General features: G+C 45.6%; 51 protein-coding genes, 2 tRNA genes and 1 pseudogene (1 of these 54 only partly in view). 29 read left to right on the forward strand and 25 right to left on the reverse strand.

The annotated features are described in order from the left end of the window. The 9 genes from glmM to LEP1GSC061_RS17595 all read left to right on the forward strand — a co-directional run. Positions 1–981: the 3' portion of a phosphoglucosamine mutase gene (glmM, locus tag LEP1GSC061_RS17555; protein WP_016546878.1), read on the forward strand. The gene continues 411 nt to the left of window position 1, outside the view; only the last 981 of its 1,392 coding nucleotides appear in the window; the start codon falls outside the window, past its left edge; its stop codon occupies positions 979–981. 3 nt (positions 982–984) lie between these two features. Continuing rightward, positions 985–2,817, forward strand: a complete 1,833-nt coding sequence (gene glmS, locus LEP1GSC061_RS17560) for a glutamine--fructose-6-phosphate transaminase (isomerizing) (protein WP_016546028.1) — start codon at positions 985–987, stop codon at positions 2,815–2,817. Between the two features lie 5 nt (positions 2,818–2,822). Then, on the forward strand, positions 2,823–3,866 hold the full coding sequence (locus LEP1GSC061_RS17565) for a GlmU family protein (protein ID WP_016545996.1): 1,044 nt from the start codon (positions 2,823–2,825) through the stop codon (positions 3,864–3,866). 17 nt (positions 3,867–3,883) lie between these two features. Further along, on the forward strand, positions 3,884–5,488 hold the full coding sequence (locus LEP1GSC061_RS17570) for a carboxyl transferase domain-containing protein (RefSeq protein ID WP_016546556.1): 1,605 nt from the start codon (positions 3,884–3,886) through the stop codon (positions 5,486–5,488). A gap of 315 nt (positions 5,489–5,803) precedes the next feature. Next, positions 5,804–7,099, forward strand: coding sequence for an ammonium transporter (locus tag LEP1GSC061_RS17575; RefSeq protein WP_040509101.1), 1,296 nt, complete (start codon positions 5,804–5,806; stop codon positions 7,097–7,099). A 38-nt stretch (positions 7,100–7,137) separates the two neighbouring features. Further along, positions 7,138–7,482, forward strand: coding sequence for a P-II family nitrogen regulator (locus LEP1GSC061_RS17580; RefSeq protein ID WP_016546707.1), 345 nt, complete (start codon positions 7,138–7,140; stop codon positions 7,480–7,482). 108 nt (positions 7,483–7,590) lie between these two features. Beyond that, positions 7,591–8,220 (forward strand): hypothetical protein, encoded by a 630-nt coding sequence (locus tag LEP1GSC061_RS17585; RefSeq protein WP_016546274.1) that lies wholly within the window; start codon positions 7,591–7,593, stop codon positions 8,218–8,220. Positions 8,221–8,292: 72 nt separating this feature from the next. Further along, positions 8,293–8,754 (forward strand): hypothetical protein, encoded by a 462-nt coding sequence (locus LEP1GSC061_RS17590; RefSeq protein ID WP_016545964.1) that lies wholly within the window; start codon positions 8,293–8,295, stop codon positions 8,752–8,754. Further along, entirely contained in the window at positions 8,732–8,986 is a 255-nt protein-coding gene (locus LEP1GSC061_RS17595; RefSeq protein WP_040509107.1) for a DUF433 domain-containing protein, read from the forward strand. The genes LEP1GSC061_RS17590 and LEP1GSC061_RS17595 overlap by 23 nt, the downstream gene beginning before the upstream one ends. A 49-nt stretch (positions 8,987–9,035) precedes the next feature. Here the strand turns inward: LEP1GSC061_RS17595 and prmC are convergent, their stop codons facing one another. The 7 genes from prmC to fusA all read right to left on the reverse strand — a co-directional run bounded on the left by prmC (position 9,036) and on the right by fusA (position 15,875). Next, complete coding sequence (prmC, locus tag LEP1GSC061_RS17600; protein WP_016545977.1) at positions 9,036–9,899, reverse strand: peptide chain release factor N(5)-glutamine methyltransferase; 864 nt, start codon at positions 9,897–9,899, stop codon at positions 9,036–9,038. Between the two features lie 14 nt (positions 9,900–9,913). Next, a tRNA-Arg gene (locus LEP1GSC061_RS17605) sits at positions 9,914–9,990 on the reverse strand. 29 nt (positions 9,991–10,019) lie between these two features. Beyond that, positions 10,020–10,661 carry a Crp/Fnr family transcriptional regulator gene (locus LEP1GSC061_RS17610; protein WP_016546113.1) on the reverse strand — a complete coding sequence of 214 codons (642 nt, stop codon included), beginning with the start codon at positions 10,659–10,661 and terminating at the stop codon, positions 10,020–10,022. After that, entirely contained in the window at positions 10,662–11,717 is a 1,056-nt protein-coding gene (locus tag LEP1GSC061_RS17615; protein ID WP_016546746.1) for a tetratricopeptide repeat protein, read from the reverse strand. A gap of 24 nt (positions 11,718–11,741) precedes the next feature. Further along, entirely contained in the window at positions 11,742–12,971 is a 1,230-nt protein-coding gene (locus LEP1GSC061_RS17620; protein WP_016546796.1) for an amidohydrolase family protein, read from the reverse strand. 44 nt (positions 12,972–13,015) lie between these two features. Then, complete coding sequence (locus LEP1GSC061_RS17625; protein WP_016546266.1) at positions 13,016–13,663, reverse strand: LIC_10271 family cell wall hydrolase; 648 nt, start codon at positions 13,661–13,663, stop codon at positions 13,016–13,018. 91 nt (positions 13,664–13,754) lie between these two features. Continuing rightward, positions 13,755–15,875, reverse strand: coding sequence for an elongation factor G (gene fusA / locus LEP1GSC061_RS17630; RefSeq protein ID WP_040509110.1), 2,121 nt, complete (start codon positions 15,873–15,875; stop codon positions 13,755–13,757). A gap of 340 nt (positions 15,876–16,215) precedes the next feature. On the opposite strand from fusA, the gene LEP1GSC061_RS17635 reads away from it, so the two are divergent. Beyond that, a complete protein-coding gene (locus LEP1GSC061_RS17635; RefSeq protein ID WP_040509888.1) occupies positions 16,216–17,784 on the forward strand; it encodes a potassium transporter TrkG in 1,569 nt (522 codons plus the stop codon). Between the two features lie 34 nt (positions 17,785–17,818). On the opposite strand, the gene LEP1GSC061_RS21540 is transcribed toward LEP1GSC061_RS17635, so the two are convergent. After that, positions 17,819–17,980, reverse strand: coding sequence for a hypothetical protein (locus tag LEP1GSC061_RS21540; protein WP_016546881.1), 162 nt, complete (start codon positions 17,978–17,980; stop codon positions 17,819–17,821). Between the two features lie 328 nt (positions 17,981–18,308). Here LEP1GSC061_RS21540 and LEP1GSC061_RS17645 point away from each other — a divergent pair, with 328 nt between their 5' ends. The 4 genes from LEP1GSC061_RS17645 to LEP1GSC061_RS17660 all read left to right on the forward strand — a co-directional run bounded on the left by LEP1GSC061_RS17645 (position 18,309) and on the right by LEP1GSC061_RS17660 (position 21,366). Then, entirely contained in the window at positions 18,309–19,208 is a 900-nt protein-coding gene (locus LEP1GSC061_RS17645; protein WP_016546708.1) for a decaprenyl-phosphate phosphoribosyltransferase, read from the forward strand. An 18-nt stretch (positions 19,209–19,226) separates the two neighbouring features. Continuing rightward, positions 19,227–19,742 carry a TlpA family protein disulfide reductase gene (locus LEP1GSC061_RS17650; RefSeq protein ID WP_016546097.1) on the forward strand — a complete coding sequence of 172 codons (516 nt, stop codon included), beginning with the start codon at positions 19,227–19,229 and terminating at the stop codon, positions 19,740–19,742. Positions 19,743–19,806: 64 nt separating this feature from the next. Continuing rightward, positions 19,807–20,577, forward strand: a complete 771-nt coding sequence (locus LEP1GSC061_RS17655) for a hypothetical protein (protein WP_016546565.1) — start codon at positions 19,807–19,809, stop codon at positions 20,575–20,577. 141 nt (positions 20,578–20,718) lie between these two features. Beyond that, a complete protein-coding gene (locus LEP1GSC061_RS17660; protein WP_016546233.1) occupies positions 20,719–21,366 on the forward strand; it encodes a DsbA family oxidoreductase in 648 nt (215 codons plus the stop codon). Positions 21,367–21,375: 9 nt separating this feature from the next. Here LEP1GSC061_RS17660 and LEP1GSC061_RS17665 read toward each other — a convergent pair whose 3' ends face one another. Next, a complete protein-coding gene (locus LEP1GSC061_RS17665; protein WP_016546724.1) occupies positions 21,376–22,272 on the reverse strand; it encodes a hypothetical protein in 897 nt (298 codons plus the stop codon). Between the two features lie 181 nt (positions 22,273–22,453). Here LEP1GSC061_RS17665 and LEP1GSC061_RS17675 point away from each other — a divergent pair, with 181 nt between their 5' ends. The 3 genes from LEP1GSC061_RS17675 (at position 22,454) to LEP1GSC061_RS17685 (ending at position 24,274) form a co-directional block, all read left to right on the forward strand. Continuing rightward, a complete protein-coding gene (locus LEP1GSC061_RS17675; protein ID WP_016546844.1) occupies positions 22,454–23,017 on the forward strand; it encodes a polyhydroxyalkanoate synthesis regulator DNA-binding domain-containing protein in 564 nt (187 codons plus the stop codon). A gap of 67 nt (positions 23,018–23,084) precedes the next feature. Further along, positions 23,085–23,960 carry a HEAT repeat domain-containing protein gene (locus LEP1GSC061_RS17680; RefSeq protein WP_016546480.1) on the forward strand — a complete coding sequence of 292 codons (876 nt, stop codon included), beginning with the start codon at positions 23,085–23,087 and terminating at the stop codon, positions 23,958–23,960. A 110-nt stretch (positions 23,961–24,070) separates the two neighbouring features. Continuing rightward, positions 24,071–24,274 carry a DUF6984 family protein gene (locus LEP1GSC061_RS17685; RefSeq protein WP_016546397.1) on the forward strand — a complete coding sequence of 68 codons (204 nt, stop codon included), beginning with the start codon at positions 24,071–24,073 and terminating at the stop codon, positions 24,272–24,274. A gap of 184 nt (positions 24,275–24,458) precedes the next feature. Here the strand turns inward: LEP1GSC061_RS17685 and LEP1GSC061_RS17690 are convergent. Continuing rightward, positions 24,459–24,532: transfer RNA gene (locus LEP1GSC061_RS17690), tRNA-Val, on the reverse strand. Positions 24,533–24,882: 350 nt separating this feature from the next. On the opposite strand from LEP1GSC061_RS17690, the gene LEP1GSC061_RS17695 reads away from it, so the two are divergent. Then, the gene (locus LEP1GSC061_RS17695) at positions 24,883–25,737 is read left to right on the forward strand and encodes a metal-dependent hydrolase (protein WP_016546160.1); all 855 of its coding nucleotides are present in this window, start codon (positions 24,883–24,885) and stop codon (positions 25,735–25,737) included. 50 nt (positions 25,738–25,787) lie between these two features. Further along, complete coding sequence (locus LEP1GSC061_RS17700) at positions 25,788–26,633, forward strand: metal-dependent hydrolase (RefSeq protein ID WP_016546045.1); 846 nt, start codon at positions 25,788–25,790, stop codon at positions 26,631–26,633. 65 nt (positions 26,634–26,698) lie between these two features. On the opposite strand, the gene LEP1GSC061_RS17705 is transcribed toward LEP1GSC061_RS17700, so the two are convergent. Next, complete coding sequence (locus tag LEP1GSC061_RS17705) at positions 26,699–27,358, reverse strand: hypothetical protein (protein WP_156844576.1); 660 nt, start codon at positions 27,356–27,358, stop codon at positions 26,699–26,701. A gap of 218 nt (positions 27,359–27,576) precedes the next feature. On the opposite strand from LEP1GSC061_RS17705, the gene LEP1GSC061_RS17710 reads away from it, so the two are divergent. Then, positions 27,577–28,002 carry a hypothetical protein gene (locus LEP1GSC061_RS17710; protein WP_156844577.1) on the forward strand — a complete coding sequence of 142 codons (426 nt, stop codon included), beginning with the start codon at positions 27,577–27,579 and terminating at the stop codon, positions 28,000–28,002. Between the two features lie 10 nt (positions 28,003–28,012). On the opposite strand, the gene LEP1GSC061_RS17715 is transcribed toward LEP1GSC061_RS17710, so the two are convergent. The 5 genes from LEP1GSC061_RS17715 to LEP1GSC061_RS17735 form a co-directional block, all read right to left on the reverse strand. Continuing rightward, positions 28,013–28,309, reverse strand: coding sequence for a YciI family protein (locus LEP1GSC061_RS17715; RefSeq protein WP_016546200.1), 297 nt, complete (start codon positions 28,307–28,309; stop codon positions 28,013–28,015). A gap of 54 nt (positions 28,310–28,363) precedes the next feature. Next, entirely contained in the window at positions 28,364–29,449 is a 1,086-nt protein-coding gene (locus LEP1GSC061_RS17720) for a fatty acid desaturase (protein ID WP_040509890.1), read from the reverse strand. A 157-nt stretch (positions 29,450–29,606) separates the two neighbouring features. Then, entirely contained in the window at positions 29,607–30,002 is a 396-nt protein-coding gene (locus LEP1GSC061_RS17725) for a hypothetical protein (RefSeq protein ID WP_016546469.1), read from the reverse strand. A 75-nt stretch (positions 30,003–30,077) separates the two neighbouring features. Then, complete coding sequence (locus LEP1GSC061_RS17730) at positions 30,078–31,364, reverse strand: UvrD-helicase domain-containing protein (RefSeq protein WP_016546365.1); 1,287 nt, start codon at positions 31,362–31,364, stop codon at positions 30,078–30,080. Positions 31,365–31,426: 62 nt separating this feature from the next. Further along, positions 31,427–32,281: a prohibitin family protein gene (locus tag LEP1GSC061_RS17735; protein ID WP_016546749.1), complete on the reverse strand. Its 855-nt coding sequence runs from the start codon at positions 32,279–32,281 to the stop codon at positions 31,427–31,429. Positions 32,282–32,421: 140 nt separating this feature from the next. Between LEP1GSC061_RS17735 and LEP1GSC061_RS17740 the strand changes: the two genes are divergently transcribed. Both LEP1GSC061_RS17740 and LEP1GSC061_RS17745 read left to right on the forward strand, forming a co-directional pair. Further along, a complete protein-coding gene (locus LEP1GSC061_RS17740; RefSeq protein ID WP_040509124.1) occupies positions 32,422–32,775 on the forward strand; it encodes a hypothetical protein in 354 nt (117 codons plus the stop codon). 41 nt (positions 32,776–32,816) lie between these two features. Further along, positions 32,817–33,473, forward strand: a complete 657-nt coding sequence (locus tag LEP1GSC061_RS17745) for a DedA family protein (protein ID WP_016546040.1) — start codon at positions 32,817–32,819, stop codon at positions 33,471–33,473. Positions 33,474–33,502: 29 nt separating this feature from the next. Here the strand turns inward: LEP1GSC061_RS17745 and LEP1GSC061_RS17750 are convergent, their stop codons facing one another. After that, positions 33,503–34,396: a hypothetical protein gene (locus tag LEP1GSC061_RS17750; RefSeq protein WP_016546190.1), complete on the reverse strand. Its 894-nt coding sequence runs from the start codon at positions 34,394–34,396 to the stop codon at positions 33,503–33,505. A gap of 145 nt (positions 34,397–34,541) precedes the next feature. Beyond that, the gene (locus LEP1GSC061_RS17755; RefSeq protein WP_016546049.1) at positions 34,542–35,360 is read right to left on the reverse strand and encodes a hypothetical protein; all 819 of its coding nucleotides are present in this window, start codon (positions 35,358–35,360) and stop codon (positions 34,542–34,544) included. Between the two features lie 406 nt (positions 35,361–35,766). Between LEP1GSC061_RS17755 and LEP1GSC061_RS17760 the strand changes: the two genes are divergently transcribed. From LEP1GSC061_RS17760 to LEP1GSC061_RS17775, 4 genes are all read left to right on the forward strand, one after another. Further along, positions 35,767–36,972 (forward strand): hypothetical protein, encoded by a 1,206-nt coding sequence (locus LEP1GSC061_RS17760; protein ID WP_016546429.1) that lies wholly within the window; start codon positions 35,767–35,769, stop codon positions 36,970–36,972. Between the two features lie 73 nt (positions 36,973–37,045). Beyond that, entirely contained in the window at positions 37,046–38,383 is a 1,338-nt protein-coding gene (locus LEP1GSC061_RS17765) for an adenylate/guanylate cyclase domain-containing protein (RefSeq protein WP_016546298.1), read from the forward strand. A 72-nt stretch (positions 38,384–38,455) separates the two neighbouring features. Then, the gene (locus LEP1GSC061_RS17770; protein ID WP_040509127.1) at positions 38,456–38,794 is read left to right on the forward strand and encodes an ArsR/SmtB family transcription factor; all 339 of its coding nucleotides are present in this window, start codon (positions 38,456–38,458) and stop codon (positions 38,792–38,794) included. Position 38,795: 1 nt separating this feature from the next. Beyond that, on the forward strand, positions 38,796–39,308 hold the full coding sequence (locus LEP1GSC061_RS17775; protein ID WP_016546237.1) for an SRPBCC domain-containing protein: 513 nt from the start codon (positions 38,796–38,798) through the stop codon (positions 39,306–39,308). Positions 39,309–39,455: 147 nt separating this feature from the next. Here LEP1GSC061_RS17775 and LEP1GSC061_RS17780 read toward each other — a convergent pair whose 3' ends face one another. Both LEP1GSC061_RS17780 and LEP1GSC061_RS17785 read right to left on the reverse strand, forming a co-directional pair. Further along, positions 39,456–40,322, reverse strand: a complete 867-nt coding sequence (locus tag LEP1GSC061_RS17780; RefSeq protein WP_016546381.1) for an alpha/beta hydrolase — start codon at positions 40,320–40,322, stop codon at positions 39,456–39,458. Positions 40,323–40,435: 113 nt separating this feature from the next. Continuing rightward, the gene (locus LEP1GSC061_RS17785; protein WP_016545967.1) at positions 40,436–41,515 is read right to left on the reverse strand and encodes a PA0069 family radical SAM protein; all 1,080 of its coding nucleotides are present in this window, start codon (positions 41,513–41,515) and stop codon (positions 40,436–40,438) included. 146 nt (positions 41,516–41,661) lie between these two features. On the opposite strand from LEP1GSC061_RS17785, the gene LEP1GSC061_RS17790 reads away from it, so the two are divergent. Beyond that, entirely contained in the window at positions 41,662–42,924 is a 1,263-nt protein-coding gene (locus LEP1GSC061_RS17790) for an MBOAT family O-acyltransferase (RefSeq protein ID WP_040509130.1), read from the forward strand. Positions 42,925–42,930: 6 nt separating this feature from the next. On the opposite strand, the gene LEP1GSC061_RS17795 is transcribed toward LEP1GSC061_RS17790, so the two are convergent. Continuing rightward, the gene (locus LEP1GSC061_RS17795; RefSeq protein ID WP_156844578.1) at positions 42,931–43,677 is read right to left on the reverse strand and encodes a hypothetical protein; all 747 of its coding nucleotides are present in this window, start codon (positions 43,675–43,677) and stop codon (positions 42,931–42,933) included. A gap of 113 nt (positions 43,678–43,790) precedes the next feature. Here LEP1GSC061_RS17795 and LEP1GSC061_RS17800 point away from each other — a divergent pair, with 113 nt between their 5' ends. Next, on the forward strand, positions 43,791–44,138 hold the full coding sequence (locus LEP1GSC061_RS17800; protein ID WP_016546836.1) for a DUF3147 family protein: 348 nt from the start codon (positions 43,791–43,793) through the stop codon (positions 44,136–44,138). Positions 44,139–44,424: 286 nt separating this feature from the next. Here the strand turns inward: LEP1GSC061_RS17800 and LEP1GSC061_RS17805 are convergent, their stop codons facing one another. Next, positions 44,425–44,631, reverse strand: coding sequence for a hypothetical protein (locus LEP1GSC061_RS17805; protein ID WP_040509133.1), 207 nt, complete (start codon positions 44,629–44,631; stop codon positions 44,425–44,427). Positions 44,632–44,643: 12 nt separating this feature from the next. After that, positions 44,644–45,543, reverse strand: a complete 900-nt coding sequence (locus tag LEP1GSC061_RS21965) for an RHS repeat-associated core domain-containing protein (RefSeq protein ID WP_332248708.1) — start codon at positions 45,541–45,543, stop codon at positions 44,644–44,646. 348 nt (positions 45,544–45,891) lie between these two features. Here LEP1GSC061_RS21965 and LEP1GSC061_RS17815 point away from each other — a divergent pair. Then, a pseudogene (locus tag LEP1GSC061_RS17815) lies at positions 45,892–46,942 on the forward strand (IS481 family transposase). Between the two features lie 663 nt (positions 46,943–47,605). Here the strand turns inward: LEP1GSC061_RS17815 and LEP1GSC061_RS17820 are convergent. Both LEP1GSC061_RS17820 and LEP1GSC061_RS21750 read right to left on the reverse strand, forming a co-directional pair. Then, on the reverse strand, positions 47,606–47,995 hold the full coding sequence (locus tag LEP1GSC061_RS17820; protein WP_156844579.1) for a hypothetical protein: 390 nt from the start codon (positions 47,993–47,995) through the stop codon (positions 47,606–47,608). Positions 47,996–48,012: 17 nt separating this feature from the next. After that, positions 48,013–48,673 (reverse strand): hypothetical protein (locus LEP1GSC061_RS21750; protein WP_198014274.1); only part of this gene is annotated, 661 nt, incomplete at its 5' end.

Consider the following 48,673-nt stretch of genomic DNA (forward strand, 5'->3'; position numbering starts at 1 on the left):
TTGGTAAGAAAGGAAGATTATAAACCTTTTCAGTTCAAACCGAACTCTAGTGTCGAAGACGGAAGGGATCGGATCCAAGCGCATATCGATTCCGTACTCGCAAGAGTCAATGTCGCCGCCATTAAAAAGAAAAAATACACCGTATTCTTAGATGCCGTGAACGGGGGCGGAAGCTTCGTTTTACCGGAATTGTTAAAACGCCTGGGTTGTAAGGTTATTCCACACAATTGCAAGCCGGATGGAACCTTTCCTCGGCCGCCCGAGCCGACTCCGGAAGCGTTAAAACAGTCCTCTAGGATCATAAAACAATCCAAGGCCGACATAGGATTTGCCTTGGATCCGGATGCGGACCGTTTGGTAGTACTTTCTCCCAAGAAGGGAGCGATTTCGGAAGAATTGACTCTTCCTCTCAGTTTTCTTTCCTATTTAGGTTCCGGTCGAATTCCCAAAAAAGCTTCGATCACCGTGAATCTCTCCACTAGCTTCGTAAACGATTGGGTCGCCGACTCAGTAGGAATTCCCACTTACCGGTCTAAGGTGGGAGAAGCCAACGTTGTTGCGGAAATGATACACCGAAAATCCGTTTTCGGCGGAGAAGGGAATGGCGGAGTCATAGATCCTGCGATTCCTTCTTTCGGTCGGGATTCCCTTTCGGGGGTGGCTCATATCTTGAATCTGCTTGCCCTGAGGGGAGAAGACGCTGAAACTGTGTTCGGCGGTCTTCCGGCGGTCCATATGCGCAAAATTGCGTATAAAATCGCGGGGCAAAAGACGGACCAAATCTATTCTCGCTTTCGTAGCGCCTTTTCCGATTATAAGGAAGATACGAGGGACGGTTTACGTTTGGCGGCGGAAAATTCCTGGATACATATCAGGCCTTCGAATACGGAGCCGATCCTCCGGGTGATAGGGGAGGCTAGGTCCAAAAAGGATCTGGAATCTCTTCTGGAAAAAGCCGGACGGATTATGGAGAATTCTTAAAGTATGTGTGGAATCGTAGGATACGCTGGCGAAAAAAACGTGGAGTCGGTGCTCGTAGTGGGCCTGATCAGTCTGGAATACAGAGGCTACGATTCGGCAGGGATCGCCGTTTTGGACAAGGGAGAAATCCAAGTCCGTAAACAAAGAGGTAAGATCAAAGATCTCGAGAGCTATCTGAAGGAACATCCCGTCAGAGGGAATGTAGGAATCGGGCATACCCGTTGGGCGACCCACGGAGAACCCAATCAGATAAACGCTCACCCTCACACGGATTCCAAGTCCACCGTCGCAGTAGTTCATAACGGAATCATCGAAAACTACGGGGAGCTTCGCCAGGAATTGAAGCAAAAAGGTTTCGTCTTCCATAGCATGACCGACACCGAAGTGATTCCCAATCTTCTTGCTGAGAGTAAGAAAAGAGGCAAAACCAATCGGGAAGCCTTTCTGGAATTATTCGACAGGGTTCACGGAAAATGGGCCATCGCAGTCGTTTTCGATAACGAGCCGGACAGAGTGTATTTCGCACAGGACGGAGCGCCTCTTCTTCTAGGTAAAGGAAAAGAAGAATATTATCTGGCTTCCGATATCTCTCCTCTCACCCGCAATTGTCGGGAAGTGTATTATATCAACTCCAAAGAATGGGGTTATTTTACGAAAACCGAATGTACGGTTTTCGGTTTCGATGGAGAAGAGAAAAAGATCGAGTTCAAGAGCCAAGAAATCAAGTTCGAGGATGTGGATAAAGGCGGATATCCGCATTTTATGATCAAGGAAATCCACGAGCAACCCGGTATCTTCAGAAGGATCATCCAATCCCGCATCGGAGACAACGGAGAGATCGAATTTCCGGAGAGCAATATTTCCCGAGACGTAATGTCCCGTGTAAATCGCATTATCATCCAAGCGGCAGGAACCAGCTATTATGCGGGTATGCTCGGTAAGCATTATCTGGAAAATTTCGCGAAAATCCAAACGGATACCGAGACCTCTTCCGAGTTTCGCTATAGAAATCCCGTGGTGGAAGGAGATACACTGATCGTGGGGATTTCCCAGTCGGGTGAGACTGCGGATACTTTGGCTTCGATCTTGGAAGCCAAAGCCAAGTTCATCAAGGTTCTCTCTTTGGTGAACAACGTGAATTCTACCATCGCTAGGGAATCGGATTCTTTTATCCGCACGGATGCAGGTCCTGAAATCGGCGTCGCAAGTACTAAAGCGTTTACCGCTCAGGTAATCAACCTTCTTCTATTTTCCTTATATGTGGCCAGATTGAAATGGATCGTTTCCGACGATGAGTTAAAGACTCTTCTGGAGGAAATCCGCCTTCTTCCCGGAAAGATGGAAAGGATTTTGGCTCAAGCTCATCTCCTGGAAACCTGGGCGGCCGACTTTACCAAGACCAAGGACTTCGTATTTTTAGGAAGGACTTATAATCATCCCGTGGCTCTGGAAGGCGCTTTGAAACTCAAGGAAGTCTCTTATATCCACGCTTCCGGATACGCCGGAGGAGAATTCAAACACGGTCCGATCGCGCTTATCACAAACGAAGTTCCCGTGGTTTGCATCGCTACTAAATCCGAGATCTATAGCAAAATGCTCTCTAATATCCAGGAGATCAAGGCGCGTAACGGTATCATCATTTCCATAGTGACGGAAGGGGATACCGAAGCAAGAGAGCTATCCGATTATTGCTTCGAGGTTCCGGATTGTCCCGAGATTCTAAGCCCTATTTTGAACGTACTTCCTTTGCAATTGCTCGCATACTATTCGGCCGTAGCTCGGGGTTGTCCTCCCGATCAACCTCGTAACCTGGCAAAATCCGTAACCGTGGAGTAATTCTCATGGGCAGGATTCAGAGAATATTGATCGATGAGCAGGAGACTCCCTCCGGATTGGGAGCCCTGACCCGAATTCGGTCCTTCGTAGAAATCCGGGACGGTATTCTGAATCCGCTACAGAGATTGAAAGAGCAGTATTCGGACGCAAAGATCTATTATAGACACTCCAATCCGGCCTTCGAAAAAACGTTCTTCGAAAGAAACCCCAAGATCGCGGAATATGACGGAAAAGAGGTGGATCTCATCGTGTCTCCGGAAGACTTCCTACCTTGGAAATCGATCGAGAGTTTGGGGCGAAGCATCGAACAGGATCTGGATTTAAACAAGGATCTGCGGAAATGGGCCCGCAAGCTAAAGGTGAAATCCGGAGATTTCCAGATCGTGGGTAAGTCCAAACACGTTCATGTGCATCCTTCCGCAAAGATCTATCCCGGAGTGGTTATAGACGTCACTTCCGGGCCGGTCATCATCGACAAGGACGTTAAGATCACGTCCTTTTCTTTCCTGGAAGGACCGCTATATATCGGGCACGGATCCCATATAGATAATGCCAGGATCACGGGCAGCACTTCCATCGGAAACGTATGCAGAATAGGCGGAGAAGTCGGCGATAGCATTATATTAGATTTTACGAATAAACATCACGAAGGATTTTTGGGGCATTCTCTGGTGGGAAGTTGGGTGAACATTGGCGCTCTTTCCACCACTTCGGATCTAAAGAATAATTATGGAGTGGTTAAGATCCGGGAAGAAGGCCACGAAACCACCACAGGGTCCATCAAATTCGGATCCATTATCGGTGATTTCTCCAAAATCGGTATCGGAGTGATGCTGAATACGGGCACAGTAATTGATTTCGGGTGCAATGTGATCTCGAATAAAGTGGGTGGTTATCTTCCGCCTTTTGCCTGGGCCGACGGACAACCCTATATCCTGGATTTGTTCCTTAGAGATTCCCGCAAGATCATGGCTCGTAGAAACAGGGAATTATCCGCATCCGAAGCCGAACTGATAAGAATTCTATACGAAAGCAAGGTGAGAAAATAATATTCCGAGGAGATCGCATGGAAGTATTGGAATCCCAGATTAGGACCTCGTCTCCCGAATATAAGGAAAACTTTAAAGACCTCTCCGAGAAAGTGGAGGAGGTCCGTATGCTTTTGGACAAAGTCTCCCAAGGAGGAGGCGAAAAATCCATACAAAGGCATAAGAGCCGCGGAAAATTGACCGCGAGAGAAAGAATTCGCGGACTCGTCGATTCCGACACTCCCTTCTTGGAATTCTCCGCCTTGGCCGGAGAAAAAGTCTACTCCGACGATGTTCCTTCCGCAGGCATAGTCACCGGAATCGGAAGAATATCGGGAAGTCCCTGCGTGATCGTAGCCAATGATGCTACCGTAAAAGGCGGAACTTATTATCCGCTCACAGTCAAAAAGCATATCCGCGCTCAGGAAATCGCCAGAGAGAATCGGCTTCCTTGCGTTTACTTGGTGGATTCCGGCGGAGCTTTTCTTCCCATGCAGGACGAAGTGTTTCCGGACAAGGAACATTTCGGCAGAATCTTTTACAACCAGGCCAATCTTTCCAGAGAGGGAATTCCCCAAATATCCATCGTGATGGGAAGCTGTACCGCAGGAGGGGCTTATATCCCTGCGATGTCCGACGAATCGGTGATCGTTAAAGGAAACGGGACTATTTTCTTAGGAGGCCCCCCTCTTGTAAAAGCCGCCACGGGAGAAGTAGTTACTCCGGAAGAATTAGGCGGGGCGGACGTGCATTGTAGGATTTCCGGAGTCACGGACCATTATGCCGAAAACGATCGTCACGCTTTGGAGATCGCCAGACATATCGTTTCCAGTTTAGGAAATGCGAAAGGAAAAAGTCCGGAATCCATAACTTTCGAGGATCCTTTATACGATCCGGAGGAAATTTACGGGATCATCCAAAAGGATATTCGTAAGCCTTATGATGTAAGAGAAGTGATCGCAAGAGTAGTGGACGGTTCCCGTTTTCAAGAATTCAAAAAATATTATGGGACTACGATCGTTACTGGCTTTGCGAATATCTACGGAAAGCTAGTAGGTATTGTCGCAAACAACGGGGTACTATTCTCCGAAAGTTCCCTGAAAGCTGCACATTTTATCCAGTTATGCAATCAACGGGAGATCCCTCTCGTCTTTCTCCAAAACATTACCGGCTTTATGGTAGGTAAGAAATACGAGAATGCAGGAATCGCTAAAGACGGAGCCAAGATGGTGAACGCGGTCTCGACTTCCGTGGTTCCTAAATATACCGTAGTGATCGGCGGTTCCTATGGAGCCGGAAATTACGGAATGTGCGGTAGAGCTTTCGGTCCTCGTTTTCTTTGGATGTGGCCGAACGCGAAAATTTCCGTTATGGGCGGGGAACAGGCTTCGAATGTTCTTTTAACCGTTAAAATGGAGCAATTGGAGAAGGAAGGCAAAGCCCTCTCCGAAGCAGAGCAAAACGAATTCCGCAGACCGATTTTAGAAGACTACGATCGTCGCTCCTCCTGTATTTATTCTACGGCTCGACTTTGGGATGACGGTATTCTGGATCCGGCCCGGACTAGAGAATCTCTGGGACTGGCTCTTTATTCCGACTTCTCCGCGAAAAAAGATCCATCCTACGCCATTTTCCGGATGTAATTGGTATAGTTAGACGCTGGCCCAGGGGATTTGGGCCCGTGATTCTATTGGATTTATCCATTTTTCCAACAGGTTGGAAAAATATGCCTAAAAAGTACGCAAAACTGTTAGGCTCTACTGGAGAGACTCATCCCTTATTCTAGAGAAATCTTACTCTTGGGTTGCGAAAGAGGCCCATATGCCTTAAGAGAACTGGTTTTTCGGACAGGGAGTCCTATTTAAGATTTTTTTACTCTTTTTTCCGCCTTTTTTACTCTCAGGTACTCTTCTTGCAAAATACGGATTAAAACAAATTCCGAGATGAGATTTGAGAAAATGAAATCGGCCAAAAAACTAATCCCGTTCCTGTTCCTATTGATCCCTGCGGTTCTATGGGGCCAGGACGCAACTACAACCCCTCCTCCGGCACCGGCTCCTACATTGGATAAAGGTGATACCGCGTGGATGATCGTCGCTTCCACACTCGTGTTCTTTATGATTCCCGGTCTTGCGCTGTTCTACGGCGGGATCGTGCGCTCTAAGAACGTTCTATCGACCATGATGCACAGCTTCATCGCGATCTTAGTCCTTACTCTTCAGTGGACTATCTTCGGATACAGCTTTGCTTTCGACGGAAGCAATCCGTATTACGGTGATTTCGGTCTTCTTTTCCTGAACGGAGTCGATACCGAGACTCTGGAAGGAACAATTCCTAAATACATCCACTTCTTGTTCCAAGGAATGTTCGCTTTGATCACTCCTGCGCTTATATCCGGAGCGATTGCAGAAAGGGTAAAACTTTCAGGTTATATCGTATTCATTCTGGCTTGGGCAACCTTGGTATACGATCCCGTCGCTCACTGGGTCTGGGACTCCGACGGATGGTTATTCCAAAAAAGCGCTCTGGACTTTGCGGGAGGAACCGTAGTCCACTTGATTTCCGGTATCGCCGGTCTTGCAGCGGCCATCGTTCTCGGAAAACGTAAAGGAGAAGGTCCTGCTCTTATTGCTCCGAACAACCTCACCTATACTCTGATAGGCGCCGGGTTCCTGTGGTTCGGATGGTTCGGATTTAACGCCGGATCCGGTTTGGCAACGAACGGATTGGCAGCCAGAGCATTCGCAGTGACTTTGATCGCACCTGCGGCAGCCGGCGTAGCTTGGCTCTTGATCGAATATCTTCATACTAAGAAAGCGACCGCACTCGGTGCAGCTTCCGGAATCGTAGCCGGTCTCGTGGTTATCACTCCCGCTGCCGGATTCGTGGATCTGCAAGGAGCTATTATCCTCGGATTGATCGTATCTCCGATCTGCTACGGAGCGATCCTTCTGAAAGGAAAACTCGGATACGACGATTCTTTGGATGCGTTCGGTATACACGGAGTTGGTGGAGCTGTAGGAGCTATTCTTACCGGGGTATTCACCGTTTCTCTCGGAGCAGGAGTCGCAACTCGCACCGATCAGGTAATCGTTCAGTTGATCAGCGTAGTCGCTACCGGCGCTTACTCTTTCGTCGTTTCCTTAATCCTCGTTTTCATCATAGAGAAAACGATCGGATTCAGAATTTCCGAAGAGAAAGAAATCGCGGGTCTCGATGCGGAGATTCACGGAGAGAAAGGTTATATCATTTAACCTTCGCATGAATTTATACACTAAGTAAAGGAGAGCATATGAAATTAGTCGTAGCAATTATCCAGCCACATAAACTGGAAGAGGTAAAAGCGGAGCTTACTAAGAATGAAATTTACAGGCTTACCGTAAGCGACGTGCAAGGCTACGGGCAGCAAAAAGGAAAAACCGAGGTTTTTCGCGGACACGAATACCAAGTAAACCTTTTGAGAAAGGTTAGATTGGAAATCGCAGTCAACGACGAGTTCGTTAAGCCGACCGTCGACGCCATTCTCAAGGCTGCCAAAACCGGCGAAGGAAAGATCGGAGACGGAAAGATTCTGATCCTTCCTCTCGAGGATGTGATCCGTATCCGTACCGGAGAAAGAGGAAGCTCAGCGATTTAATTCTTCCCCATACGAGTCGAAACTAGCTTCGGGGTCGGTGCCTTACCGACCCCATTTTTGTACTTGCACTTCCGCCGAATCCGCCGAGAATCCCAACCGGTTAAATTCATGCCTAAGAAAATTATTTGCCTTCTTTTATTTATCCCTTCTTTTCTTCTATTTTCCTGCGTTTCTTCCGAAGTAAAATTGAAATCCGAGGAGAACCTACGAAACTCCCTGAATAGAGCAAAGATGAGAATCGTAAATCCTCTTCCGGATGGTTTCGAACTCAAATATTCGGCGGACAGCTCGCCTTTTCCTTACGATTACTTTTTGAAATCCAAATCCGACGATTTCGAACTACGTTATGCGATCCGTCCCTTGGACGAATATATCAAACAATACAAGGAATTGAGCAAAACCCCCGGGGTAGTGATGGCTCCGATGAAAGAAGACGAGCATATCCAGGATTTTATCGTGATGATCATGAACATAGGAGGGGGAGGATTGCCCGATACGAAACCCGCATTCTTCCCTCCGGCTGCGGTAAAGTCCGAATTCGGAGCGGACTGGGGAGCGACGATCTCTTTGCATGTAAGCCCTAATTTCGATTCCAAATACAAATACGGAATCTTGATGATGCTTTATAAGAAGAATATCGCGCAGGCCTACGTATTTTATTTAGCCAACGATCCTAATGTGCTTTCCAAGTATCTGAGAGATACTCCTTTGTTTTACAATTTGCAGTTTGTCAAATAAGGGAACGCGGGAAAGACCTCCTCGAATATGCAAACGGGATTCTCAGTTAAATTCTCAAGGAGAAGTTCCTGGATGAAGCAACCGATTCTCGCGTTCATTTTACTTTTCTCTATGAGTGCATTCTCTTCCGGGATAGATTCCGATGTTAGAGAATCCCTCCTGAAGAAGATAAACGTAATCGAAGCGGATCCTTTGAGCCCGGGGGCAAAAGAGGCATGTAGGTATATCTTAGCTTTTACCTACGAAAGTAAGGATGTGCAAGTGATCGTATCACAAAAGCTTTTGCCTTGGTTTACACGTGATCTGGAATACAAGGAATTTCTGTTCGGTTCGTTTGTTGCCGGAAATATAAAGCCGCAATTATTAAGCGGAAGAAAGAAGGATGATTCGTATTCGGGTGCTTTAGCTATGATACGGACATACGAGAGAATTCGTGGTGTAAACGATTCTTTCGTTTTGGAGGAAGTGGATCGTTTGATCCTAATGGAAAAGGAAGGTAGATTACGGGGTTATGTTTCCTCGGTTGCTAGATAGAATTACGTTTAACCCTCAAATATTCGGAGGTAAGCCGATTATTCGAGGCCGTCGCCTTGCTGTTGAGCATATCCTTGGGATGCTTGCTGCAGGAGATAATACTACAACAATCTTAGAAGGCTATTCATGGTTGGAGCCTGAAGATATCCAAGCCTGTCTTGTTTACGCTTATCGCATGATTGGACATGAGAGAATTGAAAATATACCGAACGAGACTACTCAGGTCGCGTGAAGGTCTTTTTAGGCTCCGTTTACCGGACGAATAGAATAGGAACTCTATTCTAAATTTTCAGTCTAACGAAACTATCTCTCCCTGAGAGGTCCTTTTTCGAAATCGCTTCGGAGTAACCTTGCCGCAAAGCTTCTTCTTTTAACCAATTTGAGTATTTCGGATGGGTCTCGAGGTATAGGAAGCCGTTAGGTTTTAGGTAATTTTTGGCCTCGTTCAGTATGCGGCTGTGAAATGCTTCGAAATCCGATACGAATAGGGCCAAATGAGGTTCGTAATCCGCTACGTCCTTCATTAGAGAAGATTTTTCCGACTCGGGAATATACGGAGGGTTGGATACGATCAGATCGAATCTGTTTTCGTTCGGTATGGAAGAGAATAGATCCCCTTGGTAGAGTGGTAACGTTCTATCCGTATTTAATATTTCTTGAATATTCTTTCCGTTGATTTCCAGGGCTTCTCGGGAAAGGTCGGAAAAGGAAAGGCTCCATTTGGATCTTGCTTTTGCTAGACTGATCCCTATGCAGCCGCTTCCGGAGCATAAGTCTAGAGCCTGCAATTCGGACTCCTTGTCTTGGAATTCTTCCAGAACCCAGGCCACCAACTCCTCCGTTTCCGGTCTCGGAATCAACACAGACTCGTTCACTAAGAATTCTGAATCGAAGAACGCTTTCTTTCCGATAATGTATGCTGTGGGACGGGATTTGGATCTCTCTACGATTCTTTCCCGATATGCGTCCTTTTCGGAAGAGGAGAGTGGTCTTTCGAAATCCACATAGAGCTTCACTCTTGGAATCCGCAATAGATCCGCGAGTAGTAGTTCCGCATCCAAACGCGCGGAGGGGATATTTTTCTTTTTTAGGAATTCCTCCGATTTTCGGAGAAGTTGGATTACGGTATCTGCGGAATCGGTCATCTAAATTGGAATAATGGTGGCCCCGAGAGGATTCGAACCTCCGACCAAAAGTTTAGGAAACTTCTGCTCTGTCCACCTGAGCTACGGGACCGATTCGTTTTCTAAGACTCGAATTCCGGTTTAAGCCGGTTTGCGCTTCTGGGAGACTATTCTCTGGAAGTCGTTAATATTGTGAATAACGATTTTATCGGAGTATATCTCGATTTTACCGCTTTTTGCGAATTGGTTCACCACTTTCTGGACTTCTCCCACAGGTTGGGCGCACCAGTCGGCCACATCCTCTACGGTCACATTCAGAACCACTTCTTTGAATTCCGTATGAGTGTGCATTTTCTCGTAAAGCATGAGAAATACGTCGGCTACTTTTCCTATGATATCGTCCAGAAGAAGGATCAGCAATCTTCTCTTGGCATCGTAAATACGCACGGAGAATATGGTGAGGATCTTTAGCGCAAGAGTGGGATTCTTGGTCATCAATAGTTCGAAATTCGCCCGGTTGAAATTCAATACCTTCACTTCGGAAATCGCGATGGCTGTCGCGCTTCTAGGCTGCTCTTCTAAGATCGCCATCTCTCCGAAGATATCTCCCTGTTCCAGTATATCCAATGTCTTGATGGAATTTCCCACGGTCTTGGTGATTTTCACCTTGCCCGCTTGGATCAGATAGAAATCGTTTCCGGGTTCGTTCTCGCAAAATATGATCTGGTTCGGTTCGTAAGTCTTACCGAACTTGGAGAACATGGACTCTAACATTAAATCCATTTAAGCGCTTAGCTCCTTGGCTTTCTGGCGGGCCTTCTGAGAAAGGCTGTCTCTTTCCGGAGGGAGAAGGGCTACTTTTCCGAAGAGCATGCCCGCTCTTTGGCGATCTCCTTGTTGCTCGGCGATTTCTGCCAGATGGAATAAGGACTCTTTGACCGATTCTCCGGAAGGATGCTTCTTGATATAAGCGGAGAATGTATTGCTCGCAGTCTCCAGATTTTCCAGTTTCAGGAAGCAAACTCCCATTTGGAAAAGAGCGTTATCCACCAGCTTTTTCTCGCTATCGTACTTGAAGTCGTTTCGGACCATCAGGTCCTTAAAGATACCGGCAGCTTCCTCGAACTTGCCCACATTTAGGAAAGTGTGGGCGCGATTGTAAAGCGAAGTGATGGAGTTGTCCGTTCCCGCTCCTAGGTTCGTCTTCTCCGCAGCCGGTTTCATGATATTCTGCAAATTTTCCTGGGTCATACGAGTGGAAGCGGCGTCGTAAACCAAAGGAGGCATATTGATCGGGTAAGGAGTCCCTTTTCTTGCCAGGTCCTGGAGTTCCGTCGCTCTCCCCGCGTAGGGTCCGCTTGGATAATGTTCCAAGTATTTGCCGAAAGCATAGGCGGCGTGTTCGAAGTTATTATTCTTATAGAAAACTTCCGCCACGTTCATGAGCTCGAAGGCGGGGTTTCTGGCTTCCGCCTGACCGAGAATCTCTCTCAATTTCTTGTGAACCTGCCTGAGCTGGCTAGAAAACACCTTCATCATTTTGAGAATGAGATGGGTCTTTTCCGAAACGAATGTCTCGAAATCGGAAAGTTTGAACGCGAGCACGGTTGCGCCGCCTACTACCTGTGCGGTTTCTTCTCTAGGATACTTTCCCAGAGCGGATTTGACTCCGAAGAATTCGCCTAAGCGCACATCTTCTTTTACTTCGTAACCTGTATCGATAGCGGTGTACGTTAATACGACGCGACCCTGCCGGAGAACATAGATATCCTCCGATCGATCTTTCTCGAAGTATATAATGGAGCCGCCTTTATAATTTCGGATTATGGGCCCAGCCAAGACCGTTACCTTCCACTCTTAAATCTACCCGACGGGAAAAAATGCCAAATCCTTTTTGTAACCAAGGGCCCGGGTTACCGATTCTATCAACCCTAGGGGATCCCCGGCAAGGTATTTATCGGTTCCGGCGATCTTAATTTCTCGTCCTTCCACACCTGTTTCGTCAAAAAATTCCTTCAAAGAAAGGTCGCCGTATGCGGGCTTGCCGTCTCTGACTACCAGTCTCACCGAACGCAAATCCGCGGAGGATAGCACATCGTAAGCGTTGTCTTTCTCCCCGGAAAGAACGACTAGGTCGGCGATTTTACCCGCCTCCAAACTTCCTAATTCATCCGAAATTCGGAATGCTTTGGCCGGATTTTCGGTGACCATTCTGAAAAGAATTTTAGGATCCAATTCTTCTCCGTATTCCTTTCTATAAAATTCCCGAGCGGACTTGATTTCTCCCAGAAGATTCAAGGATCCGGACATGGGGGAATCCGTGCCTAGGCTTACGTTGACTCCGGCTTCCAATAATTCCCGTATGGGGGCCGTCTTTCCGAATAGGAATAGATTGGATTCCGGGCTCCAGACTAGATTCGCTTTGGCCTTGGCCACAGCTTTCACGTCTTCGGAATCGAAAGCGATCCCGTGAACGAGTACGGAATTCTCTCCTAAACAACCGATGGATTGCAGTTTTTGGACCGCATTTTCGGACTCCTCGTCGAAGCCTTCCGAAATATGCGTGACGAAAGGAAGATTTCCTTCCTTGGCTCGGGCGTATTCGATTTCCGGGCCGTCTCCCCAACCGAGGGAGTAGGAGCAAATGCTATGAGCCAGGGTAAATCGGCTTAGGATCCGAACCGGAAAATTCTCTAAGAAGGGGGACTGGACGAAATGAGGAATATGATCCAGAACGGAAGTGACTCCGCTGATTAGATTCTTGTATCCGCCTAAGAAATACAATTGTTCCGGCTCTAGTTGCTGCCTCTCCGCGTATACGACGGAGGATTTAAGATCGTTATCCCAGGGTAGCCAATTCGGATAAGGACGGTTGGTTCCGACTTTAGGAAGATAGGTGCCTAGAAGATGATCGTGAGCGTTGATGAATCCGGGATAAACGAAGAGCCCACCCAGATTCAATCGGATGGGAAGAGAATCCTTGGGAATTCCTGCGCTGATCGAAGCGATCTTTCCGTCGCGGATCCGGATAGTCGCGTTCTCTATGATTCCTTTCGGAGTCACCGCTTTAGAATTAACGATTTCCCATTCCATTCCGTGTAAATCCCGCCGTATGAGTCCTTAAATAGACGAAACGATTAGCGTTTAAGAAACGATATCGGATCGATCGCTTTGGTACCTTGGTTGACCTGAAGATAGAGTCCCTTACCCTCTTCCAACTCTCCGATCGGCTCTCCCGGTTTAACGATCTCCCCTTCCTTTACGGATACGGAACCTAAATTGGCGTAAACGCTGGAGAATCCGCCTCGATGCTCTAAAATAATATATTTCCTATAACCGTCCATTTGGTCCAGTACAACTACCTTTCCCCCGGAAACGGAATGCACATCCTTATGTCGACTGGCTTTGAACAGTACGCCTTTATTCGGAAAATACGATAGGCTAGAATAAGGAAGAGCCACGGGAGGAAGTTTCTTGAGAGGAGAATGGAATCTCCCAGAAAAATTCTGCCCTGTCGCCTGCTCGGAAGACTCCGGTAATTCTCTGATTCGGGAAGGGTCGGGAGGTAACTTGAGCTTTTCTCCCACTTTGAGTCCTTCGGATTCCTTTTTGCCGTTCCATTCTAATAGGATTCTCCAATCCAATTTATACTTTTGGGATATGGAGAAGGCGGTCTCCTTGGGTTGCACCGTATGCGTTTTAGGCGGCGTCCCCGGGAAAATTAAGGAAACGGGGAGGAGGAGAATCGGCAAATAGATTAGATGGATTCGGACTCTTCTCCGCATAAGAATAATATCGGCAATCGGAGTCCTTATAAAAAGAAAAGGGAGCCCGTTCGGACTCCCTTTTTCGGAAAGATTTTCCTCTTTTCGGAGATTAATCTTCGTCTTTGGTGTTCGGTTTGTATTTTTTCATCAATTCTTCCGCAACGTTTCTAGGAACAGGAGCGTAGCGAGAGAATTCCATGGAGAACTCGGCTTTTCCTTGGGTGGAGGAACGGATAACGGTGGAGTATCCGAACATGTCCGCCAGAGGAACTTCCGCCTCTACCTTACAATAACCGTCTTGCTCGGTGGTATTCAGGATCATACCCCTTCTTTGGTTCAAGGAAGCGAGGATCGCACCTTGGAACTCAGCCGGGCCGTCCACTTCCACTCTCATGATAGGCTCCAGAATCTGAGGAGAAGCCTTGCTGAAACCTTGGCGGAATGCATAGCGTCCTGCGATTTGGAATGCCATATCGGAAGAGTCCACATCGTGGTAGGAACCGTCGTTGATGGTCAGTTTTACCCCGATGATAGGGAATCCGATCATGCTACCTCTTTCCAGACAGCTCTTGAAGCCTTTGTCCACGGAGGAGATGTATTCGCGAGGGATGGCACCACCCACGACACTGTTTACGAATTCGTAATCCTTTCCTTCTTCCAAAGGAATCGGCTCGATGAATCCGGCCACACGACCGAATTGACCCTGACCACCCGTCTGTTTCTTGTGGGTGTAGTCGAAATCCGCGCGGTTGGTGATGGTTTCACGATACGCAACCTGAGGAGCTCCGGTGATGAGTTCCACACCGTACTCGCGTCTCATCCTCTCGATATAAACTTCGAGGTGAAGCTCTCCCATCCCTTTGATGATGGTTTGTCCGGATTCCTGATCCACGTGAGTCTGGAAGGTCGGGTCTTCTTTGGTGAAGCGGTTAAGAGCTTTCGCCAGGTTGTTCAAATGCTTGGATTCTTTTGCTTCGATGGTCAAGGAGATCACCGGCGCGGGAACGAACATGGACTCCATGGAAACGTTCATTTTTCCGTCGGTAAAGGTATCCCCGGAAGCGCAATCGATACCGAAGAGAGCGATAATGTCTCCCGCTTCGGCGGAATCGATATCCTCCATTTCGTCGGAGTGCATACGACATAGGCGACCAACGTTATGTTTCTTGTTGGTCGACATATTATAGATCGTCATACCTTTCTGGATTCTTCCCTGATAGATACGAACGTAGGTCAACTGACCGTAACGACCGTCTTCCAATTTGAATGCCAAGCAAACGAGAGGTTTGTCCTTGTCGGAGGGAAGGACGATCTTTTCGGATTCGTTTTTGATGTCTAGAGCGGAGTTGACTACGTCCACCGGAGAAGCGAGATAATCCAAGACTCCATCCAGAAGTTTTTGTACTCCCTTATTTTTGAAAGCGGAACCCATGAAAACAGGGGTAAGCTTCAGAGCGATCGCACCGTTACGAATCGCGGTTTTGATCTGTTCTACGGTAGGCTCGCCTTCCAGCATAGCTTCGGTAAGCTCGTCGGAGAACATGGAAGCCGCGTCTAACAACTCTTCGCGTTTTTTCTGAGCGAGCTCTTGAAGTTCGGCGGGAATCTCCTTCTCGGTGATTTCCATTCCGTCTTTTCCTTCGAAATAAACGGCTTTCATGGTCACCAGATCCACGATTCCTTGCAGATCGTTTTCCAGACCGATAGGAATTTGGACCGGAACAGCGTTGTGTTTCAGTTTTTCACGAAGCTGATCGATGACTCGGAACGGATTCGCACCGGTACGGTCCAGTTTATTGATGAATGCAACGCGAGGAACGTTGTAACGACGCATCTGTCTGTCCACTGTGATGGACTGGGACTGCACACCTGCAACCCCGCAAAGCACGAGGATTGCGGAGTCGAGAACCCGCAGAGAGCGCTCCACTTCCACGGTAAAATCCACGTGGCCCGGAGTATCGATAATATTGATGGTATGCCCTTTCCACTGGCAGTAGGTAGCGGCGGATTGGATCGTAATCCCTCTTTCCCGCTCTAATTCCATACTGTCCATTTTCGCACCCACTCCGTCTTTTCCACGAACTTCGTGGATGGCATGGATACGGTTCGTATAGAATAGAATCCTTTCGGTAAGAGTGGTTTTTCCCGAGTCGATATGGGCGGAAATACCTATATTCCTGGTTTTCAGGAGTTTCTCGCTGGGTTTGAAATCCGCAACTGCAGTGCTCATTAGAGTCCTCTTTAAAAGTCCCAAGAAAAAAAGAATCCCTCTGGAGAGAACCAGGAGGAGCCGTTTTTTTAGTGGATACTAATCTGACTGGGGTCCCTAGGTAAAGGAACCCTAATTCTTACCAGATTTCGGAAAGGCCCTCGTTTGTAAAGATATTCTTAGCTTGGAGTCGGGAGGGGAACGGATGAGAAGAAGGTGCCGTCATTTTTCCAGGAAAACGAGCTTTAAGAGACCTCAATAATTAACGATTCGGGGATTTTGACCTCTGATTCTCTTCGGATTTTCATTGCCCGAGATAGGCCCGCCTAAAATATTTCCTCTGAAGGGCGATCCCTTCCCCATGGCTCCACTCAAATTTATTAAACGTAATGTAAATCGGATCGCGAGAGCCTTTCTATTGCTATCGGTGGCAAGGATCCTTTGCCTCGCCTTCGCAGGAGCGATCCTCTTAGGGTCATTCCTAATCTACGCTTCCGAAGCCGGAAGGATCAGTTACGCGGATTCCTTTTATATTGCGGCCTCGGCCATATGCGTTACGGGACTTTCGACGGTTCCCATCAGCGAATTACTATTTTCCACACAAGTGATTATTATGGCCCTTTTCCAAATCGGAGGCCTAGGGATCATCACCTTTACCGTTCTTGTGGGGATTCTGGTGGTAAGGGGCTTATCCAGGAGTACCCGTATAGCGGCCTTCGTGTTCGAGGCGATCGATTCCCACGAGTCCGACGACGGAAAGACCAAGAAGGCGCATTACGTACGTAGGATTCTATTATCGATTCTGAATATATCGATCTCCATAGAATTGTTGGGAGCCGTTTTACTTTATTTCACTATGCCAGAGGATCTGAGAGGCCTTCCTGGAGAACCGAATCGGATTTTTTTGAGCTTATTTACCGCAGTTTCCGCTTTTAATAACGCCGGCTTTTCCTTGGTGGACGATGTGAGTTTTCTATCTTCCGAACCTTTGGCCATGCTCGTAATAGAGAGTCTGGTGGTAATGGGAGGTATCGGATTTCCGGTCATTCTATTCTTCGAAAAGACTCTCTTGGAGGCCTTCCGAAACGTGATGAACCGGATAGAAGTCGCCATGGAAACATATCTCATGTCCCGGGCCTTGGAGGAAGGAAAGGAACCTTCCTGGTTATATTTGCTATTGATCCGGCTTTCGTTCTGGGCGGAAGAAAGATTGGCTCTTTATCGTCAGGCTCTACACGGAGAATCTAATCGGATTCAGATGAAGCTATTGCTTTACGGAACTATAATATTGGTTCACGTGGGCGGCCTCGGGGTCCTCTTGTCGGAATGGGATAATCCAGATACGATCGGAAAACTTCCTTTCATAGACAAACTTTTCAATTCTTTCTTCTTGTCCGTATCTTCCAGAACGGCGGGGTTCAGTACTTTCGATCTTTCTGAAATTCGGAGTCCGACTTACGTATTGATTTGCTCCCTGATGTTCGTAGGGGGAGGTCCCCAGGGAGCAGCCGGGGGGATCAAGATAACCACTTTCGTCATTCTCCTGACCTATCTGAGAAACGTGATTAATCCTCAGGCTCGCGTTAGCATTATGGGGGAAGAGATCTCCAAGAATTCGATCGCCATCTCCACACGTATTTACTTCCTGGCCACGATCTCGATCGTATTCTTCATGCTATGTATCACGATTGCGAACGGACATAGGCACGGGATCGAGGATATCTTTTTCGAAGTCATGTCCGCTTTCGGAACGGTCGGACTTTCCAAGGGTTTGACTCCTTATATTACGGGAGTAGAGAAGTTTCTCTACCCTTGCATCATGTACGTAGGTAGAGTCGGAGTCTTTACGCTGCTCATCGCATTTACCGGGCATTCCGGTCTGGGCAGCCTGGGAGGTAAGGACGACGGAGTGAAGATACAAGTCGGATAGACCGGTTCCTTGCCCGCTTTCGATTTAAGAATCTCTAATGGGTATCCACTAATTTGAAATGGTAGATATAATGGTCCTGCTTTAAGTAATGGATCACCGAGACCAATTCGTAACCCAGGGCTCCCAGAGGATCGAAGGCCTCTTGGGTCAGAGGTTCCTTGCTTTCCACGATCTTGTATGTGATTTTCTTATGCATAGTGTCAAAGTTGATAAGCTAACATTGGCTAAACGTAAAGTCGAAAATGTAAAACGGGCTTAGACCTTTTTGATTAGTTTTTCGTTTTTGTCTCTTAGATCCGGTTCTTATTATTGCAGATCTGCATGTATCAAACGAGAGGAGAATTACTTTCGTAAATCCGGACCTTTGAGCGGGGGATTGTTCGGGTGGCCTTCAGGGCTCGAGAAGAGCTTGGAACATGAATGGAAACGAGGATTGCGGTCCAATTATACCCTGAAAATTCCCTTGCAAGCCTTCGATTTCCGAGCAACCTGACGTCACAGGCAATATCCTTCCAGGAGCAAGAATGCTGTTCGCTTATGTAAAACTTTTGAGACCCCACCAATGGATCAAAAATATCATCCTTTTTGCGGGCATCATTTTCGGGAAGAAGCTGGGCGATTTAGAATCGGTCGAAAAGGCGATTTACGCTTTTTTCCTTTTTTCCCTAACTGCAAGTTGCCAGTACGTGGTGAACGATTATCTGGATCGGAAAGAGGACGCTCTCCATCCCGAAAAAAAACACAGACCTCTCGCATCCGGAGCGATATCTCCCACGATCGCTTTACTTCTAACGGCCGTTCTGCTTTCCGCGACTTTAATACTTTCCTTTCGCTTGCAACCCGCATTCTTCGCGCTTACGACCGGATACCTTCTTTTTAATTTCGTATATAGTTCTTTTCTGAAGCATATGGTGATTTTGGATGTGATGAGCATCTCCATCGGATTCGTCGTCCGGGCAATCGCGGGTTCCATCGTCGTCGGTGTGAGTTTCTCTTCTTGGTTGCTTCTTTGTACTTTTATGCTGGCTCTGTACTGGGGCTTCGGAAAGAGAAGGGGAGAATTGATCATCCTAGAAGACGGCGGCAAAGGCCATCGCAAGATTTTGGAAGAATACTCGGTCAACTTCCTGGACCTGATGATGGGAATCGTCGCCACCATGACTCTGGTGACTTACGTCATGTATGTAACTAGTCCTACTACCATAGAAAATCTGGGAACCGACAAGATGGTGTATACGATTCCGATAGTGGTGTATGCGATCTTCCGTTCTTTGTATATTATCTATATCAAGAACATGGGCCATAATCCTACGAAAGCGATTCTCACCGACGTAGGTGTCCTTGTGGCGGGATTTTTGTGGCTTTTACTGGTGGTCTGGATCATGTATTCGGGTCCGGGACAAAGTCTTCCCATCCATTTCTAGTTCCAGTCTAATAAAGACATGAATAAGAATCTGAGAACAACGCTGCAATATTCGGGAGCCTTGGCTCTGCTTCTTGCTGCGACGTTTTTTCTGGCTTGGTTTCGTGCGCTGGATACCCAGCCGGTTCTGAGTTTGGACGGTAAGGATTTCCGTAGTCCCATAGGAGCGAAGGCGGATATCAAAGGCAAAACAACCGTCGTATATTTTTGGGCGACTTGGTGCGAGGTCTGCAATACCAATCTTCCTTTGGTAAATTGGTACGCTAGTTTCCTCAAAGATAAGAAAGGATTCGCGTTCATCAGTGTGGAAGAGGGGGATAACGCAGTCGCCTTAAAGGATTATCTGGACAAACAAACGGTAGAGTTTCCGATCCTTCTAGGAAATCCGATGCTTCTACGGGACTGGAGCGTGAGAGGATATCCTACATTCTATATCCTGGACGGAAACGGAAAGGTCCGTTTCGCAGAGGCCGGGATCATGAGCCCTTTCGGTATCTTCCTGCGTCTGTTTTGGGCGAGAATTTTCTGGCCTTAAGTATATCCGAAAGAACTCATTTCCGAATTGAATTCGGGCCTCTCCGATTCCGATATTAAATCAGATGGACTCCTATAAGCCGAAACCCCTCTTAAACAAGTCCGAGCTCCGCCAGATTAAGAGGTCCCGCACGAGGATCGGCGGCCAAAAGGTCATCACGGACGACGTAAAGAAGCTTAAGTCCTTAAGCGTCACTCTGGATCTGCCTCCGGAGGAACTCATAAATTATTATAAGGAACCGATCTGGATAGAATATTATATCCCCAGGGAGTCCCGATTCGCATACGAGGTAAAATATCTTTACGTTAGGCTTATCGATTCGGAGCCTAGACCCGCTCCTCTCGACGGTATACTGAGGGAAGCCGTGCAAAAGGATACGTTCGTGGATCTAATCGAAGTGATGCAAAGGCATCCGGAAAAAGAGAAGTTGATCCGTTCTTCCTACGTGAATCTTTTTCCCTTCTTCGAGTCCATTTCCTCCGGCTATAAGCAGTATATGCAGACCAAGGATCCTTATTATTTGCGGATCCCTCTTTATCATACGGAAACCTTAATGAAAAGAGAACCTTCCCTCGCGACTTTGGAATTTACCGGAAACTTCTCCATACATAATCTGAATTGGCTCGTCCGAAGATTGAACCAGGGAGGAAAGGAATTTTCTCTGGAAGACGAGACGATCTCCATTTTGATCAAGAGAAGAAACCAATACTGGGAAAAAAATAATCTTCCCGAAGACGAGGATTTCGATTTATTCGCTGCTCTTTTCTATGAGCAGGCCTTTCCGAACCGAGGATTGGAGGAAATCGCGGCGGCGGAACTTCTGGAAGAGGAATAAGTTATTCTTCCTACTTTACTCTTCTAACGGAAATTCCGGAGAGAAGAATCGAGTTGCCTCTTAAGAGGCCGGTCGATTATTTTCGACGGTCCTCAATTTTTAGCGGTACTTATAAGTCTAAGACTTACAAGGGGAAAATCTTTGGAAACGAGTGTTACTATTTATTCGGACGTAGTCTGTCCTTGGTGTTATATCGGAAAAAGGAGATTGGAGAAGGCCATCCAATCCTGGGAGTCTCGGCACCCGGAAGACAAGATTCTGGTTAGTTGGAAACCTTTTCAACTGAATCCGGATCTTCCGGAAAAGGGAGAAGATCGCGAATCCCATATGACTAGAAAATTCGGATCCTTGGAAAGGGTCAAAATGATGACCCAAAGGGTCTCCGATATCGCCAAAGAGGACGGATTAGAATTTTCGAATATAGTCCAGGGCCATCAGCCAAATACCCTGATACTTCATGCTCTCATTCGTAAGGCCAGAAATTACGGGAAAGAGGCGCAACTCGCCGAAATATTCTTCCGGAATTTTTTCTCGGATGGAAAGAATCTTTCCGACGATTCCTCGGTTCGAGAAGCCTTAAAGGAAGCGGGAATTCCCGAGACGGAATTGGATTCGGTGAGACAGGACTCGGAACTTCTTTCTAGAATAGAAACGGAAGAGAACGAGGGAAAGATCATGGGCGTGACAGGAGTTCCTTTTTACGTATTTAACGAGAAATACGCGGTTTCCGGGGCCCAAAGTCCGGATCTATTTCTGGAAGTCTTCGAGAAATTAAGAACCGAGGCTTAAAGCCCGCTTTTAACCTTCCGAAGCCGAGGCCTCGGTCCCTCGGCTACTCCCTTCTCCCATCCATAGGAACAATCTACGGATTCGGAATAAGTAAGCCGATTCCGCTCTTTGCAAATTTCCGTCCGGAACGACCGGAAAATCGTAATCCCGAATGTTTCTGGGACTTCCGTTCCAATCGATCGCCTGATAGGGAGAGCTTTTCGGGAGAGAAGTGAGCGCCAGTCTGTCCCTTAGAAAAAGAAGCAGATCCTTGGATTCGAAAAAAGCCTTGGCGATGTCCTTAAGCCCGGTCGCCAAATTCTGATAAACGTTTTCCCGATCGAAATCGATCAGGCAAAAGCTGAGCGGAAAATTCGGATGACCTAACAGTCCTCTTATTTTTGAGCTCAGTTCCCTGGGAGAGAAGGACTCCGAATCGATGAGTAGTACCCCCGGTTTGGTCTCCTTAAGTATATTGGGAAGTCCTAATATATCTTTGCACCAATGAGCGTTGCTGCCGCAGGCCCGCAATAAGGAACGGAATTTCGAGAATAGGCCCGCATCGGACGTTAAAAGAAGCATCTCCGGATGTAAGGGCTTGGAAAATCGGAAGAAGGGAAACTCTTCCAAGGGGAAAAGATTCAGATCGTAAATTCTTGTAGCTCCCGCTCTAATAAACGAATTCCTTTCCTCCGCATCGAAGCGACCCAGGAGACAGACTTCTCTGGACCAATCCTGAGCGGAGAGAATGTCTTGGGGACTCGCATCGATTTTCCAAAGCAAAGTCTCTTTTGAAACGGACGGGAAACCGGAGGAGGTGATCCATTCCGACTGATCGATACCTTTCCACTTGAGTAAGGCGATCAGAAACTCTCGTTCTTCCGAAGTGAGCCTGTGTAAAAGTAAAACGTCGGATAGTAAGTTCATCTCGGATGCCGAGGACGGGTTTTTTCCTTGACCTTGGGGATTTTCGTCCGATCCTAGAATTGGTGCGTTGCGAAAAACCCGCAACTAGAAAGGGGAGTCGGCAAGAAAAACGAGATTCCAAAGCTCTTAAGAGCGAAAGGAAAACTTCTCCCCGTCGGTCCGAAAAAGAGCAAAACCCAGAATGAAGGTCCTTAAAAGATACGCTAACCGAAGACTGTACGACCCTGAAACCAGTAAGACGATTACTTTGGAAGACGTGGCGGAGATGATCATTGCGGGCGACGAAATTCGGGTGATCGATAATATGAGTGGCCAGGACATCACCCCAAAGATCCTGGGCCAGACCTTTCTGAAGGTAAGTCTGGGACAAAGAAACGAAGAATTTTCCAATTATATGCTCTCCGCTCTGATCCGAGAGACCGGCAAGAATATCAGCGCGCTCTTCGGAAGGCTGGTTCTTGGCGGGATCGGTCTCGCTTATCTCACCAAAGAAAAAATGGACAAAATCCTCCAAAGCATGGTGGCTTTGGGAGAGCTTCGCCTCGAAGAAGTGAAGAGTTACAGAGAGGATTTGCTGACCCATTTGGCGACCAGGGCCAGCGAGAACAGCGAACAGATCCAGGAAGACCTGAAAAAACTGGGTCGGGAACTGGAAGAGGGCGGCGAAAAGGAATTGGCGGTGGAAGATCTTTCCGAGAAAATTCGCAGGATCGCCGAAAGAGTCAAGGAAACGGAGCCACTTTAAGCCGAATCCGGTCCCGATCTGTCAAGACGGGGGTTCCAAAATCCGATACTTTAAGCAGGGGGAACCCATGTCAATTTTACGAATCCTTGTCCTTGGAATCATTCTATCTTTCGCAGCTAACCTTTCCGCAAAGGAAATGATTCATGAAAAGCTGGATCAGATGTTTTTCGACCAGATCAAAAAGCTGGAAAGCGGCAATTTGGAAGAAAGAATCCAAGCTGCCGATTATTTGAAATTCGTAACGAGTAAGCTGGCCGTTCGCCCTTTACTCAAGGCCTTAAAGGGAAATCCGAACGTTCCCAAATCGGATGAGAATTCTCCTTCTTTGAAATTCGTAGTAGCTCAGGCGCTCGGCGCCATGGAATCAGATATTTCCGGCTCCGTGATGGTAGAAGAATTCAAGAGAATCTCTCCTGCCGTTCAGGAAAACGATGTTCCTACATTCAGCGCTCCCGAGGGATACAATCTGGTCATCGCCACCGGAGAAATTTTAAGGAATATCGGACTTTTACCTTATGCAAAAGAAAATCAGGACGCGATCATCGCGGCACTGGGACATCCTAATTTTTACGTAAGGGCTTCCGCTGCGGATGGATTAAAGAATTTGAATCGAAAGGATTCCCTTTCCCAACTGAACGCGGCCATCGATAAGGAAAAGAATCCTTTCGCAAAGGTAGCAATTCTGAATGCCATCGTTTATCTGAATCGGATCGCAAACCAGAAATTCTACGATCTTTGCGCCTTTCTGAAGGACGAGTCTCCTCTGGTCCGTTATCGCGCTTCCATCGCGGTCGGAGAAGTGGATCTGAAGGCGGGAGAATTTTCTCTTCGTGAAGCTCTACTCGTGGAGCACGATCCCATGGTCAGAGAGCAGATTAAAAAGGATCTGGCGAATGTGACCGGATTTAAGATGCCGCAAAATAGTCTCCTATTTAGAGACTGATCGAATTACAGTTTCGAAGCGCTTCTATTCGGAGGCGCCGCGAAACATCCTCCATTCTCGTTCCTAGAAATAATCTTCCTTTTTATCTTCCTAAGTTCCTTTAAACTTTCATGATGGATTCTTTCCGACAATTAACCGAAAAGAAAGACAGAAAATTCGCTGAAAGAATTGCCGAAGAGAATTTTCCGGATTCGGACGGACTGCTCGTATCCGCAGTGCTGGATATAGATCAGTACGGAAATCTATACGAACTCGATATTTGGAAAACGGATTTTACTGAACTCAAAGAAATTCCCGACTTCCTTTCGGATTGATTATAGGCAGGCCTACCCCGCGAAGGATCGAGCCGGGGTCCAAAAAATCGCGAAGGCGATTTTTTGACCGGAGGCGAGAGCCTGGCCTGAGCCGATCTATGTGCGATTTATGAATTATCAGGCGTAGGCGAACGGCGCGGCCAAGAGTTATTCTGGAAAATTTGAAAATGAAGTTAAGGAGGCCTGGGAGATACTGGGATCGAACCAGTGACCTCTACCATGTCAAGGTAGCGCTCTAACCAGCTGAGCTAATCCCCCGGTCCTGCCAGTATTTCGTCGATCCGAAGGGCGTAAAGTCTTTTCGATTCGAGCGGTTCTCAATGGGTTTCGTATTCTTCGCCTATGTTTTATTTGGGAAACGGGCCGTAAATCCTAGTTGTTGGAACTCCTACAGATCGAACGCGGAGCGGTTTTTAGGCTGAAATCTTCCTGCATGGCTTTGATTTTTTGCATAACGATTTCAATAAATAGATGATTTTTCTCAAATCCCGCCTGTTTTCCTAGTCGATTTCAAAATCGGCGAGGGTTTTCCGGGATCGGCGGGCAGCTTCTTGGGGAAAGGTTTATAGTAGGCGCTACAAAACCCGAAACAAACAGGGGAGAGAAACATGTCTGCGACTGCTCAGAAGAAAGAAAGGAATTTGAAACCCATTAACGGCGATTCTCCTACGGTCCGTAAAATGGATTTCGAAGGGTTGGATCAACTTTCGGATTTTTATATGGCTGGGAACAATAGCTTCCTGACTCACATCGTGAACGCTTACCACGTTATTTTTCCGGAAGGAGAAAGATTCTTTATTAAAAGCGTGAAGGCCTTTTCGGATCAAGTTCAGGATCCGGCGTTGCAGAATAGCATTAAGGGTTTTATCGGGCAGGAGGTCCAACACGGCAAGGAGCACGAGAAAGCTCTGGCTATGTTGGAGAAACAGGGTCGTCCGGTTTCTCGTATTTTGAAATTCTATGTGAAGACAGCTTACGGATTCATTTTTCCTTTATTCGAATTCCTTTTCGGTAAGAAATTGAAACTTTCGGTGACCGCAGGTTTGGAGCATTATACCGCCTCCATGGGCGAAGTGACTCTTCGTTTTCGTCTCTACGATCAGGCGGAAGGAGAGATGAGGAATCTTCTTCTCTGGCATGCTTGCGAAGAGATAGAGCATAAATCCGTGGCTTACGACGTATTGCAAACAGTCTCCAAGAGTTATTTTCTAAGGATTCTGGGTTTTATCATCGCCTCTTTCACGTTCTGGGGTTATGCGTTCATTCTACAACACATGTTCATCTTTGCCGATCCTAAGATCGGTCTTAAAAAATATTTCCGCGATTTCATTGCGGCGCTTCCTTATCTAGGCTTGCTCTTAGTGGAAGAAGGAAAACTGATACTTCTCTATTTCAAACCGAGTTTCCATCCGAATCAAACAGGCGGTTACGAAATGGCGAACGAAGCCCTGGCTACGATTTAAGGGATTCGTTTCGGTATATTCGGAAGATATAAAGTAAGGGGAATTTTTACATGAGCTCTCAAACGAGAAAAAGAAATCTAAAATCCATAGACGCGAATTCTCCTACGGTTCGCAAAATGGATTTCCAGGGGATGGAGAATCTTCCGGACCATTATATCTCAAATAACGCGTATCTCACGCATACTGTGAACGCGTATCATATTCTTTTTCCGGAAGGGGAAAGGTTCTTCATCAAAAGCGTAAAAGCGTTTGCGGATCGGGTCCAAGATCCCGGTCTTTCTTCCCGGGTGAAATCCTTTATCGGACAGGAAGTCCAACACGGCAAAGAACATGAAAAGATTCTGGAAGTCTTAAAAGGTCAGGGGCGTCCGATCTCCTTCATGGTGAAGGTTTACGAGAAGACCGCTTTCGGTTTCTTTCTTCCTTTATTCGAATTCCTTTTCGGCAAGAAATTAAAGCTCTCCGTTACCGCGGGATTAGAGCATTATACCGCAAGTATGGCGGAGATTTCCATCCGTCATAATCTTCACGAAGACGCTTACGGAGAGATGAGAAATCTTCTTCTTTGGCATGCTTGCGAGGAGATAGAGCATAAGTCCGTGGCTTACGACGTTTTGCAAACGGTCTCCAAAAGCTATTTCCTAAGGATTCTGGGTTTTATCATCGCCTCTTTCATGTTCTGGGGTTATTCCCTGAGTTTCCAACATTGGTTCTTGCTTACGGACAAGAAAGTGGGGATTCGCAAGTATTTCCAAGACTTAAGAGCGTCTAGGGATTACGGAAAGATTCTTTATCCGCAGATTTTCAGAGCGGCACTTTTGTATTTTAAAAAGGATTTTCATCCGGACCAAACCGGAGGATACGAGCTCGCCAACGAGGCGCTCGTAACTATCTAAGCACCCATCCAATCACTTTGCTCCCCGCTACCCGGATCGTTCGAGAAGGGTAGCGGTTTTTTTCTTCAAGGAATGCAGCGATTCTTGTCAACGGTTACGAACCTGAAGTCTTTTCCGTCCGGATGCTGGTGAAATTCGTATCCGTGATTTAAAAGGTTGGCCACGTCGTGAACGAATTCGGCGAATCGGATTTCGTTCTCGAATTTTCGGCAATCTTCTCCTAAATAAAATTCGTCTTTTCCGACTATGAGCTGGATCGAAGAGGGAGGAGTGTGACAAAGGTTTCCGTTTTTAGGATAATGAGTCGGAACATATTTCTCTAGAATTTTCTTATCATATAGGTCTTGGTTGCTGTAATCATCGTATCGCATCGGATCAAATTCTCGGATAAGTTGGCTGGATATCTTTCGGTATTTCTCGCTTTCTTTCGAAGTTGAGTCGAAGCTTAGAGAGTAATTCAAGTATTTCCCTTTTCTTCTTTTTTTAGAGCCGTCCTTCGTTAGGATCTCCCGGAGCCTGAATACGCTTCGGAAAGGAAAGGCGATTTCCGTTATTTTCTCATCCGGATATTTTTTTTGCAGATAGAGTCGGAGATTCTCGTCGATCGGTATATACTTTATATCCGGGATATCGATTTCTAATATATAGTCCAGACAATCCGGATATCCAAGGTTAGGAATCGTTTCGCTTACATAACGATCGTATTTGCGATTTGCGTTGGGCAATGTCAATAATTCCGTTTCGGAGCGGCAGAAAAGGACAAAGGTTAAGGATACGAAAAAAATGCGTTTCATACTAACGGACTATATATCTACGAAATCCATCTCCATTGCCACGCTTTATGAAAAAAATATCCTTTAAATCCTCGGTTATTCTTCTAATATTCTGTCTTTTTACTTCGGGGGAATTATTACCCTGCGCCTCACCCGCGCACGGATACGGGATGAGAAAGGAAGCACTCGTCCTCAGATCTAAGACGATACTGCTTGTTCGAGCTACAAAAATAGGATTCTTGGTCAAAGAAGTTCTTTCCGGCGATCCGGATCTAGTCGACATTTACCTTCCTTCCGGACAGACTATCAAAGGTACCTTGCCCGATATGGTTTTTTCAAGCGATTACTCCAATCATTTCCAGGATCATACGGATCCTGTTTTTTGGAAGGATGCCTTTGGGCAGGAGGATTTAGGACGCTCTCCTTTTCCTTGCTGCGTTTGCGGTCCTTTGCATGAATTTATAGAGGGTCATGATTATCTGCTTTTTCCCGAATATATTGGCGCCATGAAATCTGCGGAAAGAATCCGCTCCAAGGAAGACAAATGGTATCAGTATGTTCTTGAAGCGGTTCGTTCTAAAAAAAACGGCAAATGATATCCTATGATTATTCTTCCACCCACTGCTTGATATAGGGTTGGAGCTTTACCGGATGGAATTCGGTGTACTTGTAATTCGCGTATTTTTGCTGGGAAAAAGGATCGTTTATTAGGATTCCTTGTAGTTCTTCCAAAGAATTCGCTCTAGCGAGAATCAATCCTCCTACTCGAGGTTCTTTCGGACCCGAGAGTAGAAATACTCCTTTGTCGTATTGGATTTGTAGGAATTCCCTATGGGCGGGGACGGTCTTGTCTAGGATTTCGAGTGGGACTGTGTATTCTAATTCTACTAAGAAGAATTTCATAATGCAGTTTGCCGGAAGCCTTCGGGAAATGCAACCGGCAAATGCGTGACTGGGTTAGGTCGTTACAGTATCCAATTCCGGCTCGGATTCGTCCTCGTCGTTGAGAGCTTCCTCGTAGGTCATCCAACGTCCCGTCGCCATGTCCATAAGTTTGCATTTGGATGTGGCTTCGAGGTAGTCTTTCAATAGGGACTTTCTTTCCACTACGTAAGGCCCGTAATGCTCCTTGATTTCTTTCAGGGCGAGAGGGAGTCGATAGAAAGGAATCTTCATATGAACATGGTGAGGAGAATGGATATAGATATTATGTAGGAAGAAATTCATCCAGACCGGGATATGATAATTTACCGTTCCTCTCATTTGTCCGTAAAACGGAGTCCATTCTTCGGATCCTTTCCAAGGAACTTCCGGACGTATGTGATGCACGTAGACGGTGATTCCCATGAAATAATTCCAAGCCAGGAAAGGAATGAGCCAAACTTTCACGAAGAACCAGGCTCCCAGTTGGGAATCGAAACCGGTTCCCGTTTTTCCACCGAAATAAAATACCGCGCCGGCGGATCCGAAAGCGAAAGCGAGCATGAGTAGTTTGTCTCTTAGCGCTTCTTTCATAGGGGCGGTGAATATTACCATCCCTTTTAACCAAACTTCCACCAGATAGTAGATTCCTCCACCTAGGGAAGACCAGGCGAGTCTGTGGAACGCTTTTCTGAATATTCCGAATTTCTTATATTCTTCCGGAGAAACGGGATGCCATACGAAGTCCCCTTTCAGCTTGATCGTATGCCCGTGATGGATGCGATTGTGTCCGTAAGCCCATTGGTTATAGGCGTGTAGGGAAGGCAACATACAGATTTGTCCTATCCAGTAGGACAATCTTTCGCTCTTGAACAGTGCACCGTGAGCCGCGTCATGTCCTACGATGAATAGGGAAGCGATGAGTAATCCGGAACAGAACCATAGAATGGGAAGGTAATACCAGGTCTCCGTATTCCAGAGTAAAACCATGACTCCGGAAAAGATCGCGAGATCCCGTAGGAAATAAAGAATACCCAAGTAAGTCGGGTTTTCGAAGCTTTTATCGGATAAGATTTCCCGGACGCTACCGAGCGTTTCTTTTGGAAGAGAACTTTTTTGCATTTTCTGTCCTTTCGTATTCGGACCTTCGGGCGGAAGGGTCGAATTTGTTTGCAGATCGATAGATCCGATTTCAAAACCGAACATTTGTTGCAGAAAAAATTCCGAAATCCGAAGGACTTTTCTTTTTTTAAAGCCTCTCTTCGAAATGCGCTCTACTTTATGTCTTCCGTTTGCGGTTGCGAATCTTCCATGTTAGGTAAGGGGCTACGAATAGCCATACCAGAATCAACGGCCAGAATTCTCCCTCTGAAACATTATGCGCAAAGTAAAAGTCCTGCATGCTCTTTCCTCCGGAGAGGATCATGGAGAGTTCGAATATTTCGGTTAATAATGCCCAAAGGAATCCGACTCTAAAGGCCTCCTTGGATGAGGAGAATGGCCAAATCTTTGCGATCAGATAAATCGGGATTGCGAGTAGGAGGATTCCCGTAAAAACGGAGATTCTATGAGAATCCGCTTGGGCGAAATATCGTGCGTAAGTCAATTCCCGGATGGTAGCGTTCAGGATCGCGAATACGAAAAGAAGTAACCAACTCAAAGCGTACTTTAACATAGAATCCAACCTGTTGCAGATTTTGCATTTAGACCGGTTCGCATCGAACCGAATCCGACTGCCTAAGCTTGATATTTATCCTTTTCTCCGGAGAGGCACCTCTTTTTGAAAATAGGAGAAGAATAGATCCTCGGCGGTTTCTCTGTTGGAACTTCCTTTTCTTCCTACAATCGCGAGGCAATCCTTTGCCCGGGAAAGGGCCACGTAAAGAATTCTATGTTCCTCTTCGAAAGTTTCCAAGGGAGAATTCTTTCTGATATTCCAACCGTCCGCCAAATCCACGAAGATCGTATGGAATTCCAAACCCTTGGATGCATGTATCGTCATCAATAACTCGATCGGTATTCCCGCTCTTACGTATTCGCGGATTCTGTGATTGGATCTGCAGAGAATCTTTAGATCTCCACCGCTTTGAACATAAGACTTCTCTAAAAAAGGAAATAGATCTTGGATTTTATCGATTCGGATCCTTGAGACGTCCGCGCGACCTTTACGGTGAGCGATCACCTTCTTTTCGATTTTGTTCTTATTCTTGCGTATGGGAATCGATGATATGTCTACGATTTTGGGTAATGAGCGGAAGTTCGTGTTCAGGAATCTTCTGCTGCAATTCGGAAATAGGATCGGAAAATCCAGAAACGGTCGGATATCCGCGCCTCGGAAAGCGTAAATACTTTGGGAATCGTCTCCGACGACCAGAATTCCGCTCCGGTCAGAGAGTAGTTGCAGAAAACGTAATTGTTCGGAATCGGTGTCCTGGAATTCGTCGACTAAAATTCTTTTTAGTAAGCCTCTGGGGATATCCGTCCACGGTTCCTTCTGCTCTAAGGAATCCAGAAAAACCGCGACCAGATCGTCGAAGTCCAGCTTTCCTTCCTTTCTTTTGTAGGAAGAATATTCCTCTTCTAGGCGAATCTTCCATTCTCCTACGAAATTTTCGGGAAGTGCCGAATCTCCGCCTAATAGTTCGTATGGGATTCCTCCGATGATTTCCGGGGATTTTCGGAACCAATCTCGGAAGAATGCATTCTTCTCTTTCGGCAAAACGATCCTTGGTTTTCGAACCTTATATTCGGGATGCCAGGTGCTGATGGCGTACAGACAAAATGCGTGGAATGTATGTACTCTTACGTCGTCCCGGCCCGTTTTCTGTCGGATTCTTTCCCGGATTTCTCCCGCCGCTTTTCTGGTAAAACTCAAGACTAGGATTCCTTCTCCTATAGTGCCTTTCTCGAGTTCTCTTTGCACGACTCCTACGAGAGTAGTCGTCTTTCCAGATCCGGCGGCCGCGATGATTTGTAAGAATCGACTATCGTCTTCGATGATCTCCCTTTGGTCGGAGGTGTATTTAGTTGTGTCCATTCTCCTTTCGATTCCGCAAGAATCGATTTAGATAACGGAATTTTGATTCAAAAACTATGGAATCACTCTCCAGGTTTTCCGTTTTCCTTATCCGCGGGAGTATTCAGGATAAGCGGAAGAGAATCCTTGCCGGTCGGGACCATCAGCAATTTGGTATTCGGGTTTTCGAAGGCTCTCAATTGTATCAGCTGCTTGGTCAGGGCCGCAGCGATCAATTTTTGGGCTTTCGCTTTTGCTTCCGCTTCGATTACCGTGGCCTTTGCTTTCGCCTCGGCGTGTATGACGGTGATTTCGGCATCCTTCTTCGCGATATTGATCTCGAATTTCATCTGTTCCTGTTCCTGCTCTTTGGTCAATTTCCCTTCGATGGCAGTCAGGATAGGTCTACTATATTCGATATCGTCTATGATCACGTCGTCGATCTCTATATGCTTACCTTTCAGTTTCTCTCCCAAGGCCAGTCGTATGTCCTGGGAGACTTTGGGCGTCTCTTTGGATATCCGAATCATGCTATAAGCGGACAAAGCGTTCCTAACGGAGGTCCTGAATTGTGGACGGACCACTTTTTCGTAATAATCGGGTCCGATTTCGATTTGAAGATTGTATATCTGGCTCGCGACTGGCCTTAGGATCACCGCAGCCACCACATTGATCGTAAGATCATCCCGTGTGAGTACATCCACCTTTTCCTTATAGGAAGTCCATTGGGTGGGATAAAGTATAATATCGTTCCATGGTGCGTAGAAGTAGACGGCATTGGTCAACAAATCGCTTTGCAATCCGGACGTTAAGGGATTGTAACGAAGCCCCGCCTCTCCGGGACGTATATTGGTATAGCATCCTACGCCGAAAAGGACTACGAGGATCGCCAAGCTAAGACGGGTCAAAAGTGGTTTTATAAAAGAGGACTGATTCATAAGAAGGTCTCCGGAAGTGCTTCGTTATAATTGGACCGAGTTCGGCTTCCGAACGTTTCCGATATCGTGAGAAACGGAAGATGTCGATCGAAAAACGAATGTACGGATCCTAGGTTTTCCGTTGATTTGGTCTAGGAAGAATGGGTTTGTCTGAATCCGCGGAAAATATGCCTAAAATCCGGACCCGATTTAGGGGTACGGTAAATTCCATCCTCCAGCACCGAAATCCGGAGAGATCCAGAATTCTAATCAACGACATAAGACTTCTCGTTTCCGGTAGGAAGATTTTATACGCTCAGGAATTTTATTATTCCTCCCGTTTTCGCAGATTAAAATTGAAACAGGGAGACCGGGTGGAATTCGACGCAAGGATCCGGCCTGATCGTTTAGGAGTCTCTTCCGGAAAGATACGTTTGAATTATCCTACGAAAATTTACAAATACGGAGTAGAAGGGTCGGGCTTGTTTCCGGAAATAGGAACCGAAGACGTTTGACTTCCCCATTGTCGGTCTAAATCTGACCCCGGAGGCAAATTTTGGAAACAATCAAATTTGTTCTAGACTTTTTTCTGCATTTAGAGCAGCATCTCGACGCTCTTATCCAATCTTACGGCGTTTGGATCTATGTGATATTATTTCTGATTATTTTCTGCGAGACAGGTTTGGTCGTGACTCCCTTCCTCCCGGGAGATAGCCTACTGTTCGCTATCGGTGCTTTTGCGGCCCGAGGCTCTTTGGATTTAGGAACCATTTTGATATCCTTAGTGATCGCGGCCATTTTAGGCGATACCGTGAATTATGCCATTGGAAACCTCGCTGGAGAGCAGATTCTTGCTAAGGAAAAGGTTCCTTTCCTAAACAAGAAGCATCTGGAGAAAGCGCATAGATTTTACGAGCAGTATGGCGGAAAAACCATCATTATCGCCAGGTTCATTCCTATCGTAAGAACCTTCGCTCCTTTCGTCGCAGGCATCGGAAAGATGACCTATGCTAAATTCATTATTTATAATGTTGTCGGCGCGGTTCTCTGGATCATCATTTTTACGATCGGCGGATATAAATTCGGAAATTTGGAATTCGTCCAAAGAAATTTCAAGATCGTGGTATTGGCTATTATCGTGATTTCCGTGATGCCCGCAGTAATCGAGTATCTACGCGAGCTTAGAAAAGCCCGTCGTCGCGCTAAAAACTAAGTTTCGAAAGTTCTTTTCCTTTTGTTTTCTCAAGGAGAAGAACAATCCCTGATTTTCAAAGTCGTTCCCACCATAGGGGCGTCCCTGAATTTTTTATAAGGAGGAGGCTCTAGATCCCTGCGGATATCCGAATCTCCTCCCGAACCAGCAGGACTGATTCCGACCGGACCGAAGTTGGAAGGAGGGGAAAAACAGCTCGGAAATCGTTTCGCCTCCTCGAGCTTCTTGGACTTACTCTTAGCTATAAAGACTTTGTCTTTGATTCGAACATACAACGTATCGGATTTTTCCGACCAGCGGATCTTATGATCCGGTGTCTCTTGCCAATCCGGTAAGGAGAATTCCGAATATCGAATATCGGAACTGGAGGATCTTCCGTTCGTGTCCGCTAGAATCAATACGGCGGAACGAATTTCCGGAGAAGCTTCGGTATTCCCTAAAATGAACGCCGCCGTTCCTCCGTCGGGAGAAGGCACGAAATGCAAAATCGTTTTGTCTTTCTTTAGGAACTGGTTCGGTTCGAAAGAATGAAACCCTTTCGGGGACCAGACTGCGGGAAATCTTTCCGTGCCGCCATATTGGTCGTTCGAGCCTTGGATCCAGAATAGACGATTTGTTGCAGAGTGAAAATAAACCGACCCGGGCAATACCCAGGACTCCACCTGGTAGGAATAAATAGGGGGATCGCCTTCCGGGTTCGGTGTCTCGCTTAAATCGTAGATTCTAAATTTGGTTCTATAATTTTTCTTTAATGTAGTTCCGGTAAGTGGATTCCAAGAATCCTTTTCTTCGTAAAGAACCTCGCTTTGAACCAAATTCTGCCCGTTTTCCGACCAGCCCCTCTCTACCGCTAAGCCGGCCGGTCTCCAACTCATTTGGGAACAGGACATTATTAGAAAACCGATAAACGAAAAAGACTTCATTGGGAGCTCCGTTTCTTTCTCGGACTTTAATATCCGGAAGAGGCTTATATCAGAATGGATTGATTTTTAGAAAAAAGGAAAAAAAGCGAAGCGAAAAGAAAATTGAATGATAGCACGCCGAAGGTTCGGCGTGCTATTGGAAAGCTTATCTCCAGCCTTCGTTTTTCAATTCACTGTGGTTTAGATACAACCCGGAACTTCCTACGGAAGGCGCTCTCGTATGACCTTGGAACTGGGTATAGGTTACGTTCGAATTGAACGGCCAAATACCTTCGCTCTGGGTCAAAGAGGTTTGGCATACGCTGACTCCGCCCGACTTATTGTAAGCACAGGAGGAGTGGAAAGCGACTGCATAATCGTCCTCACCGGGAAGAATCAGAGAAGCGCCGACCATACCTTTATAGCCAGGCACTTGGTATACCGTGATACCAGCAGTGGTGTTATGGTTGTATGCTCCACGAGCAGTTCCTACGATTAAGGATTTATCCATAGCGTTTCCGCCAAATCCGAACGTAATTCCGTTCAGAGCGGAAGCGAGCTCGGATCCTCCGGAAGCGGAAGCTAATGCGGTCACTTTCGTAACGTTATAGCCTTTGCTAGCAGTGGTTCCACCCAAATTCGAAAGCCAATACTCGATCGCATAGCAACCCGCGCTATGACATACGATCTTGCAGGAATTGGATCCCTTGCAATACGTATTCAAGCCGGTAGTGATATTGGTTTGAGCCCGTGCCGTTCCATAAGTTCTAGGATCGCTAGTTCCGTCGTATCCGACGAAGATTTTAGCTCCGGATACCGAATTCGGTGCGCTACCCCAGTAATTATTCACGTCGGTAGTTCCCACGCCGTTGTGATTGCTGTCCGATTTTCCGTGAATGAAAACCGTATAGGTTTGTGCGGAAAGCGAACCCATGAACAACGATGCGAAAACACATCCCAATACCATACTCTTCCAATTTTTCATCTTCTCTATTCTCCGATCTTTCGAGAAAACCCTAGGAATCGTTCCTATGATTTTCCCGGACTACAAGTATGGATCAGGAGGTGTTCGGAGTCAAGTGATTGGAGTTTTTTTAACATAACGGTTGGAATTTAAACCTGACTTATATCATTATTAAAATATAATGTATAACGGTTGCTACAAAAGCGTACTCTGTTAGTTAAGAACTTGTTCTATATAAATGTTACGATTAAGAGAAGGTAAGGCACAGAACTGTCATGGAAATTAGTTTTCCTATCAGCCGTTATATAAAAAATAATACTCTAGTTATAGAGAATTTGCCCCTTCTTCATTTCGCAAAAATAAAGGTTGAGGAAGTTGGAGCGTATTCTATACAGGGCAGCTCGATTCCATCGAGAATAGTGAAAGAATGAATATAAAAAAAATTTCAATCATCCTGGTTTTGGGAATGGGAATCGGCCTAATCGTCTATCTTCTGAAAGGCGAGGCCGACGAGCAGGGATGGTTCTTATCGGAAGAAGAGAAGAGAGAGAGAGCGGAATGGATGGCTAAAGGTTCCCCTCCGGGTTCGGGAGGGGCCCCCGGATCGGATCCGGATTTTTTGCAGAATGTGGACGATGCGGTTCCACCTGAAAAAATACTGAAGGATTATTTGGAATGGTCGGAGTATCCTCCGATTTCTCGTCCTCTTACTCGATACAACGAGGATCTTTTGAATCCTTATTTTATTCCTTTAGCTCCTATCCCTATGGTGGATAAACCCCAGGATACCAAGCCCAACGGATATTCCTGCAAATTACAGCCCTTGCAATGGGCGGCAATCGGAGTCAGGGAGCCGATTCATATTACTTTGGAATGTTTCGATTCCAGATACGAGAAAGCTCCATTAGATGTACGGAATGTGCGTCTTTGGAAAGAATTCGACGGAGTCAAATATACGGCTCTTCCTCCGGATGGAAACGACAAGGGATTGGACGGAGATGCGAAAGCCAAGGACAATGTATACACATTCGAATGGCGACCCACCTATAAGGATTGGGGGGATATGTTCTTCGAAGTGGAATTCGTATACGGAAAGGAAAAGAAACAAGGGAAACTACTGTCTTCCTTCTTTTCATCCCCCTACCAACCTGCGGAATGGAGCGGGTATTTTTTGGATCTGCCTAAGGAAGGGTCGTTGACAGTAAAAGCAGGAGTGAACGTTTTCAAGGCGGGCAGCTATCATTTGGAAGCCAATTTAGTGAACGCTTCCAATGGAGAGCCAATCGCTTGGGCCACCTTCGACGGAAAATTGAACGGGGGAAGACAAGAGGTCGATTTTCTATTTTACGGAAAATTGATTAAGGAAAGCGGATTCGAGGGCCCTTACGCCTTGACCCAATTAAGGGGTTACAGAGTAAACCTGGCGGTGGATCCGGATTGGTTCGGGCAGGGGGAGGAGGGGATGAGAAAAATACTGGCGGCAAAAACGACCGAGCCGGACAAGGAATTGCTCGCTCCTCATAAGGAGAATTACACTACCAAAAGTTACGACTTGAATAACTTCTCCTCTAAGGCATGGGAAGCCCCGGAAAAGGATCAGAAGGTTAAGCAGTTGCAAGACATGGCACGTTAGCCGAAAATGATCGGACTTCTTTGGAATGTAGTTGTCGTTCTTAACGCGATAGAGGAAGGGAGGCGGATTTGGGATGAAGAAAGTAAGTGATCTACGTGATGCTATGCGGGATTGGTTTCAGGGTAAAAAAATCACTAGCGGTCTGACGGAATCCGAATCAAGGCCGGTTCGAACCACTCTTTACACTCAATTGAGTATGTTTACGGTTCCGACATTGCTGGTCGTTTCGATATATTTTAATGAGCCTCCTGAAACCCATCTTTTCTCTTTTATCCATTATTTCCTTCTTATTATTCCGATTCTATTTGCATTTTATTTATTAAGGTTACGTTATTATAATTTATCTGCGGTAATTACATTAATCGCCGTTAATTATCACCTTTTGGCACTGACAATGTCTCAAGCGGATGATCCTGCGCAGTTAGGGTTTCTACTTACTTCCACTTTGTCATTTTTAATGATCTCTAAGAAGTTTAACACCGTAAGGATCATAATCTCTATTTTGCCTTTAGGGCTTTTTCTTTTTAGCCAGTATTATTATAAAGTTTTGGGTGGGGATGCGTTATTCGGTCCACCGAGATGGGTAGTACCGGCAGAATATCTTATGCCCCCTCTGATATTGCTATCTTTTGTTTTTTTTCTGGTTGTTTACCAATTTGTGAAGGCGGTAGATTTGGCAGAAGCAAAGTTAACAGAAGAGCATGAAAAGTCGGAACAATTGCTTCTTAACATATTGCCGGAAGAAATTGCCCAAGAGTTGAAAGAGAAGGGAATTTCAGAACCCCGCGTGCATAGCAGTGCAACGGTTTGTTTTACCGACTTCAAGGGTTTCACCCAGATTGCGGAGACTCTATCCCCCACGGAACTCGTTGCGGAGTTGGATCGTTGCTTCTCGTATTTTGATAGCGTAATGGCGAGGCATAATCTAGAAAAACTCAAGACGATCGGGGATAGCTACATGTTTGCGGGTAGTATCCCGGAGTCGAATAATACACACGCTGTCGACTGCGTGATGGCCGCACTGGAGATCCAGGCTTTCATGAATCAAATGAAAGAAATCAAAGCAAACCAAGGTCTACCATACTGGGAGCTCCGACTCGGGATCCATTCAGGTGATTTAATTGCAGGTGTAATCGGTGAGAAGAAGTTTGCATACGACGTTTGGAGCGATACGGTGAACACTGCAAGCAGATGCGAATCATCCGGTATTCCTGGCCGTATCAATATCTCCAGTGCTACTTATGAATTGGTAAAAGATTTCTTCGATTGCGAATATAGGGGTGCTGTGCCCGCCAAAAATAAAGGAGAGATCGAAATGTATTTTGTCAATGGCCTATTGGCCGATCTCCAACGCGCCGGGGAAGAACGGATCCCAAACGAAGAGTTTCGTAGGCGATACAAGTTTCTTTAAGGAAGAAAAAAAGAGCTAAAATAGATTGACATTTTTTATTATATAGCTATATGATTATATAGAGAAGTATCTATGCAAAGTCTTGATTCTACCTTCGCCGCTCTCGCCGATTCGACTCGCCGCGCGATACTCGTGCAACTTGCGAAAGGCGATTTAACGGTCATGGAGCTTGCCAAGCCCTTCAAAATGAGCCAGCCGGCAATTTCGCGGCATCTTAAAGTTTTGGAGGACGCAGGCCTTATCTCAACCACGGTCCGAGCGCAGGCACGTCCGCGCCGACTCGAAACTGCGCCGCTCAAAAAAGCCACGGAATGGATTGAGAAATACCGCCGGATGTGGGAGAAGCGCTATCAATCGCTGGATGGGCTACTCGAAGAATTGCAGACCATGCAAACAAAAGGAGATCATTAAAATGAGAGCAGACCTAAAAGAACTGAAGGTAGAACTTAGGGGTGAAACGGAAATTGTTGGTACGCGTTACTTTGCCGCACCACGTAAATTGGTATTCGATTGCTTCACTAAACCGGAGCTAATACTTCGTTGGCTAACGGGTCCCGAAGGCTGGACACTTAAAACTTGTGACAACGACCTTAAAGTTGGCGGCAAATACCTGTATGTCTTTGCGGATTCTAACGCGACTGAAATGGGTATTTACGGAAAATTTACAGAGGTAATTATATCCGAGAAATTTGCAAATACCGAGAATTATGCTACTGATATGTCGGTCTTTGATCCGAATGGCCCGGAAAATCCGGATGCAACTGTAGAGTCGCGCACCTTCACAACTGAAGGAGATCTAACTCTTATGACTCACGTAATTAAATATGCCTCCGCTGAAATACGCGAGATGGAACGAGGTGCAATGGATGGTTGGGTACCACTTTGCCAAGAACTCGATAAACTATTGGCAGAGCTCGTAGGATAGATCATGACTGCTTTGGTTCTTGCAGAAATCCATTTTTTAAAACTATAGCAAAATCAATATTTGAATATTCATCCTGTTCCTTCAGATAGGATGCATGGCCGCAAATTCGCACATGCATCCACCGGGGGAGAACTCTCCCCTTTATACTCAATGAGTTTGCAACCAGTTCACCAGATCTCCTAAAACTTTTGCTCGATCTTCCGGTAGTTCGTTCATGGTTTCGTGATATAATCCATCATATATTTTTAATGTTTTATCCTTGGAGGGTATTTTGGCGAACGCCTCCTCGGATCCGACGGAAAGAGCGATTGCATCCTCTTTGCCATGGAACATATATACGGGGAAGTTGATATGAGTGGCTCTCTCCAGGGCCTTTTCCTTGGAATTTAGGAGGAAATCCCCCAAGTAGGCTCCCACTGAACCGTGAACTAAAGGATCTTTTTTGTAGGCCGCTACAACTGATTTATCTCTGGAGATCAGATTGGCATCCAGGCCCGTAGGAACGGTTAAAGAAGGAAAAGCTCCCGCGAGTAGACTCCCTGCTCCTTTCTTTATATTCATGATTAGATTGGTCTTTACTTCGATCGGCAGCCCGCTGAGAACTAGACGATCCAGATTTCCTTGGTGAGAAGGCTCCCCTGCGTAGAAAAGAGAAATCAATGCTCCCATCGAATGCCCCATCAATGTGACTTTCGAGACGCCTTCCTTCTGCTTAGCGATGCCAACGAGTCTGTCTAGGTCCGCTAAGAATTGGTTGAAGTGCGTGACCACTCCGCGGCTCCCGCCCGATTTTCCGTGTCCCCGGGCATCTATTAAGTAAACATTATATCCTTTTCCCGAGAGCGCTTCGAGCAGATTTTCGTATCTTTTGCCATGCTCGCCGATTCCGTGTTGGACCACCAAGGTCCTAGGATTTGCGGCATCTTTGGCTCTATAGGCCCTGTAATAGATGGATACGTCGGCGGCTCCCACAAAGGTTCCGTCTTCGATATGGTATGCTTGTTCCCAATTCATTCGGTAATCATTTGCAGATGGAAAAAAATGGGGAAGGAAATTTCTATCCCGGAGGAATCTTTCTACTTTCTATTTTGAACGAATGTAATGGATACTACAACATTACGGTCCGCTCAAATGAATAATCCGGGTAAAAATTCTTCTGGATTGTCTTTACTTTTTCTGTATTCCGGGGGAACGGCGAACAGATCTCTTCTCAACGGGGTCCATCCGTCCAATGCGAAGCGTTTTACGGATAGGCGAAAGCGTTTCTGAAGTAGGGAAGCGTAATGTCCGGTACCGCTCATCCTATTTCCCCATTCGGAGTCGTACAATTTTCCTCCTCTTGCCTCTCGGATCGTTTTTAATACCTTATCCTTTTTGAGTGGATAATGTTTCGTGAGCCAGTCTTCGAAAAGAGGTGCCACCTCGAAAGGAAGTCTGATAAATACCATCCCTGCGGTTTCGGCTCCGGCCTCGGAGGCAGATTCTAAGATCCCCTCCATCTCGAAATCGTTTAGGAAGGGAATCACGGGGGCGAACAAGACTCCTGTGGGAATTCCTAAAGAAGAAAGGTTTTGGACTGTTTCCAATCGTTTATTCGGAGCGGGAGCTCTAGGTTCCAGTTTACTCCAAAGTTCCTTGTCCAGAGTGGTTAGAGTGATGAATACTTTAATAATTCCTAATTTTGCCATTTCGGAAAGTATATCAGTATCCCTTTGGATCAAAGAGGATTTGGTTACGATCGAAGCCGGTTGTCGGAACTTTAAAAGTATTTCGAGAATACTACGGGTATTTTTGTAGATTCTCTCTCCCGGCTGATAAGGATCCGTAGCCGTACCCAAGGCGATCGGCTCCAAGGCCTGCTTTTTCTTGCTCAATTGGGAGGCGAGTAATTGGGCCGGATTCTTTTTGACGAAAATCTTGGATTCGAAGTCGAGCCCGGGAGAAAGATCCATATAAGAATGATTGGGTCTGGCGAAGCAATAGATGCATCCATGCTCGCAACCTCGATACGGATTGATGCTGGATCCGAAGGGAATATCCGGGGAATCGTTCTTCGTGAGAATACTTTTGGAATGTTCCCAAAAGAACTCCGTATTAGGAGAGGAAAAATCGAAATCCTCTCCTCTATCCTCCTGCCAGATTTCCCGAGTCGTATCATCGAATCTACTCGGAGGCTTTTCCTCTGTTCCCCTCTTTCTTGAACCCATAGGATAATCGTATTTAAATACTAAACAAAAAACAAGCAAAAATGTAAGTAGTTATCGGGGGTTTCTTTCTTTTTGTAGGAACTCCTACATTTTTAAAATTCTTAGGATTGCCTAACGGAAACAAACTAGCAAAGTCGTCCCTTGCCGTGGCTTTCAACTCCTACCTATTTCTGAAATTTTTGGGAATCTTCCTGCCGATTTACTGGGTACTCGTTTGGCTTGCTCGTCCGCCCATTCGCAAATATTGGCTTCTAATTGCGAGCTTCACTTTTTGGGTATACGCGGGTAACGATCATTTTCGAAATCTTATCTTTATTTCGGTATCGTTGATCGGTAATTATCTAATCTATTATTTCCTTACGCGTAAGAAATCCCCACAAGCTATTTGGTCGGCGATTCTATTGAATCTGGGAATTCTATTCTATTATTCTTCCTTTTTCTTTCATTATGTACTTCGTCCTTTTCTATATGAAAATGATAATGTAATTCCTTTTTGGCCTTTAGGTATCGCCTTCTACTCCCTGTCCTTCATCCAGTTTCATTCCGATTTGATTCGGCAGAATAAAATGGGTCCCGTCTCCAAGACAGATTTTATTCTATTCGGTTCCTTCTTTCCCGTTTCGAACGCCGGGCCGATTCCCAGATGGAGAGAATTACAGGAAAAGTTTTCGGGTAATCTTCCCGCTTTTTATTCTTCTCTCCTGAAAGGTAGCGCTTGGATTCTCTTGGGTTTGATAAAGAAAACGTATCTTGCGGAGCTACTCTTCGAATACAGCGAATCCGTATTTAAGACTCCTTATTCTTATGCACCTTCCGCTCTTTGGATCGCTTTTTATGTGAATGCCGCTCAGTTGTATTTGGACTTTTCGGGATATGTGGATATGGGCAGGGGAGCCGCAAGATTATTCGGGTACAGGCTTCCCAGAAATTTTATTTCCCCCTTCTTTTCCAAATCGATCCGAGAGGTGTTATTCTCCTGGAATCGGACTCTTGCGGTTTTCTTTCGCGGGACTGTTTATCCTATATGCAAAAAAGCAAATATTCTTCCCTGGGTTTCCTTTGGGTTCGTTTGTGTATCGTATTCTCTTTGGTATCTTTTTTCCTGGGAAGGTTTCTTATTCTCCGCCTTCCTGTTCTCCTTTCTTTGGATAGAGAAACGGATTCCAATTCGAATCTCTCCGCGTTGGATCGGATCGGTAATCCGCATTCTTTTGACTTTTCATTGTATCGGGATCGTATTTACTTTGATCCGTTTTCCTAAATGGAACTCGTGGCTCGGATACTGGAAGGCTTTCGGAGGGGAAGGAACCGGAACCTTGGACGATTACGGTCTTTTTGCGATCGTCATTATAGGAATTACGATCGGAATTCAGTTATTGGAAAGAAAGTTTAAACGATTCTTTTTATAAGGAATCTTAATCTAATTTTCCACCGTCCAAGAAAGCGAAGCCTTTATAGACCGTACAGAATCGCAAAGTACAAAATGCGACTCCTGTTTCGAACGCATTTCGATTGCCGGGCTGTTTTCCACCGATTGCTAATCCTATAAAACAAATCACTGCAAACGGAGCTCCGATCGTATGGATCGTATCTGCTATCAGGTCGTATGTAATCGCGAAAGGATACAGAGCGGCGAAACCGTACCGATTCTCCTTCAGGTAAAAATTGTCGACCACGACTTTTCGCTTCCAAACGCTCATCCTTCCTTCCGGTCGATCTTCAATCGCGTAATATACGAAACGTTCTTCCTGATAGGAGGGAAAACGGAAGTGAATAGCGCTATGGTTTCGGTTTCCGAATTCTCCTTCGGATATCTTCCGGATCCGTAGTTCGATCGCATCCGGAGGAAAATCACAAATTCCTAATGAAACACGGTTTCCCGAAAGAGAGACGAGATGATCGGCGTTTTTATTCGCCTCGACTTCCGCGCATCCTATCTTTCTTTCTATCTCGTCTTTTTCATTCGTCTTGTATATTACGACTTCCAGGAGAATATTTTGCTTGCTCGTGATCTTGGCCGATCTTAATTCTTCGAGTTTAAATGTCGTATCTTCGCTGCGCATAGCTCCGCTTACGCTCTTTGTCTTTCGGAAGTTATAGCAATGGTTGAATAGAAGAATAGCGGAAAGAATAGTAAGGTTTCTGGCTAGATTGCGTCGCATTTTGATTGGATAAAATACCGAGACGAAGAGAATGTCAATCGAATCGTTTCCGGTCCGAGAATTGGTTTTGACTATTTCTCTATCCGCGATTCTCATTTGGCTGATGAGGGTATATGTTCCTTGTAGTAAAATTCTTCGTTACCGCCGCCTTGGTCGTTCTAATCTCTGAATTTGCAAAAAGATCGGATAAACTAGGTGCGTTGGTCGCCTCCCTTCCTTTGGTGACGATATTGACTCTCGTTTGGCTACAGTTGGAAAAGCAGGATTCCGACAAAATAAGCAATCACGCGTACTATACGTTTTGGTATGTATTACCGACTCTTCCCATGTTTTTAACCTTCCCGTTTTTAAACTCAAGGTTAGGTTTTTGGCCCGCTCTCGGAATCTCCTGCATTCTTACTGTATCTCTATTCGGATTATTGTTATTCTTAGGAAGGAAATTCGGTTTGGACCTGGGTTAAGATCGAATCCGATTTCGTTTTTGGATTCGTTGTGAAGTTGCATTCGGTGGCAATCTCTGGGTTACAAGGATCCAATCGGTGTATTTCATATCAAAATATTATTTATCACAAGTAAGTAATGTAACAGTTAAAATCTGATCAAAATTTGAATCAGTCCAGATTCCGAGATCCTTCTCTATATTCCTAAAGATGAGTTGTTTCGCACAGTTTTCTTCCCGAGATGTTGGACTTCCCTCATAAAAACGGATACTTTATTGGGTTTCCCTGGAGCGAAATAGTCGGATAGTCAATTATTCATTCTATAGGAAAACTCGCAATAGCCAAAGGTATCCATTATTCCAGCTGCATATTCTGGGGTATTTGGTGAATTTGCGATTGCATTAACTAATAGCATGCCTTCTATGCATCCTTTCTTTTGATCGCTAGGCTTCTCTACTATGCAAGTAGTGAGAAAGTTAAAAAGAACAGCAGCAATCGTCAGACGTAATCTCATCTATTGTCTCCTTCAGTTTGTTGGAATGATTTGCGGTAAATTATCTGCTATATAGTTTCCTATAAGATATCGAAGCAGGAAATTATCCGGATATTTCTTATATAAAAATTGTGAAAGCGGAAGAACAATTAATAGATTATATGCTAAGTTTTGCCCATAACTATTTGTTCCCGCTCTTCGATCGGCCTGGTTTTCAAAAACTGATTTACCAACCTTTACATGTGTTCCGATTTCTCCCCAGCCTCCATACTCGTTATATTGCCGTATATGTCCGGCTTCATGTTGGATAGTTGCGGCGGAAGCTCCCTCATGAGCAAAGGCAAACGGGCCAAAAGTTACCGCTCCTCCTTCGCTTTTATCTAAATTACTGTAAATCTCTTCCGAGAGAGAATTGCGAACGACGAATCCTCCATGCTTATATGACATGGAAGGCAAAGGTTTACCTTGAGCAGCTTTTACAATTACTCCGATAGTAAAATCGAAAGACGCCATATAAAAACCAGTTGTAAAAGCTGGATCTAATAGCATTCCTAAAGGAGTTAGAGCTAATCCGATTCTAGCTGCAGTTACTAGACTCCTTTCAAAGTCAAACATCCTCGCCCCACTCACAAAGAAAGCCCTATGGAAAAATCCTTTCACCTTTAAGCGATCACTCAACCAACTATGTCCATCCGGATCGATGCGATTGACCGGATTTCCTCCCACATACATATAACGATTGAGACCGTTGATACCCTGATCCGCTCTATCATCCGCTTGTATGAATCTACCCAAGAAAGGATCGTAGTAGCGAGATTTGTAATAATACAAACCAGTCTCCGAGTCAGCAATCTGGCCCGTGAATTTATAACGGAATATATCCGGCCCAGAAGATTCCGTATAATTAATTTCGCCGTATGGATAATAGCTCATATAACTCGTTCCGGATTGTCCCGGACCCGCGATGGGATTTCCATATCCGTCCGTCAACATAGTCGTGGAACCTAAATGATCCGTTTGGTAGAAGTAGGCTCCCACTGCCGGTTCTCCTGCTCCTCTGAAGGGGGGAAGTCTCCCCCTCGCAAAAGCCGCATTTGCGTCTTTTGCTACCCCCTCTCCGGGGGAATTTACTCCTTCGAAACCCCGGACCCACGTTTGCTTTCATATCAAAATTGTGCTGAGCTAGTATTCACCTGACAGTCACCGAAAAACCGGTGGCCCCAGCCTCTTCTGAAAGAAAAATGATTTTAACGACAAAATTATTTACATCAGGAGAAACCGATGACCACCAACACCAATGCAACAGTTAAGGCAACTAGACGAAAGCTAAATTTATTAGAGCTTGCAAATGAATTAGAAAATGTAAGCAAAGCCTGCAAGATCATGGGATATTCCCGTCAACAGTTCTACGAAATACGAAGGAACTTCCAAACCTATGGAGCTGAAGGTCTCTTAGATAGAATCCCGGGAGCCAATGGGCCTCACCCTAACCGAGTCAGTGAAGAAATCGAAAATGAAGTCTTAGAGTATTCTTTACATCATCCGACTCATGGATGCTAAAGGTCGCTCAACAACTTAGTCTAAAGGAGTTAAGGTAAGTTCGGGTGGTGTAAGAGGAGTTTGGACAAGAAATAAACTCGTAACTAAACACCAACGGCTTCTAAGACTCGAAGAGCATCATAAAGATAAGATCATACCTCTAAGCGAAAACCAGATACGCCTCCTTGAAAAATTCGATCCCGAATACAGAGAAAGGCACATACAAGCAGATTCTACAGGAGAATTGGTATCTATGGATACTTTCATGGTCGGGTCATTAAAAGGTGTAGGAAGAGTCTATCTACAAACCGTAATCGATTGTCATAGCCGATTTGCTTGGGGAAGGCTCTTTAATAACAAAATACCCGTCACTGCCGTACAGACTTTGAACAACGACGTTCTTCCTTTCTTTGAAGAACATAACATTAAAGTCCAAACCGTTCTAACCGATAATGGTCGTGAGTATTGTGGAAGAGAAGACCAACATCCTTTCGAATTATTTCTTCAGTTAGAAGACATCGAACATCGGACCACTAAAGTTCGCAGGCCTCAAAGCAACGGATACGTGGAACGTCTTCACAGAACTTTACTTGATGAGCACTTCAGGATCGCCGGTAGAACTAAATTTTATGAGTCGATCGAAGAGATGCAGATCGATCTGCATCTCTTCTTTGAAGAATACAATTACAAGAGGGCGCACCAAGGTAGAAACATGAACGGAAGAACTCCTTTTCAAGTCTTCATTGAGGGCATTAAGACAGAAGAATCGGAGGTCCACCAAGCAGAAAATTAGAACAAGCGTTCAGAAGAAGTGTCAGGTGAATACTAACATTGTACATCAAAATATTATTTATCACAAGTAAGTAATGTAACAGTTAAAATCTGATCAAAATTTGAATCAGTCCAGATTCCGAGATCCTTCTCTATATTCCTAAAAATGAGTTGTTTCGCACAGTTTTCTTCCCGAGATGTCCCCGAGTTAAGAGATAAATCACAGTTCGTGGATATTATCATGGGCATGGCCGAAATGAAAAAAAATTTATATTATGCATTCTAATCTCCTCTACCTGCTATTTATCTGAGCCCATATTATCAGATTATTGTATGTTTCTAAGCTAAGAATTTTATTATAATATAGATACAAGGCGAAAGAAATAGTTTGCTGATACCCAAGATATCCACCAGATAAATCAGCTTCAATTTCTTTCCCTCCATGGCACAGATTTCTATGTCAATCCCTTGGGCCGCATGCTGCTGAAACGAGGAGTTGATTATTTAAGTATTCCTCCGAGCCCATGTTAGCCGGATGCGAGATCACATATGTCCCTGCCAGAAGGCACGGTGTTAAATCCGCACTCTGAGGATCGAAAACTCCACAGGACGCCGTGATAATGACGCTCAATACTAACGTCAAGAGTACCCTCCAATGAATTTTCACTAAATCCTCAACTTCCTGTTATAAACACCCATCTGGAATAATCGTTCCGGTCGGGCCATCGAATAAATTACATTTTCCAACGACGATTGTTCCAGGGGTAGTGATGAATGCACCGTCATTAATCGTGCCGCTAAAATCAAAATTAGGAAAGTTGAATAACTCCCCGCCAATATCGGCAACAAGGCGATACGTTCCTTTTTCATTCGTATTAATTGAATACTGGAGAGATAAAGCTCCTGGTGATAGTGAAGGAGTTATGCCTTGAATATGAAAATTTCCATTCCCGATATCTGTCCTGTTTTTGATTTGGAATTTTGCATTCCATTGAGGCAGTAGCAAGAAAGGACATGCATCACAACCATCCGGGCTATGACCATCACAATTGATTGTTAGTAATAGAAATAGCATACTAATGCATCTTATTTTCATTGAAAACCACTCCATATATCGCGTTTAATAGCCTCCATAAAGGTACTCCAATTGGAAATTGGATCAAAATTGCTTACGTTGTTAAAGTATAAACCCATATTGAAACTATGAACAGCCGAATCATAGTTAACCTCTCCTCCGTAGGCCCAAGCATTTGCTGCTGCTAAATTTCGAGTTGCATCAGGCCCAATTAGTTTGTAAAACCAATACACCGAAGAATTATAATTAATTGTTCCATGAGTTAAATCATTCGATATCTCTTTTGCGTATCCATGCTGAGATGCTAAACCCATATTTAAATCTTGATCAATATGGCCGGATTCATGTTTCCTAACGGCCAGTGAAGTCCCATGGCCCACATGTGCGATTCCATTTGATTCGTACGGTATGTGCTTTTTGCCATAACCTAAAAGTCTATGATCAGTGATATATGAATTTCCAATCATATATCCTCCATGATGGTACGTAACATAAGGCATCGGCTTGCCGTTCAACAATGCATCGATCGAACCGGCAGTAAAATCCAACATACCTTCCAGCACTCCATTTCTAAATGTCGGGTTAGTTGCGAATTTTCGAACAAACGAACCCGCTTCGGCAATTTTTCTCCCAAATGTGCCTCCGATCGCGTAAGCTCTATCCCCACTCACAAAGAAA

This window comes from Leptospira wolffii serovar Khorat str. Khorat-H2 (genome assembly GCF_000306115.2).
GTDB classification, from domain to species: domain Bacteria; phylum Spirochaetota; class Leptospiria; order Leptospirales; family Leptospiraceae; genus Leptospira_B; species Leptospira_B wolffii.

Bases quoted from the DNA above. Each gene is read 5' to 3' on its own strand.
- glmS (WP_016546028.1), top strand. From the start codon at position 985: ATGTGTGGAATCGTAGGATACGCTGGCGAAAAAAACGTGGAGTCGGTG.
- LEP1GSC061_RS17565 (WP_016545996.1), top strand. From the start codon at position 2,823: ATGGGCAGGATTCAGAGAATATTGATCGATGAGCAGGAGACTCCCTCC.
- LEP1GSC061_RS17570 (WP_016546556.1), top strand. From the start codon at position 3,884: ATGGAAGTATTGGAATCCCAGATTAGGACCTCGTCTCCCGAATATAAG.
- LEP1GSC061_RS17575 (WP_040509101.1), top strand. From the start codon at position 5,804: ATGAAATCGGCCAAAAAACTAATCCCGTTCCTGTTCCTATTGATCCCT.
- LEP1GSC061_RS17580 (WP_016546707.1), top strand. From the start codon at position 7,138: ATGAAATTAGTCGTAGCAATTATCCAGCCACATAAACTGGAAGAGGTA.
- LEP1GSC061_RS17585 (WP_016546274.1), top strand. From the start codon at position 7,591: ATGCCTAAGAAAATTATTTGCCTTCTTTTATTTATCCCTTCTTTTCTT.
- LEP1GSC061_RS17590 (WP_016545964.1), top strand. From the start codon at position 8,293: ATGAAGCAACCGATTCTCGCGTTCATTTTACTTTTCTCTATGAGTGCA.
- LEP1GSC061_RS17595 (WP_040509107.1), top strand. From the start codon at position 8,732: ATGTTTCCTCGGTTGCTAGATAGAATTACGTTTAACCCTCAAATATTC.
- prmC (WP_016545977.1), bottom strand. From the start codon at position 9,899: ATGACCGATTCCGCAGATACCGTAATCCAACTTCTCCGAAAATCGGAG.
- LEP1GSC061_RS17610 (WP_016546113.1), bottom strand. From the start codon at position 10,661: ATGGATTTAATGTTAGAGTCCATGTTCTCCAAGTTCGGTAAGACTTAC.
- LEP1GSC061_RS17620 (WP_016546796.1), bottom strand. From the start codon at position 12,971: ATGGAATGGGAAATCGTTAATTCTAAAGCGGTGACTCCGAAAGGAATC.
- LEP1GSC061_RS17625 (WP_016546266.1), bottom strand. From the start codon at position 13,663: ATGCGGAGAAGAGTCCGAATCCATCTAATCTATTTGCCGATTCTCCTC.
- fusA (WP_040509110.1), bottom strand. From the start codon at position 15,875: ATGAGCACTGCAGTTGCGGATTTCAAACCCAGCGAGAAACTCCTGAAA.
- LEP1GSC061_RS17635 (WP_040509888.1), top strand. From the start codon at position 16,216: ATGGCTCCACTCAAATTTATTAAACGTAATGTAAATCGGATCGCGAGA.
- LEP1GSC061_RS21540 (WP_016546881.1), bottom strand. From the start codon at position 17,980: ATGCATAAGAAAATCACATACAAGATCGTGGAAAGCAAGGAACCTCTG.
- LEP1GSC061_RS17645 (WP_016546708.1), top strand. From the start codon at position 18,309: ATGCTGTTCGCTTATGTAAAACTTTTGAGACCCCACCAATGGATCAAA.
- LEP1GSC061_RS17650 (WP_016546097.1), top strand. From the start codon at position 19,227: ATGAATAAGAATCTGAGAACAACGCTGCAATATTCGGGAGCCTTGGCT.
- LEP1GSC061_RS17655 (WP_016546565.1), top strand. From the start codon at position 19,807: ATGGACTCCTATAAGCCGAAACCCCTCTTAAACAAGTCCGAGCTCCGC.
- LEP1GSC061_RS17665 (WP_016546724.1), bottom strand. From the start codon at position 22,272: ATGAACTTACTATCCGACGTTTTACTTTTACACAGGCTCACTTCGGAA.
- LEP1GSC061_RS17675 (WP_016546844.1), top strand. From the start codon at position 22,454: ATGAAGGTCCTTAAAAGATACGCTAACCGAAGACTGTACGACCCTGAA.
- LEP1GSC061_RS17680 (WP_016546480.1), top strand. From the start codon at position 23,085: ATGTCAATTTTACGAATCCTTGTCCTTGGAATCATTCTATCTTTCGCA.
- LEP1GSC061_RS17685 (WP_016546397.1), top strand. From the start codon at position 24,071: ATGATGGATTCTTTCCGACAATTAACCGAAAAGAAAGACAGAAAATTC.
- LEP1GSC061_RS17695 (WP_016546160.1), top strand. From the start codon at position 24,883: ATGTCTGCGACTGCTCAGAAGAAAGAAAGGAATTTGAAACCCATTAAC.
- LEP1GSC061_RS17700 (WP_016546045.1), top strand. From the start codon at position 25,788: ATGAGCTCTCAAACGAGAAAAAGAAATCTAAAATCCATAGACGCGAAT.
- LEP1GSC061_RS17710 (WP_156844577.1), top strand. From the start codon at position 27,577: ATGAGAAAGGAAGCACTCGTCCTCAGATCTAAGACGATACTGCTTGTT.
- LEP1GSC061_RS17715 (WP_016546200.1), bottom strand. From the start codon at position 28,309: ATGAAATTCTTCTTAGTAGAATTAGAATACACAGTCCCACTCGAAATC.
- LEP1GSC061_RS17720 (WP_040509890.1), bottom strand. From the start codon at position 29,449: ATGCAAAAAAGTTCTCTTCCAAAAGAAACGCTCGGTAGCGTCCGGGAA.
- LEP1GSC061_RS17725 (WP_016546469.1), bottom strand. From the start codon at position 30,002: ATGTTAAAGTACGCTTTGAGTTGGTTACTTCTTTTCGTATTCGCGATC.
- LEP1GSC061_RS17730 (WP_016546365.1), bottom strand. From the start codon at position 31,364: ATGGACACAACTAAATACACCTCCGACCAAAGGGAGATCATCGAAGAC.
- LEP1GSC061_RS17735 (WP_016546749.1), bottom strand. From the start codon at position 32,281: ATGAATCAGTCCTCTTTTATAAAACCACTTTTGACCCGTCTTAGCTTG.
- LEP1GSC061_RS17740 (WP_040509124.1), top strand. From the start codon at position 32,422: ATGGGTTTGTCTGAATCCGCGGAAAATATGCCTAAAATCCGGACCCGA.
- LEP1GSC061_RS17750 (WP_016546190.1), bottom strand. From the start codon at position 34,396: ATGAAGTCTTTTTCGTTTATCGGTTTTCTAATAATGTCCTGTTCCCAA.
- LEP1GSC061_RS17755 (WP_016546049.1), bottom strand. From the start codon at position 35,360: ATGAAAAATTGGAAGAGTATGGTATTGGGATGTGTTTTCGCATCGTTG.
- LEP1GSC061_RS17760 (WP_016546429.1), top strand. From the start codon at position 35,767: ATGAATATAAAAAAAATTTCAATCATCCTGGTTTTGGGAATGGGAATC.
- LEP1GSC061_RS17765 (WP_016546298.1), top strand. From the start codon at position 37,046: ATGAAGAAAGTAAGTGATCTACGTGATGCTATGCGGGATTGGTTTCAG.
- LEP1GSC061_RS17770 (WP_040509127.1), top strand. From the start codon at position 38,456: ATGCAAAGTCTTGATTCTACCTTCGCCGCTCTCGCCGATTCGACTCGC.
- LEP1GSC061_RS17775 (WP_016546237.1), top strand. From the start codon at position 38,796: ATGAGAGCAGACCTAAAAGAACTGAAGGTAGAACTTAGGGGTGAAACG.
- LEP1GSC061_RS17780 (WP_016546381.1), bottom strand. From the start codon at position 40,322: ATGAATTGGGAACAAGCATACCATATCGAAGACGGAACCTTTGTGGGA.
- LEP1GSC061_RS17785 (WP_016545967.1), bottom strand. From the start codon at position 41,515: ATGGGTTCAAGAAAGAGGGGAACAGAGGAAAAGCCTCCGAGTAGATTC.
- LEP1GSC061_RS17795 (WP_156844578.1), bottom strand. From the start codon at position 43,677: ATGCGACGCAATCTAGCCAGAAACCTTACTATTCTTTCCGCTATTCTT.
- LEP1GSC061_RS17800 (WP_016546836.1), top strand. From the start codon at position 43,791: ATGTTCCTTGTAGTAAAATTCTTCGTTACCGCCGCCTTGGTCGTTCTA.
- LEP1GSC061_RS17805 (WP_040509133.1), bottom strand. From the start codon at position 44,631: ATGAGATTACGTCTGACGATTGCTGCTGTTCTTTTTAACTTTCTCACT.
- LEP1GSC061_RS21965 (WP_332248708.1), bottom strand. From the start codon at position 45,543: ATGAGCTATTATCCATACGGCGAAATTAATTATACGGAATCTTCTGGG.
- LEP1GSC061_RS17820 (WP_156844579.1), bottom strand. From the start codon at position 47,995: ATGCTATTTCTATTACTAACAATCAATTGTGATGGTCATAGCCCGGAT.